The organism is Ruegeria sp. HKCCA5463 (assembly GCF_013034175.1).
GTDB lineage: Bacteria > Pseudomonadota > Alphaproteobacteria > Rhodobacterales > Rhodobacteraceae > Ruegeria.
In genome coordinates this window covers 1-57,671 of sequence record NZ_WQFL01000013.1, presented here as the reverse complement: position 1 = coordinate 57,671, position 57,671 = coordinate 1, and the positions used below count along the sequence as shown (strand labels likewise).

General features: G+C 57.1%; 46 protein-coding genes (1 of these 46 running past the window's edge). 25 read left to right on the top strand and 21 right to left on the bottom strand.

Features of this window, described 5'->3' with window-relative positions; genetic code table 11:
* The 3 genes in view from GOW09_RS20510 to GOW09_RS20500 are tightly spaced (at most 27 nt apart) and all read right to left on the bottom strand, a layout consistent with a single transcriptional unit that may run on beyond the window.
* On the bottom strand, window positions 1–1,151 hold the 5' portion of the coding sequence (locus GOW09_RS20510; protein ID WP_171120480.1) for a DegT/DnrJ/EryC1/StrS family aminotransferase. 13 nt of this gene lie to the left of the window's left edge; 1,151 of the gene's 1,164 nt are visible here — the first part of the coding sequence; the start codon lies at window positions 1,149–1,151; its stop codon lies beyond the left edge, outside the window.
* Window positions 1,152–1,165: 14 nt separating this feature from the next.
* Window positions 1,166–1,798, bottom strand: coding sequence for a hypothetical protein (locus tag GOW09_RS20505; protein ID WP_171120477.1), 633 nt, complete (start codon window positions 1,796–1,798; stop codon window positions 1,166–1,168).
* Between the two features lie 27 nt (window positions 1,799–1,825).
* A complete protein-coding gene (locus GOW09_RS20500; protein WP_217360297.1) occupies window positions 1,826–2,845 on the bottom strand; it encodes a GNAT family N-acetyltransferase in 1,020 nt (339 codons plus the stop codon).
* 234 nt (window positions 2,846–3,079) lie between these two features.
* Between GOW09_RS20500 and GOW09_RS20495 the strand changes: the two genes are divergently transcribed.
* From GOW09_RS20495 to GOW09_RS20480, 4 genes are read left to right on the top strand one after another with little or no spacing between them, the layout of a single operon-like run.
* Window positions 3,080–4,039, top strand: a complete 960-nt coding sequence (locus tag GOW09_RS20495; RefSeq protein WP_171120472.1) for a glycosyltransferase family 2 protein — start codon at window positions 3,080–3,082, stop codon at window positions 4,037–4,039.
* Window positions 4,036–5,238, top strand: coding sequence for a GNAT family N-acetyltransferase (locus tag GOW09_RS22890; RefSeq protein WP_171120470.1), 1,203 nt, complete (start codon window positions 4,036–4,038; stop codon window positions 5,236–5,238). The genes GOW09_RS20495 and GOW09_RS22890 overlap by 4 nt, the downstream gene beginning before the upstream one ends.
* Window positions 5,239–5,245: 7 nt before the next feature.
* Window positions 5,246–6,289 carry a GNAT family N-acetyltransferase gene (locus GOW09_RS20485; RefSeq protein ID WP_171120468.1) on the top strand — a complete coding sequence of 348 codons (1,044 nt, stop codon included), beginning with the start codon at window positions 5,246–5,248 and terminating at the stop codon, window positions 6,287–6,289.
* The gene (locus GOW09_RS20480) at window positions 6,286–6,966 is read left to right on the top strand and encodes a polysaccharide deacetylase family protein (protein ID WP_171120466.1); all 681 of its coding nucleotides are present in this window, start codon (window positions 6,286–6,288) and stop codon (window positions 6,964–6,966) included. The genes GOW09_RS20485 and GOW09_RS20480 overlap by 4 nt, the downstream gene beginning before the upstream one ends.
* Here the strand turns inward: GOW09_RS20480 and GOW09_RS20475 are convergent.
* Both GOW09_RS20475 and GOW09_RS20470 read right to left on the bottom strand, forming a co-directional pair.
* On the bottom strand, window positions 6,963–8,321 hold the full coding sequence (locus GOW09_RS20475; protein ID WP_171120464.1) for an O-antigen ligase: 1,359 nt from the start codon (window positions 8,319–8,321) through the stop codon (window positions 6,963–6,965). The two genes, GOW09_RS20480 and GOW09_RS20475, sit on opposite strands and share 4 nt — an antisense overlap.
* 115 nt (window positions 8,322–8,436) lie before the next feature.
* Window positions 8,437–9,666, bottom strand: a complete 1,230-nt coding sequence (locus GOW09_RS20470) for a right-handed parallel beta-helix repeat-containing protein (protein ID WP_171120462.1) — start codon at window positions 9,664–9,666, stop codon at window positions 8,437–8,439.
* Window positions 9,667–9,735: 69 nt separating this feature from the next.
* On the opposite strand from GOW09_RS20470, the gene GOW09_RS22430 reads away from it, so the two are divergent.
* The 8 genes from GOW09_RS22430 to GOW09_RS20435 all read left to right on the top strand — a co-directional run bounded on the left by GOW09_RS22430 (window position 9,736) and on the right by GOW09_RS20435 (window position 19,071).
* Complete coding sequence (locus GOW09_RS22430; RefSeq protein ID WP_217360296.1) at window positions 9,736–9,966, top strand: hypothetical protein; 231 nt, start codon at window positions 9,736–9,738, stop codon at window positions 9,964–9,966.
* Between the two features lie 206 nt (window positions 9,967–10,172).
* Window positions 10,173–12,269 carry a right-handed parallel beta-helix repeat-containing protein gene (locus tag GOW09_RS20465; RefSeq protein WP_171120460.1) on the top strand — a complete coding sequence of 699 codons (2,097 nt, stop codon included), beginning with the start codon at window positions 10,173–10,175 and terminating at the stop codon, window positions 12,267–12,269.
* Window positions 12,270–12,538: 269 nt separating this feature from the next.
* Window positions 12,539–13,252, top strand: a complete 714-nt coding sequence (locus tag GOW09_RS20460) for a bifunctional 2-polyprenyl-6-hydroxyphenol methylase/3-demethylubiquinol 3-O-methyltransferase UbiG (protein ID WP_171120457.1) — start codon at window positions 12,539–12,541, stop codon at window positions 13,250–13,252.
* A gap of 175 nt (window positions 13,253–13,427) precedes the next feature.
* Window positions 13,428–14,255 (top strand): class I SAM-dependent methyltransferase, encoded by an 828-nt coding sequence (locus GOW09_RS20455; protein ID WP_209835505.1) that lies wholly within the window; start codon window positions 13,428–13,430, stop codon window positions 14,253–14,255.
* 48 nt (window positions 14,256–14,303) lie between these two features.
* Window positions 14,304–15,617 carry a glucosyltransferase domain-containing protein gene (locus tag GOW09_RS20450; protein WP_171120454.1) on the top strand — a complete coding sequence of 438 codons (1,314 nt, stop codon included), beginning with the start codon at window positions 14,304–14,306 and terminating at the stop codon, window positions 15,615–15,617.
* Window positions 15,618–15,827: 210 nt separating this feature from the next.
* Complete coding sequence (locus tag GOW09_RS20445; protein ID WP_171120452.1) at window positions 15,828–16,154, top strand: hypothetical protein; 327 nt, start codon at window positions 15,828–15,830, stop codon at window positions 16,152–16,154.
* Between the two features lie 246 nt (window positions 16,155–16,400).
* Complete coding sequence (locus GOW09_RS20440; protein ID WP_171120448.1) at window positions 16,401–18,020, top strand: glycosyltransferase family 39 protein; 1,620 nt, start codon at window positions 16,401–16,403, stop codon at window positions 18,018–18,020.
* Between the two features lie 52 nt (window positions 18,021–18,072).
* Window positions 18,073–19,071, top strand: coding sequence for a glycosyltransferase family 2 protein (locus tag GOW09_RS20435; RefSeq protein ID WP_171120446.1), 999 nt, complete (start codon window positions 18,073–18,075; stop codon window positions 19,069–19,071).
* A 10-nt stretch (window positions 19,072–19,081) separates the two neighbouring features.
* Here GOW09_RS20435 and GOW09_RS20430 read toward each other — a convergent pair whose 3' ends face one another.
* The 9 genes from GOW09_RS20430 to GOW09_RS20390 all read right to left on the bottom strand — a co-directional run bounded on the left by GOW09_RS20430 (window position 19,082) and on the right by GOW09_RS20390 (window position 30,247).
* Window positions 19,082–20,545, bottom strand: coding sequence for a glycosyltransferase family 39 protein (locus tag GOW09_RS20430; protein WP_171120444.1), 1,464 nt, complete (start codon window positions 20,543–20,545; stop codon window positions 19,082–19,084).
* 214 nt (window positions 20,546–20,759) lie between these two features.
* Complete coding sequence (locus GOW09_RS20425) at window positions 20,760–21,947, bottom strand: glycosyltransferase family 4 protein (protein ID WP_171120442.1); 1,188 nt, start codon at window positions 21,945–21,947, stop codon at window positions 20,760–20,762.
* A 70-nt stretch (window positions 21,948–22,017) separates the two neighbouring features.
* Entirely contained in the window at window positions 22,018–22,209 is a 192-nt protein-coding gene (locus tag GOW09_RS20420) for a hypothetical protein (RefSeq protein ID WP_171120440.1), read from the bottom strand.
* A gap of 90 nt (window positions 22,210–22,299) precedes the next feature.
* Window positions 22,300–23,463, bottom strand: a complete 1,164-nt coding sequence (locus GOW09_RS20415; protein ID WP_171120437.1) for an FkbM family methyltransferase — start codon at window positions 23,461–23,463, stop codon at window positions 22,300–22,302.
* A gap of 184 nt (window positions 23,464–23,647) precedes the next feature.
* The gene (locus GOW09_RS20410) at window positions 23,648–24,541 is read right to left on the bottom strand and encodes an NAD-dependent epimerase/dehydratase family protein (protein ID WP_171120436.1); all 894 of its coding nucleotides are present in this window, start codon (window positions 24,539–24,541) and stop codon (window positions 23,648–23,650) included.
* Complete coding sequence (gmd, locus tag GOW09_RS20405; RefSeq protein ID WP_367397138.1) at window positions 24,541–25,578, bottom strand: GDP-mannose 4,6-dehydratase; 1,038 nt, start codon at window positions 25,576–25,578, stop codon at window positions 24,541–24,543. Before gmd ends, GOW09_RS20410 begins: the two co-directional genes overlap by 1 nt.
* Before the next feature lie 256 nt (window positions 25,579–25,834).
* A complete protein-coding gene (locus GOW09_RS20400) occupies window positions 25,835–27,376 on the bottom strand; it encodes a glycosyltransferase (RefSeq protein ID WP_171172406.1) in 1,542 nt (513 codons plus the stop codon).
* Window positions 27,377–27,492: 116 nt separating this feature from the next.
* Entirely contained in the window at window positions 27,493–28,776 is a 1,284-nt protein-coding gene (locus tag GOW09_RS20395; protein WP_171120432.1) for a glycosyltransferase family 1 protein, read from the bottom strand.
* A 52-nt stretch (window positions 28,777–28,828) separates the two neighbouring features.
* Window positions 28,829–30,247, bottom strand: coding sequence for a mannose-1-phosphate guanylyltransferase/mannose-6-phosphate isomerase (locus GOW09_RS20390; protein WP_371807921.1), 1,419 nt, complete (start codon window positions 30,245–30,247; stop codon window positions 28,829–28,831).
* A gap of 299 nt (window positions 30,248–30,546) precedes the next feature.
* On the opposite strand from GOW09_RS20390, the gene GOW09_RS20385 reads away from it, so the two are divergent.
* The 4 genes from GOW09_RS20385 (at window position 30,547) to GOW09_RS20370 (ending at window position 36,053) form a co-directional block, all read left to right on the top strand.
* A complete protein-coding gene (locus tag GOW09_RS20385) occupies window positions 30,547–32,337 on the top strand; it encodes a radical SAM protein (protein WP_171120430.1) in 1,791 nt (596 codons plus the stop codon).
* Between the two features lie 296 nt (window positions 32,338–32,633).
* Window positions 32,634–33,344, top strand: coding sequence for a methyltransferase domain-containing protein (locus GOW09_RS20380; RefSeq protein WP_171120427.1), 711 nt, complete (start codon window positions 32,634–32,636; stop codon window positions 33,342–33,344).
* Between the two features lie 193 nt (window positions 33,345–33,537).
* A complete protein-coding gene (locus tag GOW09_RS20375) occupies window positions 33,538–35,031 on the top strand; it encodes a hypothetical protein (RefSeq protein WP_171120425.1) in 1,494 nt (497 codons plus the stop codon).
* A complete protein-coding gene (locus GOW09_RS20370) occupies window positions 35,028–36,053 on the top strand; it encodes a glycosyltransferase (RefSeq protein ID WP_171120423.1) in 1,026 nt (341 codons plus the stop codon). The genes GOW09_RS20375 and GOW09_RS20370 overlap by 4 nt, the downstream gene beginning before the upstream one ends.
* 36 nt (window positions 36,054–36,089) lie before the next feature.
* Here the strand turns inward: GOW09_RS20370 and GOW09_RS20365 are convergent, their stop codons facing one another.
* The 4 genes from GOW09_RS20365 to GOW09_RS20350 form a co-directional block, all read right to left on the bottom strand.
* A complete protein-coding gene (locus tag GOW09_RS20365) occupies window positions 36,090–36,899 on the bottom strand; it encodes an FkbM family methyltransferase (RefSeq protein ID WP_171120421.1) in 810 nt (269 codons plus the stop codon).
* A 65-nt stretch (window positions 36,900–36,964) separates the two neighbouring features.
* Complete coding sequence (locus GOW09_RS20360; RefSeq protein WP_171120419.1) at window positions 36,965–38,932, bottom strand: hypothetical protein; 1,968 nt, start codon at window positions 38,930–38,932, stop codon at window positions 36,965–36,967.
* Window positions 38,933–39,156: 224 nt separating this feature from the next.
* Window positions 39,157–40,497, bottom strand: a complete 1,341-nt coding sequence (locus GOW09_RS20355) for a sensor histidine kinase (RefSeq protein WP_171120417.1) — start codon at window positions 40,495–40,497, stop codon at window positions 39,157–39,159.
* Window positions 40,487–41,152 (bottom strand): response regulator transcription factor, encoded by a 666-nt coding sequence (locus GOW09_RS20350; protein WP_171120414.1) that lies wholly within the window; start codon window positions 41,150–41,152, stop codon window positions 40,487–40,489. The genes GOW09_RS20355 and GOW09_RS20350 overlap by 11 nt, the downstream gene beginning before the upstream one ends.
* A 157-nt stretch (window positions 41,153–41,309) precedes the next feature.
* On the opposite strand from GOW09_RS20350, the gene asnB reads away from it, so the two are divergent.
* The gene (gene asnB / locus GOW09_RS20345; RefSeq protein WP_171120412.1) at window positions 41,310–43,256 is read left to right on the top strand and encodes an asparagine synthase (glutamine-hydrolyzing); all 1,947 of its coding nucleotides are present in this window, start codon (window positions 41,310–41,312) and stop codon (window positions 43,254–43,256) included.
* Between the two features lie 15 nt (window positions 43,257–43,271).
* On the opposite strand, the gene GOW09_RS20340 is transcribed toward asnB, so the two are convergent.
* Window positions 43,272–44,756 (bottom strand): NAD(P)/FAD-dependent oxidoreductase, encoded by a 1,485-nt coding sequence (locus GOW09_RS20340; RefSeq protein WP_224859183.1) that lies wholly within the window; start codon window positions 44,754–44,756, stop codon window positions 43,272–43,274.
* 652 nt (window positions 44,757–45,408) lie between these two features.
* On the opposite strand from GOW09_RS20340, the gene rfbF reads away from it, so the two are divergent.
* The 6 genes from rfbF (at window position 45,409) to GOW09_RS20310 (ending at window position 51,895) form a co-directional block, all read left to right on the top strand.
* On the top strand, window positions 45,409–46,182 hold the full coding sequence (gene rfbF, locus GOW09_RS20335; protein WP_171120408.1) for a glucose-1-phosphate cytidylyltransferase: 774 nt from the start codon (window positions 45,409–45,411) through the stop codon (window positions 46,180–46,182).
* On the top strand, window positions 46,164–47,249 hold the full coding sequence (locus tag GOW09_RS20330) for an NAD(P)-dependent oxidoreductase (protein ID WP_216603870.1): 1,086 nt from the start codon (window positions 46,164–46,166) through the stop codon (window positions 47,247–47,249). Before rfbF ends, GOW09_RS20330 begins: the two co-directional genes overlap by 19 nt.
* Window positions 47,246–48,478, top strand: a complete 1,233-nt coding sequence (locus GOW09_RS20325) for a class I SAM-dependent methyltransferase (protein ID WP_171120406.1) — start codon at window positions 47,246–47,248, stop codon at window positions 48,476–48,478. The genes GOW09_RS20330 and GOW09_RS20325 overlap by 4 nt, the downstream gene beginning before the upstream one ends.
* Complete coding sequence (locus GOW09_RS20320; RefSeq protein WP_171120404.1) at window positions 48,478–49,356, top strand: NAD(P)-dependent oxidoreductase; 879 nt, start codon at window positions 48,478–48,480, stop codon at window positions 49,354–49,356. The genes GOW09_RS20325 and GOW09_RS20320 overlap by 1 nt, the downstream gene beginning before the upstream one ends.
* Window positions 49,357–49,388: 32 nt before the next feature.
* Window positions 49,389–49,754, top strand: a complete 366-nt coding sequence (locus tag GOW09_RS20315; protein ID WP_171172387.1) for a GtrA family protein — start codon at window positions 49,389–49,391, stop codon at window positions 49,752–49,754.
* 104 nt (window positions 49,755–49,858) lie between these two features.
* Window positions 49,859–51,895: a B12-binding domain-containing radical SAM protein gene (locus GOW09_RS20310; protein WP_171120400.1), complete on the top strand. Its 2,037-nt coding sequence runs from the start codon at window positions 49,859–49,861 to the stop codon at window positions 51,893–51,895.
* Window positions 51,896–51,905: 10 nt separating this feature from the next.
* Here the strand turns inward: GOW09_RS20310 and GOW09_RS20305 are convergent, their stop codons facing one another.
* Both GOW09_RS20305 and GOW09_RS20300 read right to left on the bottom strand, forming a co-directional pair.
* Entirely contained in the window at window positions 51,906–53,957 is a 2,052-nt protein-coding gene (locus tag GOW09_RS20305; protein ID WP_171120398.1) for a glycosyltransferase family 39 protein, read from the bottom strand.
* Complete coding sequence (locus GOW09_RS20300; RefSeq protein WP_171120574.1) at window positions 53,954–54,937, bottom strand: glycosyltransferase; 984 nt, start codon at window positions 54,935–54,937, stop codon at window positions 53,954–53,956. The genes GOW09_RS20305 and GOW09_RS20300 overlap by 4 nt, the downstream gene beginning before the upstream one ends.
* Before the next feature lie 242 nt (window positions 54,938–55,179).
* On the opposite strand from GOW09_RS20300, the gene GOW09_RS20295 reads away from it, so the two are divergent.
* Window positions 55,180–56,685 carry a PepSY domain-containing protein gene (locus tag GOW09_RS20295; RefSeq protein WP_171120396.1) on the top strand — a complete coding sequence of 502 codons (1,506 nt, stop codon included), beginning with the start codon at window positions 55,180–55,182 and terminating at the stop codon, window positions 56,683–56,685.
* The coding region (locus GOW09_RS20290) for a glycosyltransferase family 4 protein (RefSeq protein WP_171120394.1) at window positions 56,679–57,671 on the top strand (993 nt) is incomplete at its 3' end. The genes GOW09_RS20295 and GOW09_RS20290, both read left to right, overlap by 7 nt.

The following is a 57,671-nucleotide window of genomic DNA, read 5'->3' as shown; positions in this document are numbered from 1 at the left end:
GCCCGCTTCAGTTCCGAGACGATGTAATCGACATGCGCCTCGGAAAGATACTGGTGCAGCGGCAGTGACACGGCGTCATTCTTAAGCGCCATCGCTTCGGCCTGTCCGGTCCAGTCGAGATTACGGTTGAATCCCGCCCACCAAGGTGTTGCCCCGATCCCGCCGTGTTGCAAAGCCTGCACGACACGGTCGCGCTCCTCCACCAACACCGGCATGTTCAGCGGGCAGGTGTCGACCGTCAGCTCGGGCACAAGCATGCGCACACCCGCGGCATCAGTCAGAAGTTCACGGTACCTTTCCCAGTTTTCCCGGCGCGTTGCGATGGCCTCGGATACGGAAAACGCCCGCAAGGGGCGGGCCGCAAACGCGCTCATACGGGTGCTGCGCAGAGCCGGATCAAAGTAGTAATGGCTTGGAATATCTTCCAGTTCTCTCTCAGGGCACATGTCCACGGGGATTTGTTCGCCGCCCCGCAACGCCTGCACCAGCCCTTTCAGGCGCGCTGTACCAAGCACATTGCCCAGCCCGGCCCGCAGCAGCATCTTGGTGACCATCTTGCGGGGGGGCGGGCGTGTAAACGGATGCTCAGCATGCAGATCCGGCGCGTTGATCACCAAGGCGCCGCCGCCCAAAACCGGAACAAACTTGTAAAAACAGAAGACCGAAACGTCACCCACCCGGCCTTCGGCGGGGGTCTGACCACTCAGCAGGCTCAGCGCACAATCTTCGATCAACCGCAACCCGTGCCGGTCACACAGCGCCCGTAGCCCGGTCAGTGAGGGTTGGATCACGCCGAAGTAATGCGTCACGTAAATCGCCCGCGTGCGCTCCGTGATAAGCGGTGCAATGCGATCCGGATCAGCCAGTAAATTGTCCGAGACAGGATACAGCCGGACCGAAAGACCCGCGTCGATCAGCGGATCAACCTCTGAGCCGCAATTATAGGCTGGCACCAAAACCTCGTCCCCGGGCTGCAAGGCCAAAAGATCACAGGCCGCCCGGATCGCCACGCGGGTATTGAAACTCCAGAAAACCGGGCGTTTCCGAAACAGGGCCGTATATCCGCCTGCCGGGTCCCGGCGAAACAGATTGGCAAACTGCATGGGCGGGTCGCCGCAATAAAGCGCGGTCTCATGTGTGTCGCTGCTCATGCCACCCCCGCATTTCAGTACTGCCGCCAAGTCCGATGATGTGTCAGGCGGTATTCATTGCAGTGCCCAACCGGTGAAAACCCCGTTTTCAGGATATTGAGCCTGGAAGGTAAATTGTAATCCCGGCAATTGGTATAAAACCCGTCGATTCCCGCGGATATTTTGTTGGCAACAATCGTGTCCCAAAGCCGGCCCTGCAAATTTCTGCCGCGGTATTCTGGCAGGACATAAACATGCCAGAACAGCTCTTCCGTATCGGTGAGGGGCACAAAGAAATCGCGGCTATGCGCGGCATCCCTAACCCAGGCCACCGCCTGGATGCGCCCCTCTTCCGTCAGCACCCAAAGCTGCCACCCGGCGTCCAGCCATTCCAGCATTCCCCAGTCATGCGCCGCCTCAGGGTCCGTCAGGCTGGCCAGTTCGTCACTGGTAAGGTCTTCGCGTGATCGGATTTCCCGCACCTGTTGCACGTCCTGCCCGGCTTGTGATTGGGCAGCACAACTGGTCGCGCCCAGCCGGAATACCAGATGGCGTTTGCGCACAAAGCTGTCCATCAGGGCCAGCCAAAGCTGCCGGACAAGAACAACCGGCCCACGTCGCGCGGCCCCCCGGATCAGTTGCAATTTGCCTTTCTTGGCCAGATTCATACTTCGCCTTACCAATCGTTCAGGGACCTAACCCGCCGCTGCCCTCTTGAGCTTTTTCAACTGCCCCCGGATCAGATCACGCGCATTTCCCGTCAGGTACACAGACCGGTTCAACACCTTTTCACGTGCTGAAATCCGCTGCACGACGCGCGGATTGAACTCTGACTTGTACTTGTGAATGTTGAACTTCTTCTCGCCCGAAACCGGTACGTGATAGCCCTCGACATCCAAGGTGCTACAGCCCTTGCCCTTGGCCCATCTCATGGCCTCCAACCACAAGGCCGGGGCGATACGCAGATTGCCCGCCGCCCGCAGATGATCCGGCTCGGTGGTGAAATGCCGGCCGTGCACAATGTCCCTGCTGCGATACACCAAAAGCCCGGCAAGAAAGGCCTCTTGCTGCCAGGCCATGATCACGGTGCCAATCTCATCGGGCCGCAATACATCTTCAAACATCGCTTCATAGGCGGGAAGGCTCAGCTCGGGCAGCCTGCGCGAAACGCGCAACCGGTTCATGCTCTCGAGAAAAATGCGAAACTCTTCCGGGGTTCGCGCGCTTCGGAACGTCACGCCCTGCCGTTCGGCGCGCCTGACCTCGCGACGGGCGCTTTTGGAAAACGCCGCCATGATCTCTTCGCTCGTGACCGATATGTCGACCCATCCGGTTTCACGAAACTGATCTTCTTCAGCCACGCGCCAACCCGCACAAGACAGAGCGGCATCCAGTGTGTCGGCCTCTTCTTCGGTCCAGAACGGGGTGACAGTCAGGCTGCCGACCCTTGAAAACCCCGGCTGTCGGCACAGGCCATCCAGAAACGCCACCATGTCGGCGGCATCGTCGCAAACCGGGCCGCTCAGGCAGTGGGCCCGGGCCCAGGCGCCGGGCAGATACGGGTGCGGTTCAAGTGAGATCAGAGCGACACCCACAAGCGCCCCATCCCGGCGCGCCGAGGCATAAATCACCTTGCGATTCAATCTTTGTTCCGAATTCGTAAACAACGGAGATTGCCGCGGATGCTGATGCCGGGCCGCATTCAGAAACGTCATCCATTCGGCATTCCGGTCTGCGGTCAGGGTTTCAGTGCATTCAATCGCAACACTATCTTGCCCTTCAAGTTCCTGCACAGCCAAACTAATACCTCAATATACCGGTTTATTCGCTCTGAATTTCACAGCTACTATTTAACAACAGCCGTCGCTTAATGACGTTGAGTGTATTCATAGATCAGAACAATGGCTAAACAATTTGAAAATGTAAGTGAGTAACGAGAACAGGGTTTCATGACTTCACCGTCACACGGCACGCAGAGCGAATGCGCTGTTTCCATTGTCATCGTGAACTGGAATACCCGGGACATTCTTCGGGACTGCCTGATATCCATTTCCCGGCAGACCCGGAAGCCGCATGAGGTCATCGTCGTCGATAATGCATCAAGCGACGGATCCGTCGATCTTGTCCGTGACGAATTCCCTGATGTTCGCTTGATCGCCAATGACGCGAACCGGGGATTTGCCGCCGCCAACAATCAGGGTCTGGAAATCGCACGGGGTGACAATCTGCTGTTGCTCAATCCCGATACCATCATTCTGGATGATGCGATCGATACCATGCTGGACTGGCTGGATCAGCACCCGGATGTCGGCTGCGCTGGATGTCAGGTCCTGGAAGATGAAACCACCATTCAGCGCACCTGTTTTGCCGACCCGGGTCCGGGAAACCTGGCGCTGATCGAGTTTGGGTTGCACCGCCTGTCTCGGCGCAATCCGCTTCTGGCCCGCGCCGAGTACGGAGACTGGGATCGGCGTTCGCAACGCGAGGTCGACGTCGTCTCGGGCATGTTCATGCTTGTGCCCCGTCATGTCTTCGAGGCCGTGGGTCTTCTGGACGAGGCATTCTTCGTCTACTCGGAAGAGGCCGACTGGTGCCGTCGCATCCGCGATGCAGGCTGGAAATGCGTGTTCACCCCCACAGCGCGCATCCTGCACCTTGAGGGAGGCGGCAAAAGCACCGCCCAGATCCGCTCGCGGATGTACGTACAGATGCAGAAAAGCAAGATGATCTATCTGCGCAAACATTATGGCCTTTGGGGTCTGTTCCGCGGCCGGATGGTATTTGTGGGGTCATCCGTATTGCGCTTTGTCATGTCGGTCGCAAATCAGCGGGAAGAAGCTGCCGCGCGGCGGCGTCTGGCCCGGGCCTCGCTGCGCTATCACCTGACCAGCCAGGAGCCGACAGAGTGACCGACACAGACGTCCGGCTGACATTCAAATGGGTTGATGGGGTCAAGGGCCTTGAACACATGACCGATGCGTGGGCCGCACTGGCCCGACAGACCGGCGCGGACATCTATGCCGCTCCGGTCTGGGTCCTGACCTGGTGGGCTCATTTCGGGCGCGGTAAAACGCTCCGGACCCTTGTGGCATATGACGCCCAGGGGCAGCTGGTCGCTTTGCTGCCGTTCATGATCTATCCGGTTTGGCTGGGGCCTGTGAGGATCCGTATCGCCAAATTGGCCGCAACCGATCCCAACACGGTGATTTTCCAACTGGCCGCCACGGAAACCGCGCTAAAGAACAGCTGCGCCGAGGCCCTGAACGGCCTTCTCGACGATGGCCGGGCGCATCTGGTCAGTTTCACCCCCGCCTCGGAACACGGCACCATGCTGGCAGCCGTCCGCAATGGGGTGGCACCGGGGCTGGCGCTGATCGACACGCCGGCTGGCACCCATACGGTTTTTGAACTGCCCGATACGTTTGAGGGCTATCTTGCCAACCTGTCCAAGAAACGGCGGGGTCAGTATCGGCGGGATCTGAAACACCTACAGAATGACCACGGCCTGACAACACGGATGGTCCATCCTGATGCGCATCAATTCGGGGATTTCGTCGACTTCCACAACCGGCAATGGCAGGAGGTTGGAAAAGGAGGCCATTTCGTGGATTGGCCTGGCAGCGCCGCCTTCTACTGCGATCTGGCAGACGCCACCCAGCAGGGGCAGGAAACCTGGTTTGTCGAACAGCAGGGCCAGGACGGCCCCCTTGCCACCCAATTCTGCCTGGTCAAGGGGCAGACCTGCCATTGGCGGTTGCCCGCCAGATCGACCGACCCGGAACTGGAACGCCTCAGCCTTGGGAAAATCGGTCTGGTTCAGATGATCGAACAGCTGATCGCCGCAGGCGTGACGCGGATCGAAGCCGGGGTTGGCGCATATGGTTACAAGCTGGTCTATGGCGGTGAATCGGTGCCCACTCATCGCCTGATCGTCTCAAGGCGATCAGGAATATCCCCTGTCTTGCTGAAGCTCTGCCTTGGTTGGGCGCGTGTGTTGCACCTGGTCTATTACAGGCTCTGGTTCGGGCGGGTTGCACCCCGGCTGAGGGCCGTGATCCCGCTGAAAAACAAATCGCTGTGGTCCAGCTGGATCAAAACAAGAATATGAGGCGGATATGATCGCATATCAGCTCTCCGCACGGGTTCTGCCTGAAGAAAAGTGGCCCGCCCTCAGCGCGTCGTTCCGCGACCTGACCCTTGAACACAGCCTGACCTATGCCCGCGCGGCGGCCCGCCGGATCGGGGCAGACGTACAGTTCCTGATGCTCACCACCCCGGACGGGCAGCCTGTTGCCGCCGCATGTCTGCGCATCAAACATGTTCCCGGCCTGCGGCGCGGCATTGCATGGCTTGCCGCCGGACCACTGGTACAGCATGTCGATCGGCCTGATCCCGACGCTGCAACACTGCGTGCCGTGCTGGCCGCACTGCGTACGTATGCTCAGGAGAGCGGGCATATCCTGCGCCTGCGGTTTCCGGCCACACCCTGGCATGATGTTGCATTGCTGGATCAGCTGGCCCGTAGCGAAGCGTTTTTGCCCACCGATCGATCCCCGACCTATCGAACCGTGGTCGTGGATTGTACCCAGGACGAAGACACACTGATGCGTGCCCTGCACGGAAAATGGCGCAACCCCCTGCGCAATGCGCTGAAAGCCGGTCTTGATCTGGATATCGTGCCGATTGCACAGGCAGCCGACCGGTTTCATCCAATGTATACCGAGGTTCAGGCAGCCAAAGGCTTTCGGCCGGATATCCCGCCAGAATTCTACTATGCCCTTGAGGGGGCTGATTTTGCCCATGAGGTTCTGTTTGCCCGCAAGGACGGGACCGACATTGCCGCGATGACGCTGGGACGGGCTGGGTCCAATGCCGTCTATCTGTTCGGGGCCACTCTGGACACCGGGCGGCGCCTGAATGCCGGGCATTATCTGATGTGGCATTCCATGCTGCGCTGTCGCGACCTGGGCCTGAAGTATTTCGACCTGGGCGGGATAGATCCTGAAGCCAACCCTTCCGTCACACGTTACAAGCTGCGCACGGGCGGCACAGAGTTGCGCGCAGCGGGCCCGTACGAGTTCCGCCCTGCCGGCGCAAGCTCTACCCTGATCAGTATCGCCGAAACCATTCACGCCCGCCTGAAGAAACTGCGCTCATGACAAAGCCCATCGGTATCAACTTTCACGGCATCGGAACACCAAAACGCCCTCTGGAACCGGGCGAGGCCCCCTATTGGCTTTCGGTTGAGCAATTCGAACGGGTTCTGGACCGGATCGCCGCAGACCCTGATCCGAACCGGTTCACCATCACCTTCGATGACAGCAATCTTTCGGATCATGACATCGCCCTGCCAGCGCTGTCGGCCCGGGGGCTTCGGGCACGGTTCTTTGTCCTGACCGGGCGGATCGGACAGGCCGGATCACTGAATGCAGACCATCTGCATCGCTTGCAGGATGCGGATATGACAATCGGCAGCCATGGGATTGACCATCTTGCCTGGCCGACACTGGATGACGCCGCACTGGTCCGAGAACTCAGCGAATCCCGCGCGCAGTTGGAAATGATATGCGCACTCCCGGTAACCGAGGCAGGCATACCCTTTGGACGGTATGATGCTCGTGTACTGCGCGCCCTGCGCATGGCCGGATACACGGCCGCCTGGTCAAGCGATGGCGGAACCTGGCAAAAGAACGCTTTCCTGCGCCCCCGAACATCCTTGCGCGAGGATATGACTGATCACCAGATACAAGCGGTCCTGTCTGGCAGGGTCGCGCCCTTACGCCGCCTTCGGCGTGCATTGGGAATGGCCAGACGGCGCTGGACGACGACCGGCTAGCGGGTGCGTGCAACGCGCCCGATAGACAGTTCTCCGGGCAGGGCCCTGGGAAACCGGGTATACCGCATCTTTCGCCCTCCTTCCTCGGCCTGGGCCTGGTCCCCATCCTGACCGGACCCGTCATCTGCATCCAGAAACCAAACCCCTGCCCCCAGCAGAAACATCAAAAAACAGAACGTGGCATCCCAAAGGTGGACGGTGACGGCCGACACGCAAAGGCCCAGCAGCGAAATCAGGTATCCAAGGCGCGCATCTGCCGTTGCCCCGGTCAAATTTCTGCTGCCCAGTTGAAAGAACGTGACGATGACGGCCCCCACCAGCAGAAACAAGGCTGGAAAGCCGTGCCGCAACGTGACCACGAGCCAGAAATTGTCGACGCTGCTCAGCAGCACCATCCAGTGGGGGCGGGTCCAGTCATGCAGGCCGATCCCGAATATCGGGTTCCGTAAAATATCGTCAGACGCAAAGTTGAATGTGTGGATTCGCGCCCATGCCGTGCCAGGTGTCAGCGTGAAATGAGTAGCAAAGATCTGGAACATACTCCGGTTCGAACCGATTTCGGCAATGAAATACAGGACGCAAAATATGCTCAGCAGAACTTTCCATTTTTTCCTGAGGAACTGAAAGACCCAATTCCATCCCATCAGCGCCAACTGAATGACGACATTCAGAAACGCACCCGATGAAAGGGAAAAGAACACCGCCCCCCCTACTACCGAGGTCAGGCCAACCTTCTTGAAGAACGATTTATGCCATCCCAGCACATACCAGGTCAGCGCGAAGGCCGGCGCACAGAACACGCCGAACAGGATAGGATGCGGCATCGTTGTCTGCGCCCGCAGCAATCCAAGCCGAGGTTCGAAAATCCACTTCTGATAGACGCTTAAAACCTTGCCGAACAGGTTCAACAGCGGGGTCTTGCCCGTAAAGGATTCGAACAGAGCAAAAGGCAGAAGAATAAGGATGAGCAGGAACAGGCATTTCACAAAATACCGAAACGATTCCAGATTGCGGATATAGGTGCGGGCAATGAAATAAGGCACCAGAGTTTCGATCATGAACATTCCGATGAACTGCCACATCGATGCCAAACCATGATTGACTGAAAAGGACAGAGCCGACCAGAAGCTGAATGCAATCACCAAAATATCAATCGGCCTGATCTTTCCAGCCTTGCCGCTCAGCCATCCGATAATCGCAGGAAACATGAACAACAGCAGGATCACCCGATACCCGCTGAGCTTGAGCCCCCCCAGGTGGAAATAAAACGGCATCGCAAAGGAGAAAATGAGCAAGGCGAGAACGATCGGCTTTGTTGCCGGGGCGCTGGCTTTCGCTGACAAAACGGCTGTCATCTAAAATTCCTGCCTTTAAACGGATAACACATTACAGATTGCACTAACATATTGTCAGTATTCTGGCCGTGCGCTCGAAGCCAATCACTTTTCCACAACATTGCCCGCAATGTCCTCATCGCGAGGGGTAGGATTGCGACAAGCTGGACCCCGCATTCAGGCGATCAATCTGGCTGCCGGGGCGCACGCCGTATTCGTTGTATCCGTCTTTCCTGCCTTGCGCGTAATAGATGAACTGGCTGTCATAATGCCCACCCTGAGAGGGGGTCTGATCCTGAATCAACGCATTGTTGAGCACAACCCAATCGCGCTGGTTCTCGTGCCCGATGATATTGGCCACCGCATTCTGCTCAATGACCACCGAGGTCGAATCCGGAGAAATGTTGATGACCGGAACCGAATGACCGCCGGGCACATGGATCACCGAGTTCTTTCTGATCGAGATATTGTCCGAGCCATGGATCGAAATGCCGTGAATATGACCATTGTAGATCATGTTGTTTTCAACCAGCACATTGCGGTGTCGCATGACTGGGTTGCCGAGGTCCTTGCCGTCTCCGCCAGCCCAGATGGTCTGGGTGAAATCGCCACCGGCCATGTCGAATATATTGTCACGGATAACTATGTCCGAAGACCCCCGGGGCGATACCCGCATAATCTGGATCATGTCGCGGTGATCCTGGGATCCAGCCGCACCGCCAAAATCGTGAAACCGGTTCCGCTCGATTGTCAGGCCATCTGCGGCATCCACATCAACCCCATCGGACCGGATCGTGTGAATGTTGTTGCCCGTAAAGACAAACTGCCGCGATTGCACGGACAGAACTGCTGTCCACCATCTGCGAAACTCGTTGCCTGAAAGGGTCAGGTTCCCGCCCCGCTCGATTTTCAGGCCGATCCCGATACTGTACCCGTCCGCCTCGGACCCTGTTCCCCTTGCAGTCCCACCGTCGAACACGGAATTCGATATCACAATGTCCGTACTGTTCAGGATGACGAAATAGGCAATGAAATGCGGGTCGCCCCCATTGTAGGTGTAATCGAAATAGACACCATCCAGATGCACATTCCTGGCTCCTTCCAGAACCAGACGGGTAAAACAGGCCGGCGCGGCAGGATCGGCGGACCGGATCACCACGGGTGACCGGTATGCCGTGTTCATCCTAAGGGTTCCATAATTCCCCGGCGCCAGAAGAAAGATTTCCCCGCCCTGGGCATTTTGCAGGGCTGCGCCAAGATCGGCGGCATTTGCGACCGGCTGCCCCTTGGTCTGAGTTGCGGGAAGGTGCGTTCGCACGTCTCGCCCCTGACAGGGGGTCTGGGCCGCCACATCAAAACCCAACATGAGCAGTAGCGCCCCTGCCAAGACGAGAATCCGGGACCCGGCCATAACGCACCTTTCTGATAACCACACTTGCAGGAAAGTGTAGGCAAGGCGGGTTCCACTGTCTATCGCGCCTGCTTGCCCGTCTGGCGCCATGGCACGCCCGAATGGCCCTGGCAACGCCCAGGTTTCCCTTACGGCACCGGGCAATTCATTGCCGATGCCTATCGCCCATACGCAAGGACACGCCTGAATGATGGCTATTTTGTGGCCATTGTTGCCCTGGAGGAATCAATTCGCCAAACCCTAGGCAACCGCTAAGGGAAGTGGAACAATTCCCGGTATCGAGTATCGAGTTCACTCGGAAATGACTGCAAAAGGGCAAAATTGTCCTCATACAGGCAACAGTTTCCAAACATAGCCATATTCCGGCCAATCTGTCGCCCTTGTGCGACTGTTCCATACCCCTTGGGTGAGCGGGATCTTCAGCGCTTTGGGATAAGCGCATTTGGAAACACAGGTGAAAGATGTCGACGACTATCATTGTAACTTCCGCCGCAGAGCTGAACCAGGCTCTGTCACAGGCCAGCGGTGGTGAGACGATTCTCCTTACTGCAGGTGACTACGGGTCACTGAACCTCCACAATACCAATTTCGCATCGAACGTGACGATCCAGTCCGCGGATCCGAATGCGAAAGCCAGCTTCTCGGCTGTGCACCTCAAACAATCGTCGAACATCACGTTCGACAGCATCAAGTTTGACTACAGCTTCAGTGGTGGCGACCACCACTTTCAAAGCAAGTTCGGCGTCTACGACAGCCAGAACATTACGTTCAACAACTCGATCTTCGACGGCGATGTTGCCAGCGGCACCGGAACATCGGCAGACGGTACCGGCTATGGCACAGGTCTGAACATCGCCGGCTCGACCAATATCAACATCAACAACACCGAATTCTCACAATGGTGGAAGGCTGTCATTGCGGTGAATTCCGACGGGATCAATGTCACCGGCAACGACATCCACACGATCCGCTCCGATGGTCTGGTTTTTGACAATGTCGACAACATCCTGGTCGAGAACAACCACCTGCACGATTTCGGCGGCGCGGCTGGCTCGGGCGATCACCGTGACATGATCCAGATTCAGCGCGCCTATGGCAGCGGCAGCGACAACATCACCATCCGCAACAACCTCTTTGACATGGCCAACGGGGATTTCACTCAGACCATCTGGGCTGGCGGTGACGGCAAGAACATCGACGATCCCAGCGTGATCCACCACAACGTGTTGATCGAAGGGAACACGATCTACAACGGTCACTTCCACGGGATCTCTCTTTATGGTGTGGATGGGCTGACGATCACCAAAAATTCGGTCCTGCACGTAGACGAAAAGACGCTGACAGGCGGGATCGAAATCCCGGCCATCAACGTTTCCGCCGGTTCCAAAAACGTCACCATCGATCAGAACATTACGTCTCAGATCGTGGGGTATAACGGGCAGGCTGACTGGAACGTAGCCAACAACGCCCTGATTCAGCCCAGTGAGTACGATCAGAACTTCACCTATCAGGCAACGGCACAGGGGAATGGCTACAACCAATATGTCGTCGTCCCGGGCAGCTTGGCTGACACACTGAACGCCGGCTCTGCCGTCTCGCACGGTGCCACGGGATCCACCCCCCCGCAGCAGGTTACCCCCGGGGGATCACAACCCAACACCAACCCCACACCACCGGACAGCGGGTCCGGGCAACCCGATACCGGGTCCGAGCAACCCGATACCGGGACCGAGCAACCCGACACCGGGTCCGGGCAACCCGATACCGGGACCGAGCAACCCGACACCGGGACCGAGCAACCCGACACCGGGTCCGGGCAACCCGACACCGGGTCCGAGCAACCCGACACCGGATCCGAGCAGCCCGACGCCGAGTCCGAGCCTGTTCTTGGTGCCGACCCGCAGGGCGAACTGATGATCGACATAACCCATCAGGACAGCCCGGAGACTATCGGACGCCTGGACGAGGTTTCTTACGTTGGTAAAACCCATGTTCCGGCCGATGAGACGCAGGCCGAAGGCGATACAAGCGCCGAGCAGCCTGACACCGGCTCTGAACCTGCCCATGGTGGCGGCTGGCAAAGCGAGTTGTCGATGATCGACATATCCAATCAGAATAGCCGGGGGAACATCGGAACCCTGGACGGAATTTCTGACGCGTCGCAGGTTAGCTTCTCGGTCGACATAACCCGTGACGAAGGTGAAACGGGTGCTGAACGGCTTGTATGGAACCACTCGAATTTCGGCCTGAAGATGAATAAGAAAGGGCATCTGGTCGCAAAAGTCGACAACAATGATGACGGGTTCCGTAAAGGCTTCAAGATCAAGGATGTCGACCTGAACGACGGTGAAACACATCAGGTCACCCTGATGGTTGATCAGGACACCGACCGCCTTCAGATTATGGTCGATGGTGCCGTTGTCCTGGACGAAACCAATACGGATTTCGATTTCGCCGGCGGACAGGAAAGAGACTGGTACGTTGGTGACAGCGTTGACACCTTTGCGATCGGCGAAGAAGCCCCGTTTGTCGAGCCGTATTCTGATTTGTTCGCGTAACGGCAAAGATCGCTGAAAATACAGCCTATTGATTACCACTGCATGGGCGGGTGCCGAAAATTCGGACCCGCCCATATCTATTCCGCCCCCTGGCATTGCCAGTCATGTAAGCTTGGGTGCATACGTTCTTTGAATGCTGCCAGCATTCATCTAAAGATTGGTCAAACAGCCATGTCACTGCCTTAATAGGCGTATTGCAAAAAGTCTTTTTATCGCGATTGGCCCCGTTTCAAATGCCGCGCAAGGTTACGGGTTTTTTGGGAGAGTAAATGGTACAGTCAGAAATACGCTGGCACACGGATTGCAGACAGGATTATCTGGATACGGTCTGGAACATCATAACAGATGAAAAACCGGCCCGGATCATGGAAATCGGTGGCACGACCAGCCGATCGACCGGCGACAAGACACTGCCCGATCATGTCACATCCTTCACGATCAGTGACATAAGTGCCGAAGAACTTTCCCATGTTTCCGATGAGTTCGACACCCTTCAGATCAACGCCTGCGGCGATGTCAGCCATGTGGATCAGAGGTTCGATCTGATCATGTCCAAGTTTTGTGGCGAGCATATGCCCGACGGCAAGCAGTTCCACAAAAACATGCATCACCTTCTGGCGGATGGTGGCGTTGCTGTTCACTTGGTGCCGACCATTTTCGCCTCACCGTTCCTGATCAACTGGCTGTTTCCCGAACAACTGACACGCAAGGCGGTTCAACTGTTGCAGCCCCGGCGCTTTGATGGCCAGAATACCGGCAAATTCCCCGCCTATTACTCACTGTGTCGCGGCTCGACACCGTACATGCGAAAGGCGTTGGCGGATGTCGGGTTTTCGAGCATCGAAGTACACGAATATTACGGGCACCATTACTATGATAAGATTTTCGGCCTGCGGCAGCTGGATAACGGGCTGGCGCGCCTGTGCGCCCGGCACGAATGGGCGGTTTATTCTTCCTATGCCATCATCATAACGCGCAAGTAAGTGCCCCAGACCGGGCCCACGGCGTTTGACAGGAAACCAGCAAGACCGGAGGCTGTGGAAAGAGCGGAGCCACAAAACAGCCAAACAGACGAAGTAATGGAATTGACGCCCCAGTTTATGAATACCCGCTTCGACAGGTGGAGCGCATGACAAGTTGAGATCCGAGGACGTAGAGATGTTAGAGTCAAAAAGTTATCAGGCCTATATGAACAGCCCATACAAAAGCAGTAAGCATTCCACTTACTTCGATGTGTATGACAAACTTTTTTCTCCTTACATCGGAAAGGATATCACGTTTGTTGAGATCGGCGTTCTGGGTGGTGGATCTCTTTTCATGTGGCGGGAATTCTTTGGCCCTCAGGCCCGCATCATCGGCGTTGAACTGAACCCCGATGCAAAGCGCTGGGAACAGGAAGGGTTCGAGATTTTCATCGGCAGCCAGAGCGATCCGGATTTCCTTGAAAAAATCGTAAGGGAAGTCGGTGATATCGACATCGTTCTGGATGATGGCGGCCACACCTATGAACAACAGATCATTACGACGGAATGCCTGTTGCCACACATCAAGGATGGCGGGATGCTTGTGGTCGAAGACACGCATACCTCTTACATGGAAGGGTTCGGCCTCAGGCACCGTTCCTTCATCAAATATGCCATGAACATGGTGGACCGTATCAACCATCGGTTCTCGCGGCTGACGCCTGACACCTCGGAAAAGCGTGCCTGGGGGATTAGCTTCTTTGAGTCTTTTGTCGTCTTTGACGTGAACCGCAAGGCGACCTCGGTCGCATCGGCGCCCACAGAAAACGCTGGCAAGGACCTGCATGCCAAAGACTTCAGGCATGCGGACAATCAGACCTACGAAGCTCTTCTGAAAACATCCAAAGGGCTCTCGGCGCTCAAGGCCATTCCGGGGATGCGTGCCGCAGCCAGGCTGGTACGAAACATCGTGTCGCTGCCATCCAACATGAAGCGCGCCCGCAGGTTGAAAGAGTATTTTTGACCGGGTCAGAGACAGCTGTGTGCACGTTTCTTGTGGGAAATGTATAGCATGAGCATTGCACGACCCGCACATATCCTCTCGACCAGGTTCCGCTGGCCGCATGCGATTTCCGCCAGCCTGCTCATTTATGCACTCACAACCGCACCGGGCCTGATCAGGGATGGCAGAAACCCCGATGACTGGCGTCAGGTCCATGGTGCACCCGAGGGCGGGATGCCTCTTAACTGGACGACCGAGGAAGGTCGCTGGGCGATGGAGGTGCTGTATGTCCATGTTCTCCAGGAACGTTTTCTGCCCGTTTTGCAGACTGGACTAGCGGCAGGCGTTTTCCTTCTGCTGTCGTGGATTCTGGCGCGGCAGTCCGGCGATCGTGACACCCGGCCCTTCGCGACCTTTTTGATTTTCACGCTTGGCGTTCATCACATCTACATGATCAACGCCCTTACTTTTTCGAGCCACGTGTTTGCGTTCCCACTGGCGTTGCTGCTTTCCGTTGCCGGTTTCAAATGTTTTGAACGCGGCATCCTTCATGCGTTTGGCGCGCGGGTGATCTGGCTTTTGATCGGTGCGCAATGCATCGCGCTTTGTGCAGCACTCTATCAGCCTTTCGTCCCTTTTGGCGCCGTGATCCTGTTTGTCTCGATGATCCGAACCGACCGATACAAGACCACAGATGTGGGCACATTCATCCTGCTGTCGGCAATTGGATCATGTCTTGGCCTTCTGGTCTATTTTGCGCAGGCCCATCTGGCTGCCCAGTTGCATGATCATGTCCCCACGACCAACCGTATCGCGATGCCCTCTCTCCACGAGTTGCAGGGCAAGCTTGAAACAGCCCTTCAATTGCTTGGCCAAATCTGGCGGGGGTCGCTACAAAGAATACCCTGGGAAATCAAGACCCTGAACAGCGCCTATATCGGAATTGGGTTCTTGCTGGGCGTTGGGCTGAGCATTTCTGTCCTTGTACGGAACCCGCACAACTGGGTGAATGTCCTGCGTATCCTGACGGGCATGACCGGTATTCTCTTGCTGCCCTTACTGATCTGGTTCTCCTACGTTGGGCAGTGGATACCGTCACGGGCCGTCGCCTATGTAGGTTTACCGGCTACGGTTTTCTACTTGGCTGTTGGTGCAGGAATACGGGTACAGGGATTAAAGTCACCGGCCATTTTGGGTCTGCCCCTGATCGTTGCGCTTACATACGCGGTCATGGCGCGGTTCGTCTGGTACGATCAGTCCGAAATGGGAGGCCGTGATGAGGCGCTTGCCGAACAAATCATGACACGGCTCTCAGACCTGGAAGGTTACGACGGTGCGCCATTCCGCATCGTCGGGCATACAGACTATCCCGATCTGGATTGAGGAGACATGATCGGCTGGACCGTATTTCACGCCGGAAACTTTCGTCCCGGTATCTTCAAGAACATGTATGATCTGGACTGGTAAGCTGACGGCGGGCTGTATGAAGGTCCCAAAGCCTGTGACGCCTTCCCGGCCGCAAATTCCGTCTATCTGTATCATGGTGCCGCCTATATCTGCCTGTCACAAAGCCCCGGCTTTTCCGGCAACTTCATGTGCGCTGACAGCGACAAGCCCGAAATCGGTCGTGTCTGTGTCACGCCCACAGCAGTTCTGCGGTTCTCGGAAATCTGCGTGCGCCCTATTCGCGGGGACCGAATTGACGTGATACATGTCGCGATGCCAACCGTCCGCAGCGCATTTCACGACGTCGAGAGCCGCGGCTACACTATACATGGCGGGTGTTTCTATACCGCAGGCTGGAACGGTGAAGTGCCGGACGTGACCGACGTGTCGATGGTCGGCGGGGATGGTGCCGTCATCTGGTCCGAAAAGCTGACGCTCAGCGCGGTACGATATCCATTCGATAGCGCAGAATAAGGCGTGCCCGAGCCAGGCCACGCAACGCGCCAGAGTGACTTGAGCCACATCCTGTAGTATCATTCCCGGATTATCGGTCCGAGTAGATGTGTTTCAGAGTGGCTGTTTTTTGCAATGATATCATCAGATGAGAAAAGCGTTTTTCTAATCGGGCGTGAATACCGCACATATGCTGTCCTGTGTGTCCTGGGTGTTGCTCTTATATGTGTTGTCCTGCTGCGGCTCTGGGGGATTGAGCAACGCAGCATGTCCCATCCGGAAATCTATATCCCCGGTATCGAGCTGGTTCCGGGTATTTCCGAGCCACCGCCCCGCCATGATCTTGCCGGAACGATCTGGTGGCATTTCCATGACGAACCGCATCCCATGGGGTGGTATGTCAGCATGCTGGGCTGGACAAAGCTGTTCGGAACGTCACATCTGTCACTGCGGTTTCCGGGCGTCCTGTTTGCCATGGGATCGGTGCCGCTGATTTTTCTGATTGCGCGCAGCATATTCGGATCGTCCATCGGCTGCCTGGCCGCATTGCTGTTGTCGCTTCACGGCTTCCACATCTTCTGGAGCCAAATGGCACGTATGTATGTCGCCGGCGCCTTCCTCTCCCTACTGGCGACCTGGCTTTTGCTCTGCCTGGTGAGAACACCCAGACCACGGCCCTGGCTTGAGCTTGCTTATGTCGCGTCAGTTGTGGCCGGAGTGCTGACAGTCGAGTTTTTCTGGCCCCTGATCATGATCCACCTGTTGTGGACTGCATTGGTTCTGCCCCGGTCCGAGTTGGTACCGACCCGCTTTTCACACAGGATCGGCCTGTGGCAGGGTGCCCGGTTGTTTCAGATACAATCCCTTGCCTTCATCCTTGCCGCCCCTGCGCTGCTGCATGCCGTCTATCGCGCGCGCAAAGGCGCAACGTTTGATCCATACCCGGGTTTTCTGGTCGAGTACTTCTCTTTCGGATTTCTGTTCGCCAAAGACGCATTCTCCATTCCACAGCTACAGATCAATGTGATCTGGAGCTGGTTACTTCTGGCCTTTGCCCTGCTGTTGCTGACAGCCAGCCTGAAAGCCCCCAAGCGCGAGGCACCGATTTTCGCCACGACCCCTCGGATTCCCGTCTGGATTCCGGGCCTGCTGGCTGTTTGCTCAGCCAGCTTCATATTCTGGCTCGCCTCAATCGCACACCGTCGGAACGAAGCCCTGATGGCAATGACCATCTTGCCGTTTTTGGCATTGCTCATCCCTGCCTTGGGCGCGGTCTGGGGCAGGTTTGTCCCCCGCCTTCCATCGCGCACCCTGCATCACCCTCAGGAACGGGCACTGCTTTTGTGGCTGCTGGCGGTTGCCGCACCGTTGATCCTATTTGCAGCGTCCCATGTGGTATCCGTCCTTGCCTCGCGGGCTTTTCTGGTTTTTGTGCCTTACCTGCTGATCCTTTCCGCGGCCGGGGCGGTCTGGTTGTTTCAGAACATTCGCTTCAGGCTGGCAACGACAAGCCTGTGCCTGCTCGTCTTTGCTGCCAGCGTACCCTACGCCACCCGAAAGCCCGGCGCGCCCAACGATTATCAAGGCATTGCGCAAGCCGTGCTATCTGAAATGCAGCCCAGCGATCTTGTTTTTCTGAGGAACCGGGATTGGGTCGATACACCGCTGTTCTATTACATCAATGATGCGAATTTCGTCGTCTCCGAATACGATATCTCTTTGCGCACCAACCCCACATCCCGCGTCTGGCTGATCACGTGGCCCCACGAAGGAGAGCTTGTCATCACCGATGCACGGCGTGAGGCGTTGAGTGACTATGAAAAGACACAGAAATTCGAAAAACTACGCGCGCAGGCAGAACTTTTTGAGCCTAAGGTAAAACCATGATCACCTGTGCTCAAACGAACGAAAAAAGGCCTGCGTCATGGTGACGTTAAACATGAGTACCCCCACATTTCTATCTCGGGGGACAGCCCCGGACCAAAACGTCCCGACACTCAGCATCATTGTGCCTATGTTCAATGAGGAAGAAGTTCTGCCGGTTCTGTTCGAACGTTTGGGGCAATTCCTCGATCAGCTTGGGGAAAGCCACGAGATCATCTGCGTCAACGACGGCAGCACAGACGCGACCGCCAGGATTCTGGCTGCGGCGCATGAGCGCGATGATCGTATCAAGGTGCTGAACTTTTCACGTAATTTCGGCAAGGAAATCGCATTGACGGCGGGGCTGGATGCAGCTGCGGGTGAAGCCGTTGTTCCGATAGACGCGGATTTGCAGGATCCGCCCGAACTGATCGAGACATTTCTGGAAAAATGGCGCGAAGGGTTCGATGTCGTCTATGCCGTCCGGCGCCACCGCGACAGCGATACCGCGATGAAACGCTGGACAGCGCGGAAGTTCTATCAGGTCATCAACCGGCTTTCGGGGGTACCGATACCCGCCAATACCGGCGATTTCCGCCTTATGGACCGGCGCGTGGTTCAGGCTGTAGGGCAGCTGCGCGAGCACAACCGCTTTATGAAGGGCCTTTTTGCCTGGGTCGGGTTTCGGCACACCGAGGTGGCGTATGACCGCCCCGAGCGTGCGGCGGGGCAGACCAAATTCAACTACTGGCGCCTTTGGAACTTTGCGCTGGACGGTATTACCGGGTTCAGCACCGTGCCTCTCAGGATTGCGGGCTATGTCGGCATGCTGACTGCGTTGGCCGCGATCATCTATGGTGTTTTCCTGATCTCACGCACCCTTGTCTACGGGGTGGATGTACCCGGCTATGCCTCATTGATGGTTGCAGTGCTGTTGATCGGTGGCCTGCAACTTGTCGTGCTGGGCGTCATCGGGGAATATCTGGGGCGGCTTTATGCAGAGGCTCAGAAACGCCCGCTTTACATTGTCGAAAGCAGCCTGGGGTTTGAGCCCCTGGACGGTCATTCATCCTGACCCCTCGGCCTCATCTGCGCCGGTAGACAAGAACCTGCCCGTCCCCCAGCGTCCCGGCAAACGCATGCACGCGTTCCAGCCGCCCTTCCGCATCACGTTGCAGATCAGGAATGGCACGGAACATCCGGTCTGGGAACAGAACAACCAGCGTCACAGGGCCAGGTTGGGCCATGGCCTCGGAATAGTCCTGCGCATCCCCGATGGTTCCCCAGTCGGCATCGAAGTGGTCTTCGAAAAGGGGGCCGCCCGGGTTGATCGCATATACCCGTTCTGACGGGCTGCGGGTTTCTTCCACAAGCGCAAAAGCCCCCGCCAGATCCTGTTTCGGAGCAGAATAGTTCCGCTGCACCAAGAACACGGACACCACGATCATCGCCAGAACGCCCAACGCAAAGAGCGGCGATCCAAACCGGGGCTGTTGAGCCCACCGTGCCACCGCATCAGCACCGTATCGACACCCCACAACGGCCAGAATAATGATCAGCCCGATATCGACGAAAAAGAACCTCGGCCAGATCCGCATCTCAAGCGACAGCAGAAGCAGCAGCGTCACGGCGATATGCATGGCGATGGACGGGAAAAACAACGGCTGCGCCGCATGCGCCCCCACGGCACCGAAGACGATGACGGCCAGCCCACCGATCGCGATGAACAACATCAGCGGGCCGGTATCCCCAACCGCGGTCCGCAAACCTTCGACAATTGTCCAGAGCGGGTTCTGGTATTCCTGCATGGGGTCCACGGCGGATGTCGCCGAAACCTCGCTCACCGTGCCCGCTATGCTTGGCAAGATCGGCAGATACGCGAACAGGACCAGAACCAGCGCAACCGCAACACCCACCAGCGGATGCAGCACCCATTCGCGGGTCAAAGTGCCCCGGCCGAACCCGGTCACAAGGGAAAGCAGCCAGATGAGACCCAGTGCAACAAAGAAAAATGCACCGGTCAGATGGGTGAAAACAGCGGCCGCGGCGGTAAAGCCGAATGCAACCCAGGTGCCGGTCGCTGGCTGGCGCATCCCCCGCAGAAAGAAAATGAAGCCAAGCGTGCTCCAGAATGCAAGCTCGGTATATCCGCGCGCGTTCTGAGAGAACCAGACCTGATGATAGGACAGGGCCACCAGCAAGGCAGAAACATGCGCAATCGTGCTGTCTGCAACCTCTTTTGCCAGCCACCAGATTACCCCGACTAGACCGACGCCAAACAGGACGGCCGGAAACCGGTATGCCCAGGCCTGATCTCCGAAGATCTGGGAAACCAGCTTTGCCTTCATGCTGAAAAAGTAATGATGGTTCATCGAATATTCGCGCATCATCTCATTCCACGGAAGGCTGACATGCGTATCGACGGTCCGGATTTCGTCATACCACAGGGGCGCGTTCAGCCCGGCGCTTCTGAGGACTGCGGCAAGAAGAAGAATGAACAGGAGTATTGCCAGATCGTTGCGGTCAAGCGCGGGGGAAGGCTGTTTCATGGGCTTCTCCAGTCCACTCGGTTCAGGTCAGGCACCCGGCAAAATCGTCGGCCTGGACGCGGCGCATGCAGGTGCCGGTCCTTCTTTCGCATCCCACCGTATCCGGGGCGCATACTGACACAAGGCTCGGATGCAGGCGGTTTCACCTCAAAGCAGCCCAAATACTCGATAATATACAAAACATCCCCTTATTGTTTCCACTTCCTGCGCTCTGTCAGGCCACCCCATCCAGCATCTGCCGATAAATCTGTTCGATCCGTTCATGCACATGGGTTGGGTCGAAACGGTCCTCACGTGCCAATGCGCGGGCGTTGGCCCCCAAGGTTTTACGCAGCCCCTCGTCCCCTGCCAGTTCCAGAACGGCAGCGGTCAGCCCTTCGACATCACCGACAGGGCAAAGCCGCCCAACCCGGTCCGACACAAGCTCACTCACACCGCCGCAATCTGTCGCTATCACGGGCAAACCGGCGTGAAAGGCCTCGACGATTGAAATCGGCAGAGCCTCCCACCGGGACGTGAGCAGCATGAAATCCGCGGCGGCCATATGCAGGGGAACGGTATCGATCGGCCCCAGAACCCGGATGTTGTCACGCACCCCGGCCGAAGCAATCCAGTCCGAAAGCACGTCCGCCAGAGGACCGTGGCCAGCCAATGCGATCACGATATCGCGCCGGACCTTCACCAGCCGGGCCAAAACATCGATCATCACGTCGATACCTTTTTGCGGATCCAACCGGGCCGGGCTGAATATCAGCACACCTTCCTGGTCGCGCAAAAGCTTCTGTCTCAGCGCCAGAACGGCGGCGGGGTCCTGATCTGGCGGTGCCGGCACACCAAGCCCAAGCTGGGCTGTGCGCGCCCGGGGCAGGCCACGAGCAATCAATGCATCAAGGGTTTTACGGCTGGGACAAGCGGTGACATGGGCAGAGAACTGAGCGCTGCGCGTCACCCCACCATATCGTTCGGGCGTCGAGCCGTGAAAGGTAAAGAGACGGCGTGTCGGCTGACCGGCAAGCGCCAACCGGGCCACAAGCGCAGGGGCAGTTTCGTGAGAGTGAACAAGGTCGAAACGACCGCGGGCGGCGATCTTTCGCAGTTTTTGCGCGCAGCCCATGGCGGTTCCGAGCCGCCTCATCATACTGAGACCTTCATCTTCCGACACATGTTTCAGGTTCAACGCATGAAACCCGATATCGCGCCCTTCCTGGCCCCATGGACCAGGCGATCCCCCCAACTCGACATGATGTCCCCGATCCCGCAGGTAACTCGTCAGGTCGAGAATATGGCGCTGAATTCCACCTCGTTCGAATGCTGGCCCCAATTGCAGAACGCGTAGCGGCCGGGTGGAACGTCCGGTTGCAATATCCAGATCCTGCTCTGGTTGCCCTGAAACATAGGCCATGGACGAAACCCCTTACCCCCTTGTCCGGGGCACATGCGGACGTCATACAAACCCGCCACCCGGAAAGGTTTTACCAAATCGATTGCAGGTTCAGCACCGTTGATCTGATATGGTACGAGGCCGAGCCATGTTGAAACACAGCCATCATATGGCAGGTGCGCAATACGTCAAAGGTATCGTCGGCATTGGGGACGTCGATAAAGGGGAATGAATGCAGCAGCGCCCGGATTTCCCGCCTTTCAGGGGGTTTAGGTGCCGTCATATAAGCCAGACCACTTCAAGTGCCCTGCCCTGCGAGACGAGCCACTCAATGAACTCGTATTCGCTGGGCTGAAAACAGCAGCAAGATCAATCAGGAGCTTGAGTGGATTGGCATGAGCAGAAGGTCAGTATGTGGAGATCCGGATTTGGATTCACTTTGCCGCAAATCGTCATACATCTGATCAAGCGCTTCAAGAGAACGATGAGCCAAGCGTCCCGGGCCGGAGGCACCAAGGTCGATGATCTGCACGTCGTCGCGTAACGCGAGCGCGTCCCGCAGCATTTTGTAGCCACCTGAACGCTCAAGACCATAGGGCCAAAACTCCAGCACAACCGGACAACGCATTCTGGTCAGGCTCTGTGCACAGCTCAGCACGTGACCTTCATGCCCCTGCGTGTCGACCCAGATCAGGTCTGGCCCGTTTTCGGGCAGCAGGCCGTCTTGTACCAGGCTGTCAAAGGTACGAACCGGCACATCCTGAAGGTTCCAGTCACCTTCGTCATGCAGGTTTGCGGCTGTGTCGTCGGAAACGCGCAGACGGTGATCTCCGAAATTGGACGGAGAAAGTTCCATCTGCATCGTTCCGTTCCGGTTCGACACAGCCATCTGATGGCAGGTTACTTTATGCTCTACGTCATGCAGCAGCGCGTTCGCGCGCAAAAGGCGAAAATTTTGCGGATCAGGTTCGAAGGCAATAACCCGGTCAAAGCCGCGTCGCGCCGCATGCATCGAATGGGATCCGATATTCGCGCCGATATCCACGAAACATGATGTTGCAACATCATGTCCGTTTTCCCTGAGCATTTGAATCACATCGTCGATGGCCTGTTCCTGGAAACGGCCTTCCTGACGCATAGACCAGCCAATTACGGCATCACTGCGGTGCGTGATCCAATACCCTCCCGCCGCGCCACGGGATATGACAAGATCCGAGCTCTGCACGAAGGGCTCGAATGGTGCAGAGATGTCTGTGCCTTCCGAAAGAGAGGATGTCTCGTTGCTGGCCACTGTTGCCGGTTCAGGCGACGCGCCGGGATGTTGGCTCGCAGGCCAGGGCAACATCAGATAATCCGGGCTGTTCATCCACTGCCGGAACGGGTGCTTCGGGGATCCGTCGCTCTCAAGAATCCAGTTTCGAAACACCCCACGCGGTTTCCCATTGGTGTGAAACAGTACCCTCCGCAAAGCACGTATTGGACGTCCGTTTGAGGGTCGGAACAGCAGGCGTTCCAGAATGTTGCGCTCAGATTGCATTCACAGTGCCTTCAGTTCTTTTTTGCAGTTCATCGGTTTTGCCGCGCACCGCTGATACTTTCGCACTCAGCGGCACATCTTCATCCAGCCCTTTTGCCCACTGCAACGACAGCCTTGTCTTGGATGGCCAACGCCCGGTGAATATCCGCGCCCGGCCTCATTTGACTCAGGGTGGTATCACGGATCACGTATTCAGCATCCATTGCAGCGTCTCTTCCAGCTTGTGGCGAACGCCCACCGGGATCAGACTTTCCAGATGTGTTGGATCGCCCATCAGAATTTTTATTTCCTGAGCACGCGCAAAAGCAGGGTTGGACACCACTTCGATCTCATGGCCGGTGATGGTCCGGCACATATCCAAGATCTCTCCCAGCGCCGTCGCCTTGCCCGAGCAGACATTCACGGTTTCACCCCGAGGCGCGGTTTCAAGCAGCAACCTGTATATCCGCGCCACGTCGCGCACATCCGAAAAATCCCGCGCGACGTCCAGATTACCCAGCTCCAGCTGCGGCTTCTTTTGACGAAAATGTGAAACGATCTTCGGTACGAGGAATTTGGGGTCCTGCCCGTTGCCCGTATAATTGAATGGCCGCGCGATCACGATAGGAAGGCGGTCGTCAAACAGCCGGGCCATGTGCTCCATGGCAAGTTTTGAAACCGCGTAATCATTAACCGGCGCCGGACGAGTGATTTCCCGGATGGACGCCTCTGTGGCGTTGCCATAGATATTTGCGCTGCTGGCCAGAACAACGGCCTTGCTTCCGTGCCCGGTGTTGGCCAGCGTTTCAAGCAAGCACCGCGTCCCCATCAGGTTGACCTGATAGAAGCTCTCTGCTGTCCCATGCGCCACAAAAGCGACCCCCGCCAAATGCAGCACTGCGTCCGGCGCAACATTGGTGATAACCCGCTCAAGGCTGCGAGCATCGGTTAAATCCGCTTCCAGGTAATTGGGATCGGGTTCAGGGGCCGGATGAGCCCCAGTCCCCCAAACATCCCATCCCGCCCTTGCAAGCTCTTTCGCGGCGTAGCGTCCGGTAAACCCGTGGCGTCCGGTAATCAAAACTCGGAGCGCAGACATCAGAAGGACACGCCCTTCTCGTTACGCGCCAAATCTGCCTCAACCATCATCTGGCAAAGGTCCTCCAGGGACGTCGAGGCTTCCCAGCCAAGCTCTTGTTTTGCCTTGCTTGCGTCACCAATCAACAAATCCACTTCGGCAGGCCGGTAGAATTTGGGGCTGATCTGCACGAGAACACGGTTGCTTTCGGCGTCGACGGCCACTTCCTTCTCGCCCTCGCCTTCGAAACGCAGCTCGATTCCCGCACTCTTGAATGCCATGGAGACAAAATCCCGTACGGTCTCGGTACGACCGGTTGCCAGCACAAACGTGTCGGGTTCATCGGCTTGCAGCATACGCCACATGCCGTCCACGTAATCCCGGGCAAAACCCCAGTCGCGTTTCGCGTCGAGATTGCCCAGCTCAAGGCAGTCAAGCTGGCCCAATTTGATTTTGGCGACTGCGTCGGTGATCTTGCGGGTCACAAATTCCAACCCCCGCAGAGGGCTCTCGTGGTTGAAGAGAATGCCCGAGCTGCCAAAGATACCATAGCTTTCGCGGTAGTTTATCGTCATCCAGTGCGCATAAAGCTTGGCAACACCATACGGGCTGCGCGGCCAGAACGGGGTCGTCTCGCGCTGTGGCACTTCCTGAACCTTGCCGAACATTTCGGAAGTGGACGCCTGATAGAACCGGATCTTGGGGTTCACAATCCTGATGGCTTCGAGCAGATGCAGGGCACCGATGCCGGTAATCTGCGCCGTCGTGTGCGGTTGTTCGAACGAAACGCCCACAAAACTTTGAGCGGCCAAGTTATAGATTTCGTCCGGCTCTACCTGCTGAATAAGCCGGATCATCGTCCCCATGTCCGTCAGATCAAGCTCGGACAGAACCAAATTGGGGTGATTGCGAATTCCCAGATCTTCAATGCGCCAAAAATTCGTGGAAACAACCCGGCGAAAGGTGCCAACGACCTTGTATCCTTTGTCCAGCAACAGCTGTGCGAGATAAGCACCATCCTGCCCGGTGATACCTGTAACGATCGCAGTTTTTGTCACTCCTAATCCCTTTCTGTTTTGTCGATTGCCCATCGGATGAGACACCTCGACATGAGCAATACTCTTTTTTGTCAACTTCGCCATGTCTACATGGCCGCTGCGGTGTGATTTCGCTTAACTCCCGTTGCGGAACAAGCGACCTTCAAAATTTTGCATCGGAGGGGAACCGTTCTGAGCCGGACTTTGAACCGGGGGCGAACTTTTCGATCAAGGGCTGACCGGCTCAAACGCCTGAAACTCTCCAATATGCGTTGAATTATCTGGGTGCGTACATAGCCTGCCCCATATCCTGAGCCACATCAGACCAGCTGCGCAGATCCGCGACTTTGATTTTGTCTTCCAGGGTTGCCCGGTGAGAGGGATCATTGAGCCTCAGGACAGCTTCGGCAATGCTTTTGACACTCATTGCATCACAATATTCAACCAGATCCATTCCAACTTCGACAAGCGAGCTGTTCTCGGCGACAACTGCGGACTTTCCGTAAGCCAACGCCTCGCCCACAGGCAGGCCCCAACCTTCGTAGACACTGGGCATCAATACAAACTGGCAATTCTTGTAGAGAACGTGAAGCTCTTCGTCCGTTGGGCCCTTAACTTCGCTGACATAACCGTACACATCGCCCGTCCCCTTCATCAGAAGATCAAACTCTGTCGTCACCCAGCCCCTGCGACCGGCAAATATCAGCTTTGGCAGGTCCGTATGACCCTGATCAACCAGATATTTCCATGCCATCGCCGTGCGCCAGATATTCTTGCGCAGTTCCACCGTGCCAACACAAAGGGCGTAGGGTTCACCAACAATTTTCCGCAAATGGGCATTGAGGTGGCGAGCATCTTCAAGCTGAGGGTATGCGTCAAACGAAATCCGGGAAGACACGGGGCCTTGCTGATGCACCTCGTTCTCTGCGGGTTCGGTTTTGGACAGTCCCGCCTGCGCCAAAGGAACAGTCGTTGCGGTGTGCTGAATGTCATGCGCCTGAAAAAAGCGTAAAAGATCGCGCCGGGTGGCTTCGGAAATCGTCATGTAGCGGCTCGTATATTCCCGAGAGGTCAAAAGCCAGTCATAGAATATGTAAGGCATGCTTCCAGCTGTAAGCTGTGGCGCTTCGATTGGGATCAGATCGTAGACAAGCGTGTGTACTTCCATCCCATGCTCTTTGGCCATTTTGAACCCCTGGCTCTGATGCGCCTGCCAGCTGCTGTCCAGAAGCACAAGATGATCACCCTTTGCTGCCACTTCGAATAGAGCCTGCTCTGTTCGGCGAGATCCCGACGTGCTTTTGGGGGCTTTCCCCCATCGGACTGCACGCCACATTTTCGATGTCATGTCCTTTTTGCGAAACGGCGCCTCGCTCCGCAGCAAGCTCATCACATCTAACCTGGTGCGGTGATAATAATACTTCACAGGGCTGCGCCGGTATCTGTCCAGAACCGGAAGATTGGACCGCGCCGCTTTCCTGGGATGGAAGAGTTGCCGCAATTTCGCCGGTGAAGCGAGTGTATCGCGCCCTATTTCTTCGAGAAGCACACAGCGCTGTGTCCCGGAACGCGGCTCGCACCAACTCAGGTAGATAAGTTTCGGGTCGCTGAGTTTGGTGAATTCCGTGATCAATTCCACCATGACACGTTGAATGCCAGAGTAGCGGTCAACTTTTTTGATGTAATTGATCAAGCCGGAAATATCGAAAAAAACCTTGTTGCCATCTGTGTTAAACGTAGGGGTATTCATTTTTACTCTCCATGCATTCACGCAGATGAATTGGTTTCTTCTTTTCGGATAGTTTTGCAGCTTTTCCAAGGTGTGCCGGGTGCAATAAACTAACGCGATCTTGTCCTGAGCTTCGGAATTCATATTGCCGAGGTGGTGGTTCGGGTCGCCGCATATGGGGGCCAGAGCATCCGCCCCGGGCGGTTTCAGCAACCCAGTTTTTGCAACACCCCGCGCAAGTCCACGGCAACGTCCGTCCAGGTGCGAAGCTGCGGTTTATGTGCGGTAATGCGCGTGCGCAGTTGTTCGGTGAAATCCGGATCCGTCAGCAACCTTGTGATGTTATCTGCAAGCTGATCGGCCCGATCCGGGTCGAAATAAACGCCAAGGTCTCCGCACACTTCTTTCAGAGCGGCCGCGGTAGAGCAGAGCGCTGGCGTGCCGAACCACAACGCTTCGCCTGCGGGCAAACCCCAACCTTCCATTCGGCTGGGCATGATAAGCGCCAGTGCATTTTGATATAGATTTACCAAATCCGTCTGGTTGGGGTTTTCGCGAAAAACCACATGATCGCGGATTGTGCTGCATTCATCCGATTGCAGATAGGCCGTGGTCTTGTGGCGCAACGCCCCGGCCAGAACCAGCGTGGGAACGTCTTTTCCATCCCGTTTCAGAATGCGCATCGCCTCGAAGACCACATCCAGGTTCTTACGGCCCAGCATTGATCCAACGGTCAGAATATAGGGCTGCTCAGGGGCGTCCTGCTCAGCCTGTTCGGTTCCTTCCGGACATTCATGCACAAGAGGCACAGCAAAGGTTTCTGGCGCTTCAGGCAGGATATCTTTTTGGGAAAAATCCAGAATCTCCTGCCGCGTGAACTCGGAATTGGCCAACAAGGCTTTGGACCGCGAAACCAGCAGTTGGTTGTCCCCGATGAAGTTGCGCGGAAAGCTTGCCAGCCGGTGTTCAAAATCGTGCAAGGGGATCATGTCATGCAGCATGGGAATGATGTCGCAAGACACGCCCTTGCGATCCAGTGCGCACAGAATCTCGACGATCAGCTTGGGTCGCCCGCAGCTCACCAGGGTTTTGCCGGACATGTCTATGGGCGTCATGCCCGGTGCGATCGCTTCCCAGGCCTTGCGGTTTCTGCGCATGACCAGCGGCCGGACAGCTGCAAGCGCCAGATCCCGCAACACGGATTTGGTATAGTGGTGACTGCGCACACGCACTTGCCGGATTCCGCTGGGAACGTTCAGGTCCACCCCGCCATCTGCCCGCAGACTTGGGAAGATTTCAAACAGCTCATCATGACCTTGTGAGAAAACGGCGAACCTGACGGCGGTGCCCTGTTTTTTCAGTTCTGCGCCAATCTCGGCAACGACCCTGGCAATCCCGTAGTAGCGCAGCTTACCGGTTGAGGCCAAAAGAACCTCAGTCAGGTCATAGACAACCTGCTGCTTTTCGGCTGCATTAAGCTCTTTCACCATTCCCGTTTCCGTTCGATCATCCGGTCAGTTGAGGCTGTCTTCCCGGAGCGTTCTAGACCCGGGAATAAACGTCCTCATAGCGGATGATGTCATCTTCGCCCAGATAGCTTCCGGTTTGCACCTCGATCAGAACCATTGGCACTTTGCCGGGGTTTTCCATGCGGTGCACAGCGCCAAGCGGGATGTATACAGACTGATTTTCGGTGACCAGTTTGACGTCGCCGTCGACCGTGACCTTCGCAGTGCCCTCGACCACGATCCAGTGTTCGGAACGGTGGTGATGGCTTTGCAGGGACAGGGCCGCGCCGGGGTGGACATGGATGCGTTTGACCTGGAAGCGTCCACCAATAACCAGACTTTCATACCAGCCCCACGGACGGAAATCCTTGGGAAATATAGTGGCCTGGTTTGCGCCCTTGGCCTTAAGCGCTTCGACGGCTTTCTTCACGTCCTGCGCGCGGGATTTATCCGCCACCAGAACCGCGTCAGGCATTGCCACGGTGATGACGTCCTTCAGGCCGATACCCACCACTTCCAGATTGCCCGCCTCTGAACGCAAAAGCGTGTCGCTGCAGTCAATAGCCGTAACGCTGCCCGCCGCCACAACCCCGTTTTCATCGGGGCCCGCTTCACGCCAGACCGAGTCCCAATCACCCAAATCAGACCAGCCAGCGGAAAACGGCACGACGCTCAGGTTGTCGGCTTTCTCCATCACGGCATAGTCGATCGAGATATCCTCGACCTGCCCCCAGGCCTCAGGGTCCAGCCGCAGGAAACCAAGATCCGTCGTGGCTGCCTCGCAAGCTGCCTTGACCGGGGCCATCAGCGCCGGCGCGTGGGTTTCAAAGGCGGCGATGACATCATTGGCCCGGAACAGAAAGATACCGCCATTCCACAGATGTTTGCCATCGGCCAACATCGCCGTTGCCGTATCCACATCCGGTTTCTCGACAAAACTGTCGAGCTTGACGGGCGCGGTGCCGTCAGGCGCCCCCGCCAGCTTGAGATACCCATATCCGGTCTCAGGGCGGTCCGGCATGATTCCAAAGGTCACCAATTGCCCGGCCTGGGCCGCGGGCACGCCTGCGGCCACAGCGGCGCGGAACGCATCTGCATCAGGCACGACATGATCGGATGGTGCGACCAGCAACAGGGCCTCGGGGTCGGATGCCGCCACATGCAGGGCCGCAGCCAGAACCGCAGGCGCGGTATTGCGCCCTTCCGGTTCGATCAGAATCGCACCTGGATCAATACCCGCTGCCAGCAACTGTTCAGTCACGATGAACCGGAAATCAGACGCGGTCACCACCAAGGGCACGCCATACCCCTCTCCGGACAGGCGCCGGGCCGAGGCCTGAAACAGGGTCTCTTCCCCGGTAATGGCGGCGAACTGTTTTGGATAGGATTTCCGGGACAGCGGCCAAAGGCGGGTGCCGGAACCGCCGCAGAGAAGAACAGGAGTGATGGACACGATCAAACAACCTTTGCCAGTAAATTGAGGTTTCTACTCTCAACTTAACACCGGTTTTTCAAGACGCTTCTTTTGTTACGGGGCCGGTTTTCGGCAAAAAAATGATCACCGCGGGTTCCAAAGGTGCGGTCGCCACAAGCCGACCACCCCGGGAAGGCCTGATCAAATCGATTACAGACTCAGCACCGTTGATCTGATACTGTGCGAAGCTGAGCCATTTTGAAACATGGCCACCATATGGCAGGTGCGCAGTACGTCAAAGGCATCCCCGACAATAGATACGTCGAAAGGGTGAGTGAATGTACGAAGCGATTGGCCAGTCTGCTGGCGAAGATATTATTGAAAGAAATGCAACAGCCGTAACCGACAAGGTTCTTCTCGTCACAGGTGGGGCGACGGTTGGCGGCAGCATGGTGGATAGCAATAGCACCATCGTCGATGCGCTTGGCCGGCAATTGGGCATCATGCGCACATCATCGGCCATCTGGCAGGATGTGGCGCTGAAGGCGGTCAGCGCCGAAATGCTGCTGGCTCGTGCCCTGTTCAGACGGAAATCTAAATTCAAGAAGGCGCCTTACCGCGCCGCAGTCGAGCGGTATTTTTCATCTCAATCCTATGTCAGCGCGCCTGAACTGACCGAAGTCGTGCTTGCAGGCGATCTGCGCAAGGAAGGGATTGCTTTTGAAGCGACCACTTTCGCCGGGCTTGCTGATGCCGAAACACGCAACCGACTTCTGGGTGAATGCAAATGCGTCTTTGTTTCAAGCACATTGATGCGAGATATGAGCGAGCTCATACCGCTGGTTAAGATGCTGAAACAACCGCATAACAAGGTTGTTGTCGGGGGTGCCCTGGTTTCACTTTTGCATGATGACTGGACACATGTTCCGGGTGCCGATCTTGTCGCCATCGGCTATGGGGAAATGCTTGTTCCCGTATTGGCACGCTGGATCAAAAGCGGCTATCGCGACATTGAACCCCCTGAAAACGGTCGCGTCGTGGAACGTCTGGGAAATACGCTGGTCTACAGCGGCAGCCCATCCGGAAAAAGCCTCGACTGGCTGCCCACTCCGGACTGGAAACTGGCCGAGGCATATCACGGCCGCAGTTTCGAGATGATCAATTATGAATCCGTCCGCGGCTGCCCCTATCGGTGTTCTTTCTGCAATTTCCCCTTCCTGTTCGAAGACACCATGTTCCGGGTCAAATCCGCCCGCAAGATTTTCGACGACTGGATGATCTACGCCAAGGGAGGAGCAAAGATCATCAATTGCATGGACAGCCTGTTCACCATCCCGCCCAAGCGCCTCAAAGAACTGTGCGAGCTGTTGATCGAAGCAGGCAGTCCGGTCGGCTGGACCTGCTATGCGCGCGCGGGTGATCTTGCCAAACCGGGCACCGCAGCGCTGATGAAAGCGGCAGGCTGCCAGCTGGTGCATATCGGATACGAGACCGGCGATCAGGGCGTTTTGGACAACATGAACAAGAAATCCGATGTCGGGCACAATGTTCAGGCGCTGATCAATTGCCGCGAAGCGGGGCTGACAACGGCCATTACATTGATTGTCGGTTTCCCGGGCGAGACAAAAGCCAGCCTGCGCGAAACACTGAAACGTTTGAAAGAAGCGCCCCCGGACCTGTTCTTTGGCGGAGGCTTCAACACCCGCATGGTGTCCATGCCCGTACTGCAACCCGATCAACGGCGACGTTTCGGGCTTGTCACACAGCTCGATCATCTGTCCTCTGCGCCTTACTGGAAGCATGACACCATGTCCTGCCGAGACGTGCCCAGCGGGTTGCGCTGGCTCAACCGCAGCTTGATAGAAGAGAAAGTCGCGCTGGAAGGCAGCCTCTTTTATGAGGGGCTTTTGGGATATGATGCTTCTGACCGCGACGACCTGCTTGATTTTCAGGCCGATCTTGTGGCGACGCTGGGACCGTTGAAATACGGGTTCGATCTGGCCCAACAGGTTCTTCGCGGAATTCTGCATTTCGATGTCTGGCGCAAGCTCCGGCACATAACCCCGGAAACCGAGATGCGAACCCCTCAGATAGATCGTACTCCCGAGCAAATTGAGCAAGCTGGCTGAGTGGGTCAAACCACTTCGACGGTGTTGTCACATTAACTGGATGTGAAAGATAAGAAACAGTCCCCCTCATTCCCGCGCACTGTCTATTCGCAGTATTTCTCAGGGGACCTGCAAACCGCGCCAGAAAGGAAAAAGATCAGAAACCCAGACTCTTCCATATTTCTCCTTCGACGACCGAGGAGTTTCGTGTAGCCTTGGTGTGTTATTGTATCAAGTTCAGGCACATATTCTCAATCGGAAGTTGCTGTTTCGCCGTTTGTTCATAGTGCCTGCCTATTAGCGAGGAGACGTTGCGCATGGGTGTTGGCCAGAACATAGCCGCAGAGAATGCGAACTGGACCTTTGGGGGCAATGTTCCCGATACTTTTGTAGATCACATCAAATTATCCGTACCTCTTTACGAAATGGGTCATGGCCTGATCTGTCAGGTTTCGGATTTTTTCGTCCGCAATGACAGCCTGTGCTATGAAATCGGCACATCGACCGGGGAATTGATCCGCAAGCTTGCCGAACATAATGTCGGCAAGCCGGATGCGCGCTGGATCGGCATCGATGTCGAACCCGAAATGGTGAAGGTTGCCGAAGCGCATTGTGCGGATGTCCCGAACATTTCCATTCTGCATGACGACGCCCGTCATATGGAGATGGAAAAGGCGGACATGATCGTCAGTTATTATACAATGCAGTTCGTCCCACCGCGGTACCGGCAGGAACTGTTCACCAAGATCTACAACACCCTGAACTGGGGCGGTGCGTTTGTCATGTTCGAAAAAGTCCGGGGGCCGGATGCGCGGTTCCAGGATCTTGTGACTCAGCTCTACAACGAATTCAAAATTAGTAACGGATTCTCAAGCGAGGAAATCGTCGAAAAGGCGCGCAGCCTGAAAAGCGTGCTGGAGCCGTTTTCCACCCAGGGCAATCTGGATCTGCTGGGCCGGGCCGGTTTCAAGGATGTGATGAGTATTCAGAAGTATATTTGTTTTGAAGGTTTTCTTGCTATCAAATGATTGCTTAACGCCATGCCGGCAGAGACCGGAGTGGGGCGCCACTTTTTATGGCCGATTGACGGAGGCTGCTGGGAACGCTGATGAACGCGTCTGATTTTGATCTCAGTGAAATGGCGTTGGAGGACGGGCTGAAGGCGATAATTGCTTATTTTCAGCACACCGTACTTATGGCGAAACAGGCTGCAGAACGGATATGACTGTGTCGGTTCCTTCAGATAAACCATCTTGGAGGGTCAGGGCATTCCTCCTGCTGATTGCGGCGCTGCTGGTCTGTCTGTCCGTATTTCTGATCAATGGCGGGCCGCTTTATTACTTCGACACCGGCAGTTATATCCGGCAGGGAAATGTGGCCCTGAGCAGCTTCCTGCCACCGGCAGCTGAAAGTGCTGCAGTAGGTATAACCCACTCTGCCGATGACGATAATACCGCAACCGGATCGCGGTCGCTGATCTATGGCCTCATCATGGCCGCGTTTGTTCGGGTCGATGCCCTGTCCGCCCTTCCGGTATTGCATCTGGCTGCTACGCTGCTGGCTGTCTGGATGCTGGCGCGAACGGCTGGCCGGTCTCTGGGCGGTATGCAGAACACAATCACGATGACTGCGGTGCCTTTGTTGTTGGCGGCCAGTACCTCTTTGCCGTTTTATATTGCCTACATGATGCCGGATATTTTTGCCCCGGTGTTGCTGATCGTGATTGCCTTGCTGACGGCTTTTGGGCGGATAATGCAGACCTGGGAACTTTTGTTGATATCCGCTCTGGCCCTGTTCAGCGCCCTTCTGCACCCGTCTCATCTGGCGGTTGCGGCGTTAATGATACCCTTTGTCGCTTTGGCCGCGCTCTGGGGGAAAAGACCACGGCGCTGGCGCGCGACAATCTTGATGATGATGGTTCTGGCGCTGGCACTGGCCGAGCGCAAGGCCTTTCAGGTCACCGTGGAAATCGCCACCAACAAAGAGGTCGTCTATACGCCGCATATCACTGCGCGGCTCATCGTTGACGGGCCGGGCATGGATTATCTGGACGAGGTCTGTCCGAATGCCAAAGTGCCCACCTGCGCACTACACGAAGCGCTGTCGTGGTCAGATGATCCCTACAGGCTGACACCCTCCCATATCATTTTCGAACGCTCCCCCAACCTGGGTTCATTCCGGCTCATGTCACCCGAAGATCAGAAACGGGTTGCCCTGTCCCAACGGGAATTCGCCAAGGCGGTTTTCCTGTCCCGGCCTCTTTCCACCTCGTTGGCACTGGCCCGGAACGGCTATCAGCAGGTATTGCGCTATAGCATTGCCATGACGATCCCAACGGATGTGGAGCTGGAAAACGCCCGCTGGTTGGCCAGAATGGAAGATATCCGGCCCGATATGTTCCAAGGCGGTTCATTGTCTCAGGACAGGGGCTGGATAGAAACGGCCGATATCGTGCACGGCGTGATCTATGCCGTCTCTTTCGCCTTTATCGTTTTCATTCTGCTGCGGCCGGGTAGTGTGTCGCGTGACATGAAGCTGTTTGCGCTGTTCATCCTGATCGGAATAGCGGTCAACGCTCTGGTCTGCGGAGGAGTATCACAACCCGCGGATCGTTACGGCGCGCGCGTGATGTGGTTGTTGCCCTTTACGGCGGCCTTTCTTTTCCTTGTTCAGCGCTCAGGCGCTTCGCGTATCATTGCCGGAGATCCTTCGTGAGTTCAGATCACCCCCTTTCCATCAGCGTGGTCATGCCGGCCTACAATGCCGAACATCTGCTGCCGCGCGTTTTGCCGCCATTGATTGAAATGCTGAATACCGGTCAGGTGCAGCAGGTTCTGGTGGTGGATGACCAATCCCCCGACGGCACCGCGGCGCTGGCACGGGAAATGGGCGCAACCGTGTTGACCACGCCCGTCAATGGCGGCCCCGGAGCGGCCCGCAACCTGGCCGCCCAGCAGGCCACGGGCGATATCCTGTGGTTCGTGGATTCCGATGTCATCGCCTGGCCGGACGGCCCGGACCATATTCGCCGGGCGATGTCCGAAGACAATGTGGGCGCCGTGTTCGGGTCCTATGATGATGCCCCGGACGGGAAGGCCTGGTTTTCACGCTACAAGAACCTTCTGCACCGCTATCACCATCAACGTGCCCGCCGCGAGGCGCGCACCTTCTGGGCCGGGTGTGGCGCCATCCGGCGCGACGTGTTTCTTGAAGTCGGTGGCTTTGATGTCAAAACCTATGAGGTGCCTTCGATCGAGGATATCGAACTGGGTTACCGGATCGCGGCCACCGGCAGACGTATCCTGGTCGAGCCGCTTTTGCAGGGCAAACACCTGAAGGTCTGGACCATCCGCAACAGCCTGAGCACGGATATCTTCTGCCGCGCCCTGCCCTGGGCCCGGCTGATGATCTCGCGCGAGGGGTTGACCGATGACCTGAACACCTCGATGGCCGAGCGGGCACGGGCCGCAATTGCCGGGCTGTTGCTGCTGTCGCTTCTGGCCCTGCCGTTCTGGCCGGGAAGCTGGCCTTTGCCTTTTGTCTTACTGGCCGCGGCCTTTGTCGCCAATCTGGATCTGGTGCGCGCCATGTCCGGGCATGGCGGGCCGTGGTTTGCGTTCAAATGTCTGCTCTACCACCAGGTCTATTACGTCTATTCGGCCACCATCTATGTCTGGTGCCTGTTCGAATATCACATGCTGGGGCAAAAGCAGAAACTGCGCGTCACGCGAAACTGACAGATCGCGTGACATGGTTGATTAATCGGGCCGGGATCAGAACTGCTTGGCAGGCAGCTGCTCGAACGGCAATTTCTCGATCTGATCGAAACGCGGATTGCTTTCGTGCACATAGAACGAGTCGTAAAGCGAATTGCGCACGAAATGATAGCCGTTGGCAAACAGCAGTTCGTTGAGCTCCGGCGTCGGGCGTTCGATTGTCATCGCCAGGAAGCGGTACTTGTCGAAAGGGAAGTTGCGCAAAATCCGTGTCTCTGACCCTTCGACATCCAGGCTGAAATAGTCGATGTCCTTGGGCGCGTTATAGCGGTCGAACACCTCATCCAGAGGCACAGCTTCTACCGTGACAACTTTGCCTTTCTCACGGAACCTAGCCAGCTTCGCGGCACGGCGCTCGGTCATGTTATCGGCTTCATCCACCAGCAGGCTGCTGCGCTGGCCGTCGATCATGAATTCCAGCTGGCCGGGCTCGGGGTCGACCGCCAGCGGGACTGGTGTGGCTGAACGATGATGCCAGTTGATGATCTTGTTGTAATTGACGGGGTTGGGCTCGATCAACAATCCGGTCCAGCCATAATGCTTTTCCAGAGCAAAGGTGTTGGAATCTGAAAACCCGTCCGCAGCACCCAGTTCGACAAAAAAACCATTGCGCTTGCCGTTATAGACTTCGTTGATCACCCACATATCCTGCCCGCGGTCCGAGACCTGTTTGGGCAGGTAACCAAGATTGTTCATGGCAAACCGACGGCTGAAATTCCGAGTGCTGACCACGCCGATATAAGCGAAATAGGCTGGCTTCTGGAGGAGCGGATAGGCTTCAACCAACTTGGTGAGATTCTGCTTCATAAAGTTCTCCACTTAACCGCCCGCTCTTGGCTTTTCGGGCAAAAACATTGTTGCATAGACATCGGCTATCTTAACCCTGCAATTTTCGCGATATCCCACACCGGGTACAGCGTTCCGCGCGTTCCACGTCCGAAAATTGTGTCAAATGGCACGTGATAGACACGCGCAATGCTGATCGGAACGTCGGTGTTTCCAAGGTCGCTTTCGTAAGCTGCCCGATCACGCGCCACCAGGATCCGATCTTCGACCACTTCGCCGATCATGATCTCTCCGTCTTGCAAAGGTTCGGATGCGGGGCGGACGAAATAATCCGCGACGGTGTTGTCCGGTGCCGGCATCCCAGCATGCACATAAACTGACAGCTCACCGGCCATATAGCGGTTTTCAAGCTCGGCCTGTGTCCAGATCGGCGGGAAGGCTTTCTCGAGCAGTGCCTGCACGACGCGCATCTCGTCCAGATCGGGGAACGGGGCGGCCTCGGTCTCAATGACAATGCGATGTCCCAAGTCCCGCGTCTGTGTAAAGGGGCGTAGTGTTTCCGGCCAGCTGATCCATGCGCTGACCGCCACCCCGGCCAAAGCACAGACCAACGCCGGTGCAGGTGCGGCCTGAACCGGGCGCAGGCGCCAGAAAATGATCAACGGAATGACTGCGGCGGGCGCAAAATGATGCGGCAGGATGCGATAGGCCTGAATATAGAAAAACAAAACATAGGCAATAACAGTCAGGGTCAGGGCTTTGGACAGTTTGTCCTGCCACCGCCACGCCAGCAGAGCCAGACCAGGCAATATTCCACAGGGCAGCAGCCAGAACAGGATTCGTCCGGTGTCAAAGATCGTGACGAACCGCAAGCGGCGTAGGATGCTGCCTGTGTTGAACTCACTGGACACATTTGTCAGTCCCGACGACTGCAGCCCCATTTCAAGCAGCGATGCCAGGGCCACGACGCCAACGGCGATCACCCCTCCTGTGATCACCTGCCGGAACGGCAAGGGCCGTGTCAGCAGGAAATAGGAGATCAGAAAGAAGCCAATCAGCAGAATACCGTTCGGCGCGGTCAGCAACGCCAGCGTGGACACAACCGCCATCCAGCCGAACTTCCGTTCGGTAAAGAACAGGATATAGCCCAGCACCCCCGACAGGATCATCGGCTCGCGCGTCATCGGCAGGGCGATATCGGCAAAATACGGATTGTAAGACGGATTGAATGCCATCACGAAGGAAAACAGCAGCAGGGCAGCCCCAAGCCCAAGAACAGAGCGCACATCAGTGCGCCCGTCCGGCGACGCGCGTACAAACCCCAGAATGACCCCAAACAGGATCGACAGGCCAGGCAGATAGGCCAGGCGAATGGAAACTTCATAGGGTCCAAAGAACCGCACAAACCCGGTTTGAAGAAAGGTCTCTGTCATCATTTTCGGGGTTGGATATCCTCCGATTGCACCGGAGTCCGGAGGCCAGAATGGCAGACCTCTGGTTATGAACAACATTGCGTTCAGAAAGCTGTGCGCGCCGTCATCGTTCAGCGCCTCCCAATAGAATTTCGGAGACATCAGCAACAGGACGGCCAGAGGCAGCAGGACCATGCCTGCTATATCCCAGCCTCTGCCCTGAAACACCTTGGGCTCGGAACGGGCCGGAAACAGGTAAAGGCCCATCAGGCAGAGCAGCAGGATCAGCACGATGAAGGCCGTCCCCGTTATCTGAACACCGCTGACAGCCTGAACCAATGCCGCCATGGCAGGGACACCAAACAGGGACAACGTAAATCCCTTGAGCAGCCAATGTTCAAACCGATCTCCGGACGTACGAATTCCCCATGCCAAAATCATGCCCGGGGCCAGAAAAAACGCCGAAGCCGACAAGGCGATCAAGGGAACCCAGATGTAAAGAAACAACGCATCATCCGCCACGAAGTAAGGGGATGCCCCGTCCGCCAACGCGGCTTTTGCAGATATTGTTGCCGCAATATCCTGCCCGGCCAGCAAAAGACCGGCCAACACAATCAGAAACAAAGAAAGGCGCAATATCATCACGTCTTGAATAAACTCGTTAAAACAAGGCAAGCGAAGGTTAACCGGCGAAAGATATCCTGTTTTCTCACCTAATGTCGCTTCATTTGACCAACCAATTCACTGATAACATGTAAGCCTTATCACCCTGCCAGTTTTTTGCCGATCGGGAGAATCGCGCGCATTATGCGACATCAATGCAGCAAATTTTCTCGTATTGATGATCCAACGTGAACAGAAAATGTTCAGGCTTCTATCTTCCCCGGAAGCATGACCGATACTCGGGCTCCTCCCAAAGGTGATGTCCCGATATTGACCGCGCCGCCATAAAGCTCGGCGATATCCTGTACAATCAAAAGCCCCAGACCATGCTCCTCGGTCTCTTCCTGATCACCTCTCTGAACGGGCGCTCCCTGTTTTGCCTTATCCGCTTCCATGCCGGGACCATCATCCTCAATACTCAGAGTGATCATGCCCGGTTCGGGTGCCGTCACGGATATGCGCACATGGCTCTTGGCCCAGAGACAGGCGTTTTCAAGCAGATTGCCCAGGATCTCCTGAATGTCGGCCTCCTCGCCCCAAAAGGTGGTTCCGGCGTCTATGGCGTTTTCGATATGCGGCATCCTGTTTCGGAGTGTGATGCCAAGTGCAAACGATACATCTTCGGCGCAGGCATGCACCGGAGAGGATTTTCCATAGGGGCGTTCGGTACGCGCGCGGCTGAGGTTGCGTTTGATGACACCGGTCATACGCCCCACAAAATCCGTTATCTGATCTCCTTTATCTCCCTCAAGCTCTTCGGCAACGCGCGCCAATGCCGCCAGCGGTGTTTTCAGGCCATGCGCCAGCTCTGCGTTTTTTCGACGGTGTTTTTCGATGATCGTGCCGTTGCGCCAGTGCAGCTCGCGCAGTTCCTCGACCACGGGAACCAGATCGGGCGGCCATTTCTGATCGTCTATGATGGTGTCGTTTTTACGCATGACCTTCACGGAATTGCTGAGCCGCTTGAGCGGCATCAGCCCCCTGTTCACAGTGATGTAGACCGAAACCGAAACCACTATGGCAAGACCAATGAAAATCAATGCAATCAGCTTTGCAGCCCGGTTGGTTTCTTCCGTGACATGCATCAGTGGGGCCGCAATCCGGAAGGTCAATGTCTCATCCGGTTCCATCCCGGGAAACGCAGCCCGCCTTCCACGCAGAACATCTCCGCCCGGGATTACGAAATTCCCCCCGGCTTCCGGGACGTCCAGAACCCAGCTTTCTGCGGTGACAGGGCCAAGTGACGGGGATTGCAGCAGGATTTCGTCAGACCCGTCACGCGTCAATTGCCAGAACCATTGCTCATTGGTCAGGTCATAATAGCTCGGGCCAACGCTCTCGAGCAGTTCAGCCTGTGCCCCGTCATAGGCGACCCGCCGGGCTTCGATCAACAAATCCTGCCCAAGCAGCAAATCCATTTCGCCGATTTCATGAGCCCGGTAGACCTGAATGCAGATCATGGCCCCGATACCCAGTATGGCGCAGCAGATCGCTATCGTGGCAATCGAAACGCGACGGGGGATCGTAGCCCAATTATGCGTCATCTACCGGAATCCGATACCCATGCCCCCGCACGGTTTCCACCATTCCCGCCGCAGTTTTCCGACGCAAACGTGAGACAAGAACATCGATGACGTTCGATTGCAGATCCATATCCTCGGCATAGATATGTTCGATCAGATCTGCCCGGCTGACGACAGATCCCGCATGTCGGGCGAGATGCTCCAGCGCCCGGAACTCGAAAGCGGTCAGCGATACGCTGCGCCCTTTGAAAAAGGCAGCTTTTTCATCCGGCAGAACCGAAAGATCTCCGACATCGATCGAGGGCGTGCCACGCCCGCTTGCACGGCGCACCAAGGCCTCAAGCCGCGCCAGAAGTTCTTCTGAATGAAAAGGCTTTGACAGATAATCATCAGCCCCGCTGCGCAGCCCGGAAACGATATCGTTCCAGCTGTCACGCGCCGACAGGATCAGAACCGGTGCTGCAACCTTGCGGCTGCGCCATTCCCGCAGGATCGACAACCCGTCCAGCCCCGGCAGCCCCAGGTCCAGCACGATCGCGTCCCAATCCTCGGTCTCTCCCAGAAACAGCGCATCATTGCCGTTTCCTGACAGTCTTACGATATCACCCCGGGCGCGCAGCAAACATTCAAGATCACCGCGCAGCGTATCGTCATCTTCCGCAACCAGTACCTTCATAACCCCTCATACGGGACAAACGGCCCAAACGTGAACATAGCATGACAAGACCCGACATGCGGCGTTCACCCCACCTTTTATATATTTGACCTGATCGGTTGTCGAAAGCGATCCGTTTCAGAACCCAAAATTTAGTTTTAGCGATTTGAGGTGCCGGATGTGCGGTCTGTTTGGAATTTTCCCAGAGGATACAACCTCATCCCCTGATGTCACACGGCTTCGTCAAAGCGGTTTCGCCATTCGGCACCGCGGCCCCGATGCCGGCAATATTCTGAGCGAGCCCGGTCTTGGCCTGGCCCATCAACGCCTGTCTCTGGTTGATACCGACACCCGGTCGGATCAGCCATTTACGGACCCAAGCGGCCGCTACATCCTTGTCTACAATGGCGAAGTCTATAACTTCAGAACCCTGCGCGCTGAACTTGAGGCACTGGGCATCCCGTTCCGCACCACCTCGGATACCGAAGTGGTGCTGCACAGCCTGATCCAATGGGGCGAAGATGCGCTTGCCCGGTTCGATGGCATGTTCGGACTTGCCTTTATCGACCGGCAGACACACCGGGTTCTGCTGGCCCGGGACCGGTTTGGCATGAAACCTCTTTACTGGATGCAAGGCATGACCGAACAAGGCCCCGCCTTTCTGTTCGGTTCAGAGATCAAGGCCTTCGAACCCTGGATAACCCTGAAACCCGATGTCAACTCGATCGCGGCTTACCTGATGAAATTCGGAGGCCCGACCAGCGGCCCGACCTTCTATCAGGGGATCCGCAGCCTGACGCCCGGCACTTACCTGTGGCATGACGGATCGGGCAATATCGACATCGCCTCTTTCTTCCACCTGACCGACTTTCTCGACCTTGATGAGATGACCCGCCTCGATGGCCTGTCGGCTGCCGATATCGTCGATGAATATGCGGATCTCATGCATAAATCCGTGGCCTCGCATTTATTCGCGGATGCACCGGTTGGCGCGTTTTGCTCAGGCGGGGTGGATTCATCCCTGATCGTTGCCATCGCAGCGGCCCAGCACCAGAATATCGCCCTGTTCCACGCCAATGTGAAAGGCGCCTGGAGCGAGGTGGACGCCGCCTCGGAACTGGCCAAAAGCCTGAAACTTGATCTACATGTCATCGAGGCTGAAGAGCAGGATTTCGTCGACATGATCCCGCGCGTAATGTGTCACTACGAATACCCGTTTTCCTATCATCCCAATTGCGCACCACTGATGATGATCGCCCAGCTCGCGGCGGATTCAGGGATCAAGGGGCTGTTGTCAGGCGAAGGATCGGATGAGCTGTTTCTGGGCTACCCCTGGCTTGGCCGCAAACGCCTGACAGACGGGTATGAAAGGATGATCAGCGGGTTGGGCTCGGCCATACGCGCAATACCGGGGGTTGGCCCGATCCTGGCACCTGACCGGATGGGAAACATGGAAAACGTCCGCGACATCCTGAATGGTCGCGAGATGGCGCAGGACAAGCGGGCCGTAGCCGACAGCCTGGCACAGCTGCCTCGCAAGTTTCAGGAAAGAGGCCGGCAATGGAGCTTGGATTACATGCACCACCATCTGCGAACGCTTTTGCATCGCAACGATACAATGGGCATGGCTGCCGGGATCGAGGCGCGGTTCCCGTTTCTGGACACACAGGTTGCCCGGTTCGGGATCAATCTGCCGGCACGCTACAAACTCAGGGGCTCTCCGTTCGTTTTCGAAAAGGCACACCCCTTCATCCGCGACAAATGGGTGGTCCGCGAGGTTGCCAACCGCTACATCCCCAACACCCTGAGCCAGCGCATCAAGATCGGGTTCTGGACGACGGTGTTTCAGCGGCTTGAGATCCGGCCGGAATACTTCAGGAACGCCCATTTGGGGGATCTTTTCAGCCTGACCCGGACACAGATGGCGAACACCATCGAAGAGGCCGGTCCGGATCTGCGGCTGCGGTTGCTGCTGACCGAGGTTTGGCTGCGATGCCGGCTGGATCATCAGGACGAAGATCGCGAAATCAACAGATTACGCGATCACGTCAGCATCCGGCCGGACAGATTCCGGCCCCGACCGTCCTCTGCCAACAAACCTGTGGGCGCTGCGGTCCACAGTTGAAGGGCTACCCCTTCCTCAGAGAGCCGTGCTTTTGCGGACGGCGGATTGCGGGGCCGCCTTTTTCTTGGGCTTGGCTTCAAACTCTTCATGATAAGAGCGCTCAACATTGACATCCCAGACGTCATGATCCTCGCCCAGAATATTGCGCGCGGCGTACATCGCCGACAGCATGGAATGATCCTGGTTGTTGTAGCGGTGCAAACCATTGCGACCCACGGTCTGGAAGTTTTCCAGCGTCTTCAGCCAGTCGCTGACCGTGTCTAGGGCGTCCTTGTATTCACTGTCATAGACCGGATAGGCCTTGGGCTGCCGGATAACCGCGTGGTCAATGACATCGCTGGCCTTGGCCAGACCCAGCTTTTCAAGCTCTTCACTGGCGAGATGCCTGAGATCCTCGTCACTTGACGACCACAACCCGTCACCTTTCTGGCAGAAATACTCCATCCCGATCGATGCGGTGTTCTGATCTGGCAGCATTTCCGCGGACCAGGCGCGGAAATTCTGGATGCGACCCACCTTCACCTGCGGGCTGTGGATGTAGATCCAGTTGTCCGGGAACGGATCCGCGTGATCCAGGATCAGGGTCACGATCAGGAAATCACGATACCGCAGACGGTCTGCCGCCTCGACAACCTCGGGTGGTGGCGGCGGATCAAAAGCATGGATCAGATCACGAACGGCCATCGAATTGACGAACTCTTCGCCCTCCACCCGCTCGGTGTGTTTTTCGCCATCTTCAGTCCAGTGGCGCACATCGATCGAAGTGACGCGATTGCCATCACGGTTCACCTGGATCACTTCGGAATGGGTTTCGACCGATCCGCCTTTTTCCCGGATCAAGTCACGGGTCTTTTCCCACATCATGCCGGGGCCCAGGCGGGGATACTGGAATTCCTCGATCAGGCTGGCGGTGTCATTGGCCCCGGAAATCGCGTTCCAGACCGCCTTGGGCAAAGACAGGTTCTTGATCCGCTGCGCGGCCCAGTCGGCCCGGATTTCCGACGGCGGAATACCCCAGACCTTCTTGGTGTAGCTGTGGAAGAAATGCATATAAAGCCGCCCGCCAAAGCGATTGACGACCCAGTCTTCGAACGTGTCTTCCTGCTGGCGTGGACGAATCTTCCATTTGATGAAGCTGCCGATGATCTTGTAGGTCTCGTAGGGGCCGATATTGCCAAGGGCGTTGAAGATACGCAGCGGGTAATCGTAGAATTTGTTGCGGTAGAAGATGCGGCTCAGGCGTTGCACGGTGATGAAATCATCCCCCATCACCTCGTGCCACATATCCTCGACTTCGCGCACCTTGGTGAAAAACCGATGCCCGCCAATGTCGAAGCGATACCCTTTGTGCGTTTCGGTTCGCGAGATGCCACCAACCATGTCCGAGGCCTCGAACACCCGGGGAACATGTGTGTCGCTCAGTTTCTGAAGTTCATAGGCTGCTGTCAGCCCTGCTGGACCACCACCAATGACGACAACGGGAACAATATCTTTTTTCAAATGACTAACACCCATACCAAAACACTGACCTAAAGCTACAAGAGGTTATCCGAGATTCACAACAAAATCCTGTCAGTCCCCGAAACGGACCCTCTGCGTTTTGAGGTCCCTTCCTTCTGCACGGAACGATCAGCCGCCAGGTTTGACGCGCGGCACCCACGCCCTTGTCGGTAAACCCGCGGCAGACCAAAACCGGATCACCTGTGTGAAACCTTTGCTCTTTCACACTGTCTGAAGCAGTATGTACTTTCCTCAACGGCCTGAATCCTAAAGATGTTTTCTGACTGACGCAGCACGGCCCCAACGCCCCTTCCGGATGTGAAGGCAACATGGGACACGCGCAACTCGGGTGCGGCGTATTCCACCGACAATATGACCGCTTTTAAGGACCACCTCTGTGATGTCCTTCACTGTATCGACAGGCCATAAGGGCGCATCAACAATGTCGCGGCTTCGACCGCATTGTGTATGGTTAAGCGCCACAGCAGCGGGAAATTCAGCACCTCACGACTCGTCGCTTTGTGAATCTTGACAGGGTGGCAACGCTGCCGTCCTAATGCGTGCGAATGTTTGCAGTAACTCAGATGTCACGGGTCTGGGTTAAAACGAGTGAATTGGTAGCCAGTCTCGTTGTTAACGAGGGAGCGATTTTATGAAGTGCGTTATTCTGGCCGGCGGCTTAGGTACCCGGCTCAGCGAAGAAACCGTCAGGATTCCAAAACCCATGGTCGAGATCGGAGGAAAACCGATCATCTGGCATATCATGAAAATTTATGCCGCCCATGGCATCACAGACTTCATCGTCTGCCTGGGCTACAAGGGATACGTCATCAAGGAATATTTCGCGAATTTTTTCCTGCACAGCTCGGACGTCACGATCGATCTGGCCAATGGCGGGCTTGAGATTGCAAACAGCAAATCGGAGCCCTGGCGGGTGACGCTGGTCGATACCGGCGAGGACAGCCAGACCGGGGGGCGGCTGCGCCGTGTCATGCATCTGCTCAAGGATGAAGAGGCCTTTTGCATGACCTATGGCGACGGGGTCGGGAATGTCGATATCAGTTCGCTGGTCGCGTTCCACAAAAGCCACGGCAAACGCGCCACGCTCACCGCAGTCGTGCCACCGGGGCGTTTCGGCGCGTTGGAGCTGGCCAGCGATCAGATCGAACGTTTTGCCGAAAAACCGGGCGGTGACGGTGGTTTTATCAATGGCGGGTTCTTCGTGCTGCATCCTTCGGTTGGTGATCTGCTGGACGGGGACGGCGCAATCTGGGAACGCGCTCCGCTTGAAACGCTGGCCGCAGACGGCGATCTGATGGCGTTTCGCCACAAGGGATTCTGGCAACCGATGGATACGCTGCGCGACCGCCGTCAACTCGAAGCCCGCTGGCAGGAAGGCAATGCTCCATGGAAGGTCTGGGAATGACGCTGGGTTCCGCTCCGAAAATCATCCTGCTTGGCAATCTGGGCTATATTGGTCCGGTCGTGGCAGCGGCCTTGCGGAAATCCTATCCCAACGCCAATCTGATCGGCCTTGATCCCGGGTTTTTCTCGGACCGGCTGACCACGCATGATGCGTGGCCCGAGCGGGTTCTGAACCAGCAGATCATCGCGGATATTCGCGATATCGATGCGTCACTGTTCCAGGGGGCGGATGCGATTGTTGCACTGGCGGCCATCTCGAACGACCCGATGGGTGCCCGGTTCGAAACAGTCACCACGGAAATCAATCAGGATGCCATCGTGCAGGCCGCTCATCTGGCCGCCGAAGCCGGGGTGTCGCGCTTTGTCTTCGCCTCCAGCTGTTCGGTCTATGGTTTCGCCGAAGGCGATGCCAGATCCGAGGACGCGCCCCTGAACCCGCTGACCGCCTATGCCCGCAGCAAAATCGGGACCGAGCGCGCGCTGGCGGCCATGGACACGCCGGGGATGCTGCGTACAGCGCTGCGTTTCGCCACCGCCTGCGGGCCGTCACCCCGGCTGCGGCTGGATCTGGTGCTGAACGATTTTGCCGCCTGTGCGGTCACCGCTGGCAAGATCACGGTGCTGAGCGACGGCAGCCCGTGGCGGCCGCTGATCGACGTGCGCGACATGGCGCGGGCCATCGACTGGGCCATCACCCGGACCGAGGATGCCGGAGGCCAATGGCTGGCGGTCAATGCCGGGTCGGATGTGTGGAATTATCAGATCCGCGATCTGGCGCAGACCGTGGCCGAGGCGGTCCCCGGGGCCAGTTTTTCGATCAATCCCGACGCCTCACCCGACAACCGTTCCTACAAGGTCGACTTTTCGCTCTACAAACAGCTGGCACCCGAACATCAGCCGGTTCAGACGCTTGAAGGCACCATCCGGGATTTGTTGCAATTGCTGAACGATATCAACTTTGGCGATGCCGATTTCAGGTCATCTCCGTTGATGCGGCTGAAAGCGCTCGAAGAACATATCCGCAATGGCACGCTGAGCGAGGATCTGCGCTGGAGGATGCCGCAATGACACACCCCGTTTGCCGGAGCTGTGGCGCAGCCCTGACTCAGACGCTGGTCGATCTGGGGCTTTCGCCGCTGGCCAATTCCTATGTCCCGCCCGAGCGCGCGGGCACGGCCTGTCCGCGCTATCCGCTGCATGCCTGGGTCTGCAACGACTGCTATCTGGTACAGGTCGAAGACGCCGTACCGGCGGATGAGATCTTCAATGCCGATTACGCCTATTTCTCGAGCTATTCGGACAGCTGGCTGGCCCATGCCAGGGCCTATGTCGAACAGATGGTCGACCGGCTTGATCTGGGACCGGATGATCTGGTGATCGAGATCGCCTCGAATGACGGGTATCTGTTGCAGTATTTCGTCGAGAAAGGCATCCCCGTTCTGGGGATCGAACCTTCGGGCAGCGTGGCGGCGGCAGCCGAAGAAAAAGGCGTGCGTACGCTGGTCGATTACTTCGGCGAGGCGCTGGCCCGCAAGGTGGCTGCGACCGAGAAACCTCCGGTGCTGATCGCATCGGCCAATGTGCTGGCGCATGTGCCTGACATCAACGATTTCGTCGCCGGGATCGCCACGCTTCTGACCGGCGATGCGGTCTATACGGTCGAATTCCCGCATCTTCTGAACCTGATCAGAGAAGTGCAGTTCGACACGATCTATCACGAACATTACTCCTATCTGTCGCTGCTGGCGGTGGAAAAGATCTTTGCCAAGGCGGGCCTGCGCGTCTTTGACGTCGAAGAACTGCCCACCCATGGCGGTTCGCTGCGGGTGTTCGCCTGCCTTGAGGGTGCCAGCCATCCCGAAGGGCCCGGTCTGGCCAAGGTCCGCGCGGATGAGGCTGCGGCGCAGTTCGACCGGCCTGAGGGCTATATGAATTTCACCATTCAGGTCGAAGCGCTGCGCGACGGATTGCTCGCCTTTCTGCGCGAAGCAAATGCCAAGGGGGACACCATTGCCGCCTATGGTGCCGCCGCCAAGGGCAACACGCTGCTGAACTATGCCGGGATCGGCCCCGACCTGATCTCTTACTGCGTTGATCGCAACCCGGCCAAGCAGAACACGCTGCTGCCCGGCAGTCATATCCCCGTACATGGGGTCGAAGCCCTGCGCGAGACGCCGCCGGATTACGTGCTGATCCTGCCCTGGAACATCCGGGACGAGGTCATCGGGCAACTGTCCGACCTGAAGGCGCATGGCACCCGGTTCGTGACCGCCGTGCCGGAGGTCAGGATCAGCTGATGGCACGGGTTCTGCTGACCGGCGCAACCGGATTGATCGGACGCGCGACAGCCACGGCTCTGACAGAGGCGGGCCATGAGGTGGTGACGCTGGGCCGCAACCCGGCAAGCGACATCCCCTGCGATCTGCTGAACCCCAACGCCACCTCAACAGCCCTTGAAACAGCCCGCGCCAGTCATCTGGTGCATCTGGCCTGGCATGACGGGGCGCGCGACCGCTGGACCTCTGGGGCCAATCTGGACTGGATGGCCGCCACATTGCATCTGGTGCGGGAATTCGCGCGTACAGGCGGCCAGCGCGCGGTCTGCGCCGGAAGCTGCGCCGAATATGACTGGTCGGTGCCGGAGCTGACCGAAACCAGCCCTCTGCACCCCCGCACCCTTTACGGGGCGGCCAAAGCCGGAACCGGGCTGGCCCTTTGCGCGGGGCAGGACGCGCTTGGCCTGTCCCTGGCCTGGGCCCGTATCTTTTTTGTTTACGGATCGGGCGAACCGCCGGGGCGGTTGTTCGGCGACCTGATTTCGAACCTCAAAGCGGGCCAACCCGTAGATTGCACCGATGGCCTGCAGGAGCGCGACTTCCTGCATGTCGACGATCTGGCACGCGCCTTGTTACGCGTGCTGAAAACTGATGTAACCGGCCCGGTCAATGTCGCCAGCGGCACTGCAATCCCGGTCCGGGATCTGATTGAAGAGGTTGCGAAACAAATGTCCCACCCTGATCTGATCCGGCTGGGTGCGATCGCCCGAGCAGCAGATGACCCGGCCCGGCTGGCAGCAGATGTGGGTCGGTTGCGGCATGAAGCCGGCTTTGTACCGCAACATGACATCACTTCAGGCGTGGCCGACATTCTTAGATCCGAAGGGGCGCAAACATGAAGAAACTGCTTGTACCCCGAAAAAAGTCTTTCATGCGCTTCGCTATGGTGGGCGTGCTGAACACGGCGTTCGGCTATGCGCTCTTCACCATTCTCAGCTTGTCTGGCTTACCCCCACAAGTCGCGCTCGTTATCTCGTTTTCCGGTGGGGTTCTGTGGAATTTCATGACCCATGCGCGGCTTGTGTTCGACACCAGAGGTTTGGGTCGGTTGCCCTTTTATATCCTGTCCTATCTGGTGGTTTATGCATTCAATGCCCTATCGCTGGAGGGCCTGTTGTCCATGGGGGTTCAACCAATCACTGCGCAGGGGATAATCGTCCTACCGGCCGCAGTCTTGGCCTTCATCCTGATTTCCCGGGTGCTGACAGATCGCTTTCCCTGGCAACAGGAGGTGTGAAAAATGCTCAAATATAATATTCTGGCTCAATAGCCACTGACGACCGAACTGACCATGGAGTCTGAAATTTGACATAAGTACTGTACCGCGAGGATAGTTAACTAATGCGTCTTTACCTTGCCGATCTCGGCCATAACCTCGTTACTGCAACATCGGACACCTACCCCTTGGGTGTCGGAAATCTTGCGACTTTCGCCCAGGCCTATGCGAAAAGCCCGACAGCGATCGAGGTCGCGATCTTTCGTGATCCGAAAGAGCTCAAGACGGCCATCGACACGGCCGCCCCGGATGTGATCGGTTTTTCCAGCTATTCCTGGAACCACCATCTGGCCCTGTCCTTTGCCGACTATGCCAAGGCAGTGAACCCCGACAGCCTGACCCTGATGGGTGGCCCCAACTTTCCGTTGACCGAAGACGAGCAGGACAGCTGGATCCGGACCATGCCGCAGATCGACATGCATGTGCGTGGCCCCACGTATGAGGGCGAGCGCGCGTTCCTGAGCACGCTGCAACGGTTCATCGATGTCGGTGCCCGCCGCGAAGGCATGTGGGAGGAAGCCGTCGATGGCGCGCTTTATGTGCACCCTGAAACCGGAGAGATTTTGCGCGGGGACGAACCGCCCCGCATCCGCGATCTGGATGAAATCCCCTCGCCCTATCTGGCCGGGCTGATGGACAAGTTCTTCGACACCGGCCTGTTTGCACTGATGCAACTGGCACGGGGCTGCCCGTTCACCTGCGCATTCTGCAATTCGGCGGTCAAATCGAATTCGAAGGTCTTCCGCCATTCGTTTGAACGCACCAAGGCCGATCTGGATTACATCGTCGCCCGCATCAACCATGCCAGCCCGCTCTGTTTCGCGGACGACAATTTCGGCATGTACGTGCAGGACGAAGAGGTGGCCGATTACCTGGGCCATCTGATGGAACGGTACGACTGGCCGAAATACATCCGGACAACCACGGGCAAGAACCGCGGCGACCGGATCATCAAGGTAATGCGCAAAGCCAAGGGCCGGTTGCCGATGACCTCGTCGGTTCAGTCTCTGAATCCGGAAGTTCTGAAGAACATCAAACGCGACAATATCAGCCTGGACACCTATGCCGAGGTACAGCAGGAGCTGCATTCAAAAGGCATGCAATCCTATGGCGAGCTGATCCTGTGCATGCCCGGTGAAACCCGGGAATCCTTCATGGATGCCGTCGATCAGCTGATCGAAACCGGCGTCAGCCGGGTCGCGGCGCACCAGTTGATGCTGCTGCACGGCGCACCGCTGGCCAACCCCGACAGTCGCGAGAAATTCGGCTTCAAAACCCTCCATCGCGTGGTTGCCCGATGCCTGGGCAAATATACCGGCCCAACCGTGGTCGAGACCGAGGAAATGGTGGTCCAGTCCGAGAATTTCTCGTTCCAGGATTATCTGGACACCCGTGTTTTCCATCTGCTGCTGACAATCTTCTATTACGAAGACAATTTCGAAGAAGCCTTCCGGCTGGCGCGCTCCCGCGGCATCCGACCCTTCCTGATCGTCAAGCATATGCAGGACATTCTCGATCAGGCCCCCAAACCCTTCCGGGATGCGGTGGCCGGTTATCTGGAGGAAAACCAGCAGGAGCTGTTTGAAACCCGCGCCGATTGTGTCGCCTGGGCGCAGGAAAATTATGATGATCTGATCAGCGGCGAATTGGGGGGCAATCTGCTCAGCAAATATTCGATGATTGGCCGGTTCATCGTGCTGGACGAAGCACTTGATTTCCTGAAACGGGCCATCAGCGACCTTCTGGACAAGGATGACCACGAAGCGCACGAGATGCTCGGCACGATCATCAATTACTACAGCGCCGTGATGCTGCATGTGCCTTTCTCGGAAACCCTTGAACACGAACCGGTCTGGAGCTCGTCCTTCGATCTCGAGGCCTGGCGGAATTCGGGATATGAGGGCGTGCTGCAGGACTATCAGTTCGATGCGCCCCGCGAATTCCAGACCCAGGTTGATCAAAGGGTGAAAGCCACCCTGCTGACCCGCATCGAGACCTTTGGCGAACATGCTTCGGGGCTGGGCCGGTTCACCCGGACGATGTTTGCCAAGGATTTCCGGCGCAACTTCGTACCGAGTGAAAATCAGCACGCGGCCGAATAGGCCCGTGGGCCTATTCGCTGTCTCCCAGATAGACAACCTTACGCCCGGGAAAGGCTGCGATGATGGCTGCGTTCTGCTCAGGTCCCATATCGCGCAGGAAAATTGGCTTGCCTTCGGGCAGGAACGGGTCGTTGAGATAAAGCGCTGATCCGATATTGGCATTTGTCGCAACAAAGACCAGAGCATTGCTCAGCTCTGCGGCCTGTGCCTGACGCCTGATGTCGCCGGTAAAGCCACCGTACCCATCGTATTTCGAAACCCCACGCCATGAGGTGAAACTGACGACCGAGACTGCACAAAGCAGCAGGATGATACAGTGCAGACGACCGTGATACTGGTCCGGCAGCCGGTCTTTGACCGCCTCGATCCCAGCCGCTGAAAGAACCAGAAACGGTAGAAGTGCCGTATGCCAGTAACGTGGTCCCAGATAAAAAGTGCCTGTGAACCAATAGAAGAACAGCACACCCACAAGGGCCACTAGGATCACCAGCATGGCCCGGTCGAATCCGGTCAGGCGCTTGCGCCAGATGAAGACAATCCAGATCGGGACCAGCGATCCAAAGGTCCAGCCCAGAAGTTCAAGATTGAGCGAGGCAATCCCGTTGATCAGGTTCAGCAGACCCTCAGCCGGGCTGTGGCCAACCCAGATATCCAACGCGCCCCAGCTTGTGGCGGGTGGTCCCACATTGGGGCCAAAGCCGAACGCATTTTTTGTATCGGGCCAGAGCCGGCTCAGGTAATCGGATTGCGGGGTCAGCAGTATATCGCCGGTGGTCCCATAATTGAGCAGCAAAAAGACGGACCCTGACAGGACACCGCCCACGGCGCAGGCCAGCACCTGCCCGATCCCTCCGGGCAGGCGGCGCAGCAGCCACAAACCAGTCAACCCTCCGACAATCAGTGCGTCCAGTGGTCGGGTTACAAAGCTCCATCCCAGCGCAAGCCCGGCAATAAATGCCAGCAGGATCGCCCGCCGCGCCACGCCTTCTCCGGCCCGGATCAGACACCACCAGGCCAGAAGCACCGCGACCAGCATCACGGAATGCGTCATCAGCGTGGCCCCCACGGCCAGCACCCAGGGCGAGGTTGCCATCAGCAACGCGACCATATCCGCACGTTCACGACTGATGGTCCGACGGACAATGTCATGGGCCAGCCAGACCGATATCCCAGTCAGGATCGGATTGATCACCCAAGGCACCCCGATCAGAACCCCAAGGCTTAGTACAATGGCCCAGCCTTGCGCCGGGACACTGATCCATTTGCCGTCATGCACCTCGAGAAGATAGTATTCCAACGCGGGTTGCGCCGCTTCGGGCGGGACCGGAGCCCAGAGCGTACCAGCCGCAAAGGTGCGTGCCTGAAAGAGATAGGCCAGTTCATCCTCGACATGGGGAACGCGGTCGAACGCCGTCCAGGCAAGGACAGCACTGACCACCGTCGCAAAAACGGCCAGAGCGGCCACCGGGATACGCGGGATGCGATCAGGACCTGCCACGGCAAACATGGCGACCAATGTGGCCATCTGAACAAGAGATAATGCACCGCCGACACCGATCTGCAGTCCGAAGGCCGTGTAATAGCCATAGGCCACATAAGGTGTTGCGGACAGACAGAAAACCGCAACCAGACCCATCAGAAGAAACAGGCGGATGATCCCCGCCCCGGCGAAAAGGCCCCTGACAGCCTCCCGGCCTGCAGGACGCATCAGAACAACGCCCGTAAGAACCGCCTGTGCAGCCAATATCAAAAGCATGATCAGGTTTTCAGGCGGGTCGGCGACAATCTCAAGCCGCGGAAACCAGAGCGGTTGAGTCAACCATAACCGGGCGGAACTGCCCAGCAGAACCAAAGCGGCCAGTGCCCCGAACAGAGGTAGTCCGCGCGACCAGAAGACCCCGATCAGAACCACTGCAGCCGCAGCCATAACCATAAACCACAAGCGTAGCTCGGCGAGTGTAGCGTTGGTGACAGGCGCATCCGCGGCCCAGGCAGGGCCTGCACACGCGCAGACCGCAAGAGCAAGCCAGTGCCCTTGCCACCCGTTTTTCTGTGCGATCATGCCAGATGCTCTTCTCTGGCCAGAGCCGGATCCCGAGCGGGACCTTCGATATTGATACGTTCCTGCTCGGTCACGATGGGCCCGCCACGCACCTGATTATGGATCGAGGTGATGTATTCCCCCAGCATCCCAATGAACAGCATCTGAATGCCCGACAGGAAAAACAGGGATACGATGATGGTCGTCGTCCCGCGCGGTGCCTGATCGGGATTGACGAAAAACAGGATCACGGAAATGAGCGAGAACAGGATACAGGCAATCGCGATCACCAACCCGCTGATTGTACAGAACCGCATCGGGGCCCGCGTGAAAGAGAAGATCGCATTCAACGCCTGATCGATCAGCGCCATCAGGCTATGTTTGGACAGCCCCTTTGCACGGGCCTTCCAGACATAGGGTTTGATGATCCGGCGAAAGCCACAGCTTGCGATGATGCCACGGATGTAAGGATAGTGATCCTTATGCGCCAGCACCGCCTTCAGAACCTTGCGGTCGATCAGCTGAAACTCTCCGACCGATGGCTCCAGCCAGACATCCGACAGGCCATTGACGATCCGATAGAAAAGGCCGCGTGCGTTGCGCATCACGAACCCTTCTTCGCGGGTGCTGCGGGCGCCGGCCACCACGTCATAACCGCTTTCCCACAGCTCGACGAATTCGGGGATCAGTTCGGGCGGGTCCTGCAAGTCGACCGGCAGCATGACGACGATCCCGTCGCCGGTCGCATAACGCAGCCCGTTGAAGGTTGAGCGGAACACCCCGAAATTGCGGGCATTGACCACCACCTTCACGTCCTGATCCTGTGCGGCGATCTCGCGCAGGATATCCACGGTCCGGTCAGAAGACGCATTGTCGATGAAGATATGCTCGCGCCTGTAACCCGGCAGCTCCTTGTCGAAAATGGCCTTTACGGTCTCATAGCAATTCGCCACGTTGTCTTCTTCGTTGAAACATGGCGATACAATGGAAATTGTTTTCATATCTTCATTTAACATCAATCGGCACCGCTTACCCCACCAATACTCGGGTATACTCATACCATCCCGCAAAGACCGGGATTCGCACAACACTTAACCCATAGGAATGGTGTGAAATAATGCGCGCGCGGCGCCACAGAGACAGACGAAATCATTTCTTCATGGAAACAATATCCTAAAGCCATTGTTTCCGTTAACTCTACTTCAGCCAACATTTCGTTCAATTGTAAGCAAGTAAGGCGCAGATGAACCGTAAGCTACGAAACTCACTTTTCAAACTTCACATCTGGCTGGGACTGCATCTTTCGCTCTTTTTCGCGTTCATGTTCCTGACGGGCACATTACTTGTTGCGGGGTTTGAACTTGAATCAATCGGCCGTCCGGCCATCTGGACCACGATCGACAAGGAAGAGCGCACCGCGAGTTTTGGCACGATCTACGATGGCATCAAAGAGACCCACCCCGAAAGTAGTATCTATCTGATGTTCAAACGCCCGACCCCTTGGTTTGCGGATCGCACCTTCAGCCGCACCGGATGGGGGGAAAGTGTCAGTTTCTGGACAAATCCAGTAACCGGTGATGTCGTCGGGGCGACACGACCCAATGGGTTTCGCGACATTCTGCGAGACCTGCACGATACCTTTCTGACCGAGAAACGGGTCGTGTTCATGCTGGTCAGCGCTACATCCGTGATCCTGCTGTTTCAGATCGTCAGCGGACTCATCACCTACCGGCGTTTCTGGAAAGGGTTTTTTCGCTGGCCCAGCCGCGCGGGCGGGTTGCGCGCATGGGCGGGCAGCACACACCGGCTGACGGCTCTCTGGTCAATGCCGCTTCTGATTTTGACTGCGGTTACCAGTTTCTATTTCCTACTGGGCAGCCTGGGGTTTGAGGGCACCTATCCGCAGCCCAAACCGCCTGTTCCGCGTGAAACCGTTCTGCCTGTCAATTTCGGTTCAGATCTAATCGACCAGGCCGAGGCCCGCGCCCGTGACGCCCTGCCCGGGTTCGACCCCTTCATCATGACCCTGCCCGACAAAAAAGCTGGCGCTTTCGACTTCAGCGGGCATGTCGCAGGACATTCGGGCTTTTTCGGGCCGGGCAACGTGTCAATTGATCCGGTAACACTCGAAGTTCTGGGCGCTTATACACCCAATGAGGTCGGCGGACTCGCCTATTGGAAGCCTTTAATGGATATGCTGCATTTCGGCCTCTGGGCTGGAGCATTTTCAATGGTGCTGTGGATCATCCTTGGCCTGTTTACGACTGGCCTTGCCCTCACCGGTGCTTTGATTTTTGCGGGCCGGCTTGCCCCCGAAGCCGCGCATCTCGGCCCGGTCAAACGGATCTGGCGCGGCATGGGGTGGACCCGGTGGGCGTATTTGCTCCTCGTGATGGGCATCATAGCAGTCGCTGTTCTCCGCTTCGGCCCCGGATCTAATACCAAAACCAGTGCGTTTGCAGTCGATGCCCCACCCTCGGTGGTCTGGATGCTTATGCACGCCCCCCTCAGACGTGACACACCCCTTGATGTCGAATTGCGGATCAGCGAACCCGATATCGAAACCGTATCCATCGAAATCAATGGGAAAGAGGTACAATCCCTTGAGGTCGTGCAAACAGGCGAGACCGCCATAGCGCCTTTTCAGCTACTACCCTCGGACACGGAAAACACCATCGTTGCCCATCTGCAAAAACCGGATGCAGACACAAGAACCGTCACATTCCGACTGGGGCAACCGATATGGTAAACGAAACAACACTTCCTCTGACGAATGAGAAGGCTTTTCAGGAACGGCTCAGCATCCTGCAAATGTGCTCGTTTTTCACATTCGGAGGCGGCATTCAGCGCCACATTACCGATCTGGGCGGGTCCCTGATGGCGCATGGGCACAAGGTGATCAAGGCTGGCGCCCCCGGCGAACTTGGCGAGACCGCAGATGGCAGTGTCTTTGTACCCTTGCAACTTGACCGGGTCAGCGACCACAGTGCGAATGGCAAACTCAACCCGGCCCTCAGAATGTACTGGCTGGCACGTTCGGCCCTGACCCTGCGGCGGGCGCTCAAAGACCATAAGGTCGATATCATCCATGCGCATGAGACCGCCCCGCTTCTGACGGCTCGTCTGGCCAGTCTGGGAATGGGAATTCCCATTGTGATGACCTATCACGGCTCGTCGCCCGACCGTCTCAACGCGGTGGCCCGCGCCTGTCGGCAGCAAGCCGATCTGGCGATCTGCCCCAGCGAAACCGTCATGCAATCCCTGCTGGAACGCCAGGTCGACCCCGACAAGGCGCGGGTGATGCTTTTGGGGGTACGTCCCAACCCGCCCGCCGATCCGGCCGCCGCGGATGCCCTGCGGCGTGAACTGTTGGGCGAAGATGGCACACATCTGGTTCTGTCCTTGTCCCGTCTGGATCACCAGAAGGGCCTCGACGCGATGATCGAAGTGGCCCGGCGTGTGCGGCAGGACCTGCCTGGTCTGCGGATCGTCGTCGGGGGCGAAGGCGTGCTGCGCGGCCAGGTCGAAGCCTGGGCCGAACAGGCCGGGGTTTCAGACATCATCCGTTTCCCCGGAGTGATCTCGGATGTCGCCACCTATCTTGCGGCCTCTGATCTTTATATGCTGACCTCCCGGTGGGAGGCCCTGCCGATTTCAATTGTCGAGGCGTTCCGCGCCGGGCTGCCGGTGATCGCCACCGATTGCGGCGGTGTGCGTGAATTGGTGGATGGCGAT

Bases quoted from the DNA above. Each gene is read 5' to 3' on its own strand.
- GOW09_RS20445 (WP_171120452.1), top strand. From the start codon at position 15,828: ATGTGCGCTGACAGCGACAAGCCCGAAATCGGTCGTGTCTGTGTCACG.
- GOW09_RS20385 (WP_171120430.1), top strand. From the start codon at position 30,547: ATGTACGAAGCGATTGGCCAGTCTGCTGGCGAAGATATTATTGAAAGA.
- GOW09_RS20450 (WP_171120454.1), top strand. From the start codon at position 14,304: ATGAGCATTGCACGACCCGCACATATCCTCTCGACCAGGTTCCGCTGG.
- GOW09_RS20415 (WP_171120437.1), bottom strand. From the start codon at position 23,463: ATGCAATCTGAGCGCAACATTCTGGAACGCCTGCTGTTCCGACCCTCA.
- GOW09_RS20485 (WP_171120468.1), top strand. From the start codon at position 5,246: ATGATCGCATATCAGCTCTCCGCACGGGTTCTGCCTGAAGAAAAGTGG.
- GOW09_RS20375 (WP_171120425.1), top strand. From the start codon at position 33,538: ATGACTGTGTCGGTTCCTTCAGATAAACCATCTTGGAGGGTCAGGGCA.
- GOW09_RS20475 (WP_171120464.1), bottom strand. From the start codon at position 8,321: ATGACAGCCGTTTTGTCAGCGAAAGCCAGCGCCCCGGCAACAAAGCCG.
- GOW09_RS20465 (WP_171120460.1), top strand. From the start codon at position 10,173: ATGTCGACGACTATCATTGTAACTTCCGCCGCAGAGCTGAACCAGGCT.
- GOW09_RS20480 (WP_171120466.1), top strand. From the start codon at position 6,286: ATGACAAAGCCCATCGGTATCAACTTTCACGGCATCGGAACACCAAAA.
- GOW09_RS20300 (WP_171120574.1), bottom strand. From the start codon at position 54,937: ATGAAAACAATTTCCATTGTATCGCCATGTTTCAACGAAGAAGACAAC.
- GOW09_RS20305 (WP_171120398.1), bottom strand. From the start codon at position 53,957: ATGATCGCACAGAAAAACGGGTGGCAAGGGCACTGGCTTGCTCTTGCG.
- GOW09_RS20325 (WP_171120406.1), top strand. From the start codon at position 47,246: ATGACACACCCCGTTTGCCGGAGCTGTGGCGCAGCCCTGACTCAGACG.
- GOW09_RS20425 (WP_171120442.1), bottom strand. From the start codon at position 21,947: ATGGCCTATGTTTCAGGGCAACCAGAGCAGGATCTGGATATTGCAACC.
- GOW09_RS20350 (WP_171120414.1), bottom strand. From the start codon at position 41,152: ATGAAGGTACTGGTTGCGGAAGATGACGATACGCTGCGCGGTGATCTT.
- GOW09_RS20420 (WP_171120440.1), bottom strand. From the start codon at position 22,209: ATGACGGCACCTAAACCCCCTGAAAGGCGGGAAATCCGGGCGCTGCTG.
- GOW09_RS20365 (WP_171120421.1), bottom strand. From the start codon at position 36,899: ATGAAGCAGAATCTCACCAAGTTGGTTGAAGCCTATCCGCTCCTCCAG.
- GOW09_RS20505 (WP_171120477.1), bottom strand. From the start codon at position 1,798: ATGAATCTGGCCAAGAAAGGCAAATTGCAACTGATCCGGGGGGCCGCG.
- GOW09_RS20360 (WP_171120419.1), bottom strand. From the start codon at position 38,932: ATGATATTGCGCCTTTCTTTGTTTCTGATTGTGTTGGCCGGTCTTTTG.
- GOW09_RS20430 (WP_171120444.1), bottom strand. From the start codon at position 20,545: ATGAAACAGCCTTCCCCCGCGCTTGACCGCAACGATCTGGCAATACTC.
- GOW09_RS20500 (WP_217360297.1), bottom strand. From the start codon at position 2,845: ATGACGTTTCTGAATGCGGCCCGGCATCAGCATCCGCGGCAATCTCCG.
- GOW09_RS20435 (WP_171120446.1), top strand. From the start codon at position 18,073: ATGAGTACCCCCACATTTCTATCTCGGGGGACAGCCCCGGACCAAAAC.
- GOW09_RS20320 (WP_171120404.1), top strand. From the start codon at position 48,478: ATGGCACGGGTTCTGCTGACCGGCGCAACCGGATTGATCGGACGCGCG.
- GOW09_RS20355 (WP_171120417.1), bottom strand. From the start codon at position 40,497: ATGACGCATAATTGGGCTACGATCCCCCGTCGCGTTTCGATTGCCACG.
- GOW09_RS20395 (WP_171120432.1), bottom strand. From the start codon at position 28,776: ATGGTGAAAGAGCTTAATGCAGCCGAAAAGCAGCAGGTTGTCTATGAC.
- GOW09_RS20380 (WP_171120427.1), top strand. From the start codon at position 32,634: ATGGGTGTTGGCCAGAACATAGCCGCAGAGAATGCGAACTGGACCTTT.
- GOW09_RS20315 (WP_171172387.1), top strand. From the start codon at position 49,389: ATGCGCTTCGCTATGGTGGGCGTGCTGAACACGGCGTTCGGCTATGCG.
- GOW09_RS20410 (WP_171120436.1), bottom strand. From the start codon at position 24,541: ATGTCTGCGCTCCGAGTTTTGATTACCGGACGCCACGGGTTTACCGGA.
- asnB (WP_171120412.1), top strand. From the start codon at position 41,310: ATGTGCGGTCTGTTTGGAATTTTCCCAGAGGATACAACCTCATCCCCT.
- GOW09_RS20440 (WP_171120448.1), top strand. From the start codon at position 16,401: ATGTCCCATCCGGAAATCTATATCCCCGGTATCGAGCTGGTTCCGGGT.
- GOW09_RS20460 (WP_171120457.1), top strand. From the start codon at position 12,539: ATGGTACAGTCAGAAATACGCTGGCACACGGATTGCAGACAGGATTAT.
- GOW09_RS20295 (WP_171120396.1), top strand. From the start codon at position 55,180: ATGAACCGTAAGCTACGAAACTCACTTTTCAAACTTCACATCTGGCTG.
- GOW09_RS20455 (WP_209835505.1), top strand. From the start codon at position 13,428: ATGTTAGAGTCAAAAAGTTATCAGGCCTATATGAACAGCCCATACAAA.
- rfbF (WP_171120408.1), top strand. From the start codon at position 45,409: ATGAAGTGCGTTATTCTGGCCGGCGGCTTAGGTACCCGGCTCAGCGAA.
- GOW09_RS20495 (WP_171120472.1), top strand. From the start codon at position 3,080: ATGACTTCACCGTCACACGGCACGCAGAGCGAATGCGCTGTTTCCATT.
- GOW09_RS20310 (WP_171120400.1), top strand. From the start codon at position 49,859: ATGCGTCTTTACCTTGCCGATCTCGGCCATAACCTCGTTACTGCAACA.
- GOW09_RS20330 (WP_216603870.1), top strand. From the start codon at position 46,164: ATGGAAGGTCTGGGAATGACGCTGGGTTCCGCTCCGAAAATCATCCTG.
- GOW09_RS20470 (WP_171120462.1), bottom strand. From the start codon at position 9,666: ATGTTGGGTTTTGATGTGGCGGCCCAGACCCCCTGTCAGGGGCGAGAC.